The following is a 43,393-nucleotide window of genomic DNA, read 5'->3' on the forward strand; positions in this document are numbered from 1 at the left end:
AACCCACGGGTTGTGTTGCTGACGTGCGGGGTGGGCCGCCTGGCGCGCCCCCGGGGGCCCCCTCACCCCGGGCTCGCCCCCCCCCCGGGCGGGGGCGCCCCTTCCCCATGTGTCCGCGCGGAGCGGTCAGAGCCGCTCGACCACGTAGTCGACGCAGGCGGTGAGGGCGTCGACGTCGGCCGGGTCGATCGCCGGGAACATCGCGACGCGCAGCTGGTTGCGGCCCAGCTTGCGGTACGGCTCGGTGTCGACGATGCCGTTGGCGCGCAGCGCCTTGGCGACGGCGGCGGCGTCCACCGCGTCGTCGAAGTCGATCGTCCCGACGACCTGCGAGCGCTCGGCCGGGTTCGCCACGAACGGGTTGGCGAACGAGGACTTCTCGGCCCAGCCGTAGAGCCGGGACGAGGAATCAGCCGTACGGGCGACGGCCCAGTCGAGCCCGCCGTTGCCGTTCAGCCACTCCAGCTGGTCGGCCAGCAGGAACAGGGTGGCGATCGACGGGGTGTTGTACGTCTGGTCCTTCGACGAGTTGTCGATGGCCGTCGGCAGGTCGAAGAACGGCGGGATGTAGCGGCCGGAGCCGGCGATCCCGGCGGCGCGCTCCAGGGCGGCCGGGGAGAAGGACGCCAGCCAGAGACCGCCCTCGGAGGCGAAGGACTTCTGGGGGGCGAAGTAGTAGACGTCGGTCTCGGTGATGTCCACCGGCAGGCCGCCGGCGCCCGAGGTGGCGTCCACCAGGACCAGCGAGCCCTCGTCGCCGCCGGCCGGGCGGGCGATCGGCATCGCGACGCCGGTGGAGGTCTCGTTGTGGGTGAGGGCGTAGACGTCGACGCCGGCCTCGGCGACCGGCAGCGGGTGGGTGCCGGGCGCGGTCTTGATCACGCTCGGCTCGGCCAGCCACGGCGCGGCCTTCACGGAGGAGGCGAACTTGGAGGAGAACTCGCCGAAGTCGAGGTGCTGGGACTTCTCCCGTACCAGGCCGAAGGCCGCGATGTCCCAGAAGGCGGTGGAGCCGCCGTTGCCGAGGACCACCTGGTACCCCTCGGGGAGGGAGAACAGGCTGCTCACGCCCTCGCGCACGCGCTTGACCAGGTTCTTCACCGGGGCCTGGCGGTGCGAGGTGCCGAGCAGGGAGGTCTCGGTGGCGGCGAGGGCACTCAGGGCCTCGGGGCGCACCTTGGACGGGCCGCAGCCGAAACGGCCGTCTGCGGGCTTGATGTCAGCGGGGATCTGGATCTGAGCCACGGGCGCAGCCTACCCGCCGGGGCGGTCGGGAATCGACGGTGGTCCGCCCGCTGAGATGCCGTCGACCGGCCTGCGAGCTGCGGAAACAGCGGGTCCGGTTCATATTCCGGACCCGCTGCTCGGCGACCTGCGGCGACGCGCGACGACGAGCGGCCGCGTGCCCCGGCGCGGGGCGGGCCGCGGTGCCCGGCCCGCCCGGGGGTCAGTGCTTGATGGCGTCGTAGCCCTCGATCTCCTGCGGGCTGCGCGGGCCGGGGCCGATGTAGCGCGCGGCGGGGCGCACGAGCCGGCCCGTGCGCTTCTGCTCCAGGATGTGCGCCGACCAGCCGGCCGTCCGGGCGCAGGTGAACATCGAGGTGAACATGTGCGCCGGGACCTCGGCGAAGTCCAGCATGATGGCGGCCCAGAACTCGACGTTGGTGGCCAGCACCCGGTCGGGGCGGCGGTTGTGCAGCTCCTCCAGCGCGGCCTTCTCCAGCGCCTCGGCGACCTCGAAGCGCGGCGCGCCGAGCTCCTTGGCGGTGCGGCGCAGCACGCGGGCGCGCGGGTCCTCGGCGCGGTAGACGCGGTGGCCGAAGCCCATCAGGCGCTCGCCCTTGTCGAGCGCGTTCTTGACCCAGGTGGTGGCGTCGCCGGTGCGCTCGATCTCCTCGATCATGCCGAGCACGCGGGACGGCGCGCCGCCGTGCAGCGGGCCGGACATCGCGCCGACCGCGCCGGAGAGGGCGGCCGCGACGTCGGCGCCGGTGGAGGCGATGACCCGGGCGGTGAAGGTCGAGGCGTTCATGCCGTGCTCGGCGGCGGAGGTCCAGTAGGCGTCGATGGCCTTGACGTGCTTGGGGTCCGGCTCGCCGCGCCAGCGGATCATGAAGCGCTCGACCACGGTCTCGGCCTTGTCGATCTCGCTCTGCGGGACCATCGGCAGGCCCTGGCCGCGGGCGGACTGGGCGACGTAGGAGAGTGCCATGACGGCGGCGCGCGCGAGGTCGTCGCGGGCCTGCTCGGCGTCGATGTCCAGCAGCGGCTTCAGGCCCCAGACCGGGGCGAGCATCGCGAGCGCGGACTGCACGTCGACCCGGATGTCGCCGGAGTGGACCGGGATCGGGAAGGGCTCGGCGGCCGGCAGGCCGGGGTTGAAGCGGCCGTCCACCAGCAGGCCCCAGACGTGACCGAAGGAGACATTGCCGACCAGGTCGTCGATGTCGACGCCCCGGTACCGCAGAGCGCCGCCTTCACGGTCGGGTTCGGCGATCTCGCTCTCGAACGCGACGACACCTTCGAGCCCGGGTACGAAGTCGGACATGCACGGCTCCTTCAGTTCTGCGATCGGCGGCCGCCGTGGTGGGGAGGCACGCCTCTGACCGAATGGTGGTTGGCACTCGGTGCCAGGGTGACAGGCACGGGGTGCATTGCGCCATACACCACGATGGTGATGTTTCCCCGGCGCGCACTTGACTTTTCTCGCGGCGGCCGACCGGGCCCGGCGGATCTCCGGAACCAAGGGCACGGTTGCGGACAAATCACCGTACGACGGGCAGCCGATCGGTGGCGAGTCACCTTATCTCCCACCGGGGTTTGTCCGGAGGTAGCGGTGCCGGTTGCTTGTCGTACGGGATGATGTTGATGTGCAGACCCCGGACCGCGCCCAGTCGACGCCCCTGACCCCCGCCACCCGGATCCTGGCCGACGAGGCCCGCCCAGGACCGGACCTCACCGTGATGCGCAAGCACTACGCGCACGAGGGCCTGGCCGAGGAGCAGCTCGCCGCCGATCCGATCGGCCAGTTCACGCGGTGGTTCCACGAAGCCGACGACGCGGGGGTGGTCGAGCCCAACGCGATGGTGCTCTCCACCGCCGACGCCGGGGGGCTGCCCAGCACGCGCACCGTGCTGCTCAAGGCGTTCGACGCCCGCGGCTTCGTCTTCTTCACCAACTACGGCTCCCGCAAGGGCACCGAGCTGGCCGCCAACCCGCACGCGGCGCTGCTCTTCCCGTGGATCGCGCTGGCCCGCCAGGTGATCGTCCAGGGCCGGGTGGAGAAGGTCGGCCGGGACGAGACCGCCGCCTACTTCCGCACCCGCCCGCACGGCTCCCAGCTCGGCGCCTGGGCCAGCGAGCAGTCCAGCCCAGTCGCCTCGCGCGAGGTGCTGGAGCAGCGCTACGCGGAGCTGGAGCGGCGCTACCCGGAGGGCGAGGGGGTGCCGGTGCCGCCGTTCTGGGGCGGGTACCGGGTGGTGCCGGCCAGCGTGGAGTTCTGGCAGGGGCGGGAGAACCGGCTGCACGACCGGCTGCGCTACGTCGCCGCCCCGGACGCCCCGACGGGCTGGCGGGTGGAGCGGCTCTGCCCCTGAGGCGGGTGCGGCGCTGCCCGCCGGGGCACCGGGGAACTGCCCCCGGAACGGGTGCGCCGCCGCCCGCCGGGGCGCCCCGGGGGCCGTCCGCGCTCCCCGCCCGCACGCCCCCGACCAGGGGCGTCGAGGCGCCGGGCCGGACTTGTGACGACACCGCGACAACTTCCTCCGCCCATCGGCTGACCCTCCGTCAAGCCCGCCAGTAAGGTGGGGGCGTTCACCGGGTCGGTGGGGGGTTGTCGGTGCGGCCGTACTTCTTCTTCAGCTACGCACGGCGGGACCAGCTGGCCGGAGGCGCCTTCGTCGACCAGTTCTTCACCGACCTGCGGGACGAACTGGCGCGGATCGAGCCCGAGGCCGGACCGGGCGAGCTGGCCTACCGCGACACCGAGCGGCTGCGGGTCGGCGACGACTGGGAGCGGCAGCTCTCCCGGATGGTCGGCGCCAGCCGCACCATGGTCGCGCTCTACTCGCCCGCCTACTTCGCCAGCGACTACTGCGGCAAGGAGTGGACCGCCTTCGACCGCCGGACGCGGCGCCACGAGGAGCAGACCGGCGAGAGCGTCCCGGCCCTGATCCCCGTCCTGTGGGAGCCGCCGCCCCGGGACCTGCCCGCCGAGGTGCTGCGGATCCAGTACGTGCAGGACGACTTCGGCCCGGAGTACGCCACCGGAGGGCTGCGCCACCTGCTGCGGACCGACCCGCACGGCACGGCGTACCGCCAGGTGGTGCGGGTGATCGCGGAGCGGGTGCGGGAGGCCGCCGCCTGGCGGGTCTCCGAGCAGCGGGACCTCGACCTGGGGCGGGTGGACGGCTGCTTCCCGGTGCCGGAGATCCTGGTGTCCACCGGCCGCAGCAGCCTGGTGCGGCTGTTCGTCGCCGCCCGCTGGGCCGGGGACCGGGCCGTCCAGGGAGCCGGGGACCGCGTCCCGCCGCAGCGCGCCGGGGGCCCGGCGGCCGTGGGCGGGGACGGCGGCGCCGAGCGCGACGAGTGGTACCACGGCGGCTGGTACGGGGCGCACCCCCGGGACTGGGCCCCCTACCACCCGCCGCGGATGCCCTCGCTGGCGGTCCAGGCCCAGCAGGTGATCACCCGGGCCGGGCACAGCACCAGCCTGGAGACGGTCGGCCCGGACCTCGCCGACGCGCTCGACCGGGCCCGGGAGAACAACGAGGTCAGCGTCCTGCTGGTGGACCCGTGGGCGGCCGGCCGCGAGCCCTACCGGCAGGCGCTGCGCGACTTCGACCGGCAGAACCACCCGGTCACCGCCGTCCTGCTGCCCGACAGCACCGAGGACCCGCCGCCCGGTCCGGCGCGCGCCCGGCTCTGGGAGGGGGTGCGCGAGGTGTTCGCGCGCACCTGGTTGCACCGGTCCGGGCCCGAGCCGCTCTTTCGCATCCACGTCCAGCGGGAACGCTTCGAGCGCGAGCTCCTGTCGACGGTGACCGTGGCCCAGAACCGGCTGCTGGACCAGATCGACGACGATCCGGAGACGATCCGCGCCCAGTTCGGCCTCGGCCCCGACCCGCGGCCGATGCCCGGGCTCACCATCCCGTCCTGGTCGCCGTCCGTCCCGCCGGACCCGCCGGAACCGCCGACCCAGGCGGGTCCACCCCTGCCACGCCCGGGGAACACCCCGGGGAACGGAGCCGCCCCGGGGGCACGGGCGGCCCTGCGCGAGGAGACCGTGCCCCCGGCCACCCGGGCGCCCAGTGAAGGAGAAGCGGACCGATGAGCCCCGAGCACGCCGCCCTCGCGGACCACGGGTCCGCCGCCCTGGCGCCCCCCGACACCGGCACCGTCGTCACCTTCTACTCGTTCAAGGGCGGCACCGGCCGCACCATGGCGCTCGCCAACCTGGGCTGGATCCTGGCCAGCCAGGGCCTGCGCGTCCTGGTGGTGGACTGGGACCTGGAGGCCCCGGGCCTGCACCGCTACTACCACCCGCTGCTGGTCGACCCCGAACTCCACGCCACCGACGGCCTGATCGACATGCTCCGGGCCTACGTCGACGAGGCGCTGCCGGGCTCCGGCCGCCCCGGCCCCGGCCCGGACCCCCGGGAGTGGCTGGCCGCCCCCGGCCGGCTGGAGCAGTACCTGTGCGGCCTGGCGCTCGACCTCCCGGACGGCGGCCGGCTCGACCTGATGCCGGCCGGCCGGCAGAACGCCTCCTACTCGGCCGCCGTCACCAGCTTCAACTGGCGCAGCTTCTACACCCGCACCGACATCCGCGGCGCGGAGTTCCTGTACGCGCTGCGCGAGCAGTGGACCGGCAGCTACGACTACGTGCTGATCGACAGCCGCACCGGCGTCAGCGACACCTCCGGGATCTGCACCGTGCTGATGCCCGACACCGTCGTGGACTGCTTCACCCTCGGCGCGCAGAGCATCCGCGGCGGCGTCGACGCGGCCCGCGCCATCGTCGACGCCGACGAGCGCGACATCCGGGTGCTGCCGGTCCCGATGCGCGTCGAGGACGCCGAACGCGCCGGGCTGGCGGCCGGCCGCGACCTCGCCCACGACGCCTTCGCCCCCTACCTGGACTGGCTGGGCCCCGAGCGCCGCGCGGAGTACTGGCGCGACGTCGAGGTGCCGTACAAGCCGTTCTACGCCTACGAGGAGGTGCCGGCCACCGTCGTCGACCGGCCGCAACAGGACCGCACCCTGCTCGCCGCCTTCGAACGGCTCGCCGACTGGCTCACCGACGGCCGGGTGCGCGAGCTGCGGCCCGTCCCCGACCAGGCCCGCCGCCGGCTGTACGCGGCCTACCTGCGCCAGGGCCGCACCCGCTCCCGCCAGGTGTACGTCAGCTACGCCCCCAAGGACCGGGTCTGGGCCGAGTGGATCGCCGGAACCCTGGACGGCTTCGGCTACCTCGCCACCCTGCACAGCGCCGCCGTCCCGCTCGATCCGGGCCCGGCGCAGGCCGCCCCGCTCTCCGAGGCCGCCGCGCCGCTGGACGGCGACGGCCGCCTGCTCGCCCTGCTCAGCCCCGACTACGCCGCCCTGCCGCGCGCCCGGGAGATCTGGCGCCGGCTCACCACCGAGGACCCGGCGGGCGACTCCGGCGGCCTGCTCGCGGTGCGGATCGGCACGCCGGAGCAGCCCCAGTTCGCCGGGCAGCGCGCGCTGGACCTCGCGACCGGTTCCGCCCAGCAGGCCGAGGCCCAGCTGTTCGAGCTGATCGGCCCGCCGCCCGGCGTCGGACGCTGGATGGACTCCGGCGAGCCCGCCGCCGCCCGCCCGCCGCGCTTCCCGGCCGGCCGCCCCGCCGTCCTGGAGGTGCCGCCGCGGCTGCCCACCTTCACCGGCCGGACGCGGCTGCTGGAGGCCGTCCGCGACGGCTTCACCGCCGGTGCCGACGCCGCGCCCGTCCAGGTGCTCTACGGCATCGGCGGGGTCGGCAAGTCGCAGGCCGCGATCGAGTACGCGCACCGTTTCGCGGCCGGCTACGACGTGGTCTGGTGGGTGCCCTCCCAGCAGACCGCGGTGATCCCCCAGTCGCTCGCCGAACTCGCCCCCGCCCTCGGCCTGGAGACCGACGGCGACGTCACCCGCACCGCGCGCGCGGTACTGGAGGCGCTCGGCAGCGGGCGGCCCCACCGCCGCTGGCTGCTGATCTTCGACAACGCCGAGGACCCGGAGCTGCTGGACCCCTGGCTGCCCGCCGCCGGGCCGGACGGCCACGTCCTGGTCACCTCGCGCGACCGGCGCTGGGCCCGGCGGCCCGGGCGCACCGAGGTCGAGGTGTTCGACCGTGCGGAGAGCGTCGAACTCGTCCGACACTTCAACACCGGCGTCGAACGGGCCGACGCGGAACGGATCGCCGAACTCCTCGGCGACCTGCCGCTCGCCGTCGGCCAGGCCGCCGCCTGGCTCCAGGAGACGCCGATGCCGGCCGCCACCTACGCCGACCTGCTCGACGAGACGCTCACCGACATCCTCGACCGCTCCGTCCGCTCCGGCTCCGCCGGGAACGGCTTCGGCGCCGACGCCGGGCGGGCCGCCGAGGAGGGCCCCAACGCCACCGCCACCGCGGCCACCTGGCGGATCGCCGGCTCCGACCTGCGCCGGATCAACGCCCCGGCCGCCCGGCTGCTGGAGATCTGCGGCTTCCTCGGCCCGGACGCCATCCCGATCGGGCTGCTCTACAGCCCGCCGGTGATCGAGGCGATCGGACTGCCCCCGGGCACCTCCGACCACCGGCTCGCCATCGGCGACATCCTGCGCACCGTCAACCAGTTCAACCTCGCCCGCTACGACCAGGCCGCCGGGACCCTGGTGGTGCACCGGATCGTCCAGGCGCTGCTGCGCGAACAGGTCGGCGACGCCGACCGGGACCGGGTCCGCGGCGTGGCCCACCGGGCCCTGGCCCTCGCCGACCCCGGCGACCCCGACGCCCCGCAGCACTGGCCCCGGTACGCCGAACTGCTGCCCCACCTGCGCCCGTCCGGCGCCGACGGGTCCACCGACCCGGCGGTCCGGCAGTGGATCGTCAACTCGGTCCGCTACCTGTGGCAGCGCAGCCTCCACGACGCGGGCCGGGAGCTCGCCGAGCGCGTCCTCGCCCGCTGGCGGGAGCTCGGCCCGCTGGGGGTGGGGCCGGACGTCAAGGTGCAGTTGCTGCGCGTGCAGCTCGGGAACATCCAGCGGACCCAGGGCCTGGTCCGCGAGGCGTACGCGACGGATCGGGACGCGTTCGAGCGGCTGACCGCGCTGCTGGGGCGCGAGCACCGGGACAGCTTCCCCGCGGCCACCAGTCTGGGGGGCGACCTCCGGCACCTGGGCCGCTACCGCGAGGCCCGGGAGCTGGACGAGGAGACCTTGGCCGCCGCGCGCCGGGTTCTCGGCCAGGACCACCCGCGCACACTTATGGCGGAGAACAATCTGGCCGTCTCCATCATGCTCGCGGGAGATTTCGCCGGTGCGCTGGCCATTCACGAGGATCTCTATCCTCGAAAGCTTGAGGTCTTCGGGAAGCGCAGCCCCTACACGATCCTCGGGGGTGTCGTATACGGGCACGTGCTGTGTGAGATGGGGCGACCCGTCGAGGCGCTCACCCGTATGGACAAGGCCGTTCGCCGGAGCCAGCAGGTGCTTGGCGAGGACCACCATGAGACCCTGCGTGCCCGGCGCTACCGGAGCGCAGTCCTGCGCCGGCTGGGCCGGCTCCCGCAAGCGCTGGTCGACGCCGAGGACGTCCACCAGCGGCTGTTCGAACGGTTCGGCGCCGATCATCCCGGAACGGCGGCTGCGGCGGGTAGCCTGGCGGCCGTGCTCGGCACGCTCGGGGACACTGAACAGGCCGTAACCCTTGCCGAGGAGTCGTACCTCTACCACCGTGACCACTTGGGCGCCGGCCACCCCATGGAGCGCTTGGGGGCGGGCAATCTCGGCGTGGCACTCCGCCGGGCCGGCCAGGCCGAGGGGGCGCACGCGGTCTCGGGCAAGGTCCTGGACGATCTGCTCGCCGCGCTGGGAGAGGAGCACCCGTACGTCGGGATCGCACGTCTCAACCGGGCCAACGACTTGGCGCACGCCGGAAGTCACAGCGAAGCGCTGGCTCAGGCGGAAGCGGCCGCCGCGCTCCTCACCGAGCGCTTCGGACCGGAACATCCCGATGCCCTGGCAGCCACCGCGAACGTCGTCCTGGCGCTCGCCGTCGTCGGCGAGCCCGCGAGGGCGGCGGAACTGCGGGTACGGACGTTGACCAGGGCACGGGCGGTGCCGTACCTGGGCGACGGCCATCCGCTGACCGAAGGGATCAGGGTGGGGGCCTGGCTGGACGTGGAGATCGAGCTGCCAGTGGTGTGACAGGTCTCCTCCGGCCCTTTGACACAGGGGAATCGACTATGGATCGGCTTGCGGACCAGGACCTCGCGGGGGACCCGATACGGCAGGGTGGCGCTGCCGGGCGGCCCACCCTTGTGGAACTGGCGCGTTGCGACGTGGGTGAACTGGCCCGGTTCTTCGAGCTGGCCCTCTCCTGCGCCGATGGCCAGCCGTACTCACCCTTCAACTCCGCTATCTGAACATGCCGTTCACGCAGGTCGTGCTGAAGGTCCACAGCCGGTGCGACCTCGCCTGCGACCACTGCTACGTCTACGAGCACGCCGACACCGGCTGGCGTTCCCGACCGCGCGTCGTCGGGGACGCCGTGCTGGGCAGAGCCGCCGAGCGGATCGGGGAGCACGCCGCGGCCCACGGGCTGACGGCGGTGCGCGTCGTCCTGCACGGCGGTGAACCGCTGCTCGCCGGACCGGAGGTGATCCGGCGGGCGGCGGAGGCGCTGCGGGCGGCGCTGCCCGAGGTCTGCGAACCGGACCTGCGGGTGCACACCAACGGCGTCCGGCTCACCGCGGCGTATTGCGAGCTGTTCGACGAACTCGGCATCCGGGTCGGTCTCTCGCTGGACGGTGACCGGGCCGCCAACGACCGCCACCGCCGGTTCGCGGACGGCCGGTCCAGCCATCCGCAGGTGCTGCGCGCTGTCGGACTGCTGCGCGAGCCCCGGTTCCGGCACCTGTTCGCGGGGCTGCTCTGCACTGTCGACGTGGCGAACGACCCGGTGGCCGTCTACCGGGCGCTCGCCGAACTGCAGCCCCCGGCCGTGGACTTCCTGCTCCCGCACGCCACCTGGGAGCACCCGCCGCAGCGCCCCGCCGGGGCGGGCGCGACACCGTACGCCCACTGGCTGCTGGCCGTGCACGCGCACTGGGAGGCGGACGGCCGCCCGTTCGCCGTCCGCACCTTCGACTCGGTGCACCGCACCCTGTCCGGGCTGCCCGGGCTGAGCGAGTCGCTCGGGCTGGAGCCGGTGGACCTGGTGGTGCTGGAGACGGACGGCACGTACGAGCAGGCGGACAGCCTGCGGACGGCCTACGACGGCGCGCCCGCCACCGGGATGGACGTCTTCCGGCACAGCCTCGACGACGTCCTGCGGCATCCCGGGATCGCCGCCCGGCAGTCGGGCCTGTCCGGGCTGAGCGCCACCTGCCGGGCCTGCCCGGTGGTGCGCTCCTGCGGCGGGGGCCTGTACGCGCACCGCTACCAGGACGGCTCGTTCGACCACCCCTCGGTGTACTGCGCGGACCTGCGGGCGCTGATCGACGGGCTGGCGGTGCGCGCCGGGGGCGCACGGCGCCCGGCCCCGGCGGTGAACGTCACCGGGCCGGAACTCAGCGACGCCCAGCTGGCGGAACTGGCGACCGGACTGGGCTCCCCGGAGACCGTCCGGGCGCTGGCCCGCTCCCAACTCGCCCTCACCCGCGCGATGCTGGCCGCCGTGCGGGGTTCCTCGGGCCTGGCCCGCTCGGCCGCCTGGGAACTGCTCGCCGACCTCGACGCGACCCGGCCGGCCGCCGTGGACGCCGTGCTGGCCCACCCGTACGTCCGGGCCTGGGCCGCCCGCCGCCTGAGCGGCGACCCGGCCGCGGGCCTCGGCCCGCTGGCCGAACTCGCCGCCGCGGCAGCCGTCGTGGCGGCGCGCGGGGACACCGTGGCGGTGCCGGTCCGCGACGGATCCCTCTACCTGCCGACCCTCGGCCGGCTCACCCTCGGCGGGGGCGTCCGCGAGGCCCGGGTGACCGGCGGGAGCACGGGCTGGACGGCGCGCACCGACGACGGCACGCTCACCGGCCCGGGTGATCCCCGCTGGCAGCCGGTCCGCCGGATCGGGCCGGTCGCGCTGGAGGACCTCGACCCCCGACGAGCCGTCCACGGCTGGCCGGTGGAGGACCGGCTGTCCTCCGCCGGGTACGCCGAGTGGGCCCGCGACCTGCGGGTGGCCGCCCGCCTGCTCGACCGCGACCTGCCGGCCCACGCCGCCGGTCTGCGGGCCGGCCTGACCACCGTCACCCCGCTGCGCCCCGCCCCGGACGGGCACGACCTCAGCTCGGCGGCCCGCCAGGCCTTCGGCGCGGTCGCCATCGCCCGCCCGCGCGACGCCTCGACCCTGGCCCTCCTCCTCGCCCACGAGTTCCAGCACGTGAAGCTGGGCGCGGTGCTCGACCGCCGGGAGCTGTACGACCGCAGCGACACCCGCCTGTTCGAGGCCTTCGACCTCTCCCCGCGCCCGATCGGCTCACTGTTCCAGGCGGTCTACGCCCACGTGGCGGTCACCGCCTTCTGGGGTGCCCGCGCGGCGGACGGCCCGCCGTCCGCCCGGTCGCGGTTCGCGCACTGGCGGGCGCTGACCGACGCGGCCGTGGACCTCCTCGCCGGCAGCGGATCCCTGACCCCCCTCGGCCACCGCTTCGCCACCGGGGCCCGGGAGTCGCTCGACTCCTGGCCGTGACGGCTCCGGGGACGACGCCCTGCGCCGCAGGCGCCCGGGACGGCACCCCGCCCCCTCGTCCGGCCCGGTGAGGGGGCGGAGCGTAGATTCAGGACCCATGAACGAGCTGCCCCCGGTCCTGGTCACCCGCCGTCTCGCGCCCGGTGTCGCCGAACGGCTCACCGCGCACCTCCCGGCCACCGTGCACGACTCCGACCTGCCGATGGCGCGCGCCGAACTCCTCGCCGCCGTCCGCGGCCGCCGGGCGCTGATCACCACGCTGGACGACCGGGTGGACGCGGAACTGCTCGACGCGGCCGGCCCCGGCCTCGCGATCGTCGCCAACCACGCCGTGGGCCACCACAACGTCGACCTCGCCGCCTGCGCCGAGCGCGGCATCCCGGTCACCAACACCCCCGGCGTGCTCACCGCCGCCACCGCCGACATGGCCTGGGCCCTGCTGCTGGCCGCCACCCGCCGCCTCGGCGAGGGCGAGCGGCTGCTCCGCTCCGGCGGGACGTGGGCCTGGGCGCCGAACTTCCTGCTCGGCCTGGAACTGACCGGCACCCCGCTCGGCATCCTCGGCATGGGCCGGATCGGGCAGGCGGTCGCCCGCCGGGCGCGCGGCTTCGACATGCCGGTCCGGTACCACAACCGCCACCCGCTCCCGCCCGAGCAGGCCGACGGCGCCGAGTGGCTGCCGCTGGAGGAGCTGCTCGCCACCTCCCCCGTCCTGGTCGTCACCTGCCCGCTCAGCGACGCCACCCGGCACCTGCTGGACGCCCGCCGGCTCGCCCTGCTGCCGCCCGGCGCCGTGGTGGTCTCGATGACCGCCGGCGTCGTCGACGAGGAGGCGCTCGCCGCCGCGCTGGAGTCCGGCGCCCTGTTCGCCGCCGCCGTGGACAACTTCGCGCACGAGCCCGCCGTCCCCGCCGCCCTCCTCGCGCAGGACCGCGCCGTCCTCGCCCCGCACCTGGGCAGCGCCACCGTCCGCACCCGCCGGGCGATGGGCGACCTCGCCGTCGACAACGTCCTCGCCGTCCTCGCCGGCGAGGACCCGGTCACCCCGGTCACCCCGGCCGGCCCGGTCGCTCAGTAGTCGCGGTCGGCGGAGCCGTTGACCTCGCGGCGGGCCTGCCAGGTGGTGTGCTCGCGGGAGACGGCGTCCTCGGCGTCGCGGGCGAGGCGGGCCCAGAGCTCCTCGGCGTCCGGGGAGCCGACGTCCAGCCGGGCCAGCTGGGCGCGGATCTGGGCCAGTTCGTCGGCGGCCAGGCCGTAGGCGGCGGCGAGCGGGCGGTACTGGCGCAGCTGGGCCCAGGCGGTGACCGAGGCGGCCACCGCGGAGACGGTGCCGAGCGCGTCGAAGGTGAACCCGCCCATCGCCCGCAGCACGGCGAGCACCAGGCCGAGCAGCGGCAGTGCCACTCCGGCCACGCCGGTCCAGAAGCCGGCGCGGGCGCAGCGGCGCGACTTCGACCGGTACCAGTCCTGCTGCACCTGGATCCGCTCGCGCAGGTAGACGTCCCGCCGGACGGCGAGCGGCCGGCCGCGCAGCCCGCGCATCGCCGGGGTGATCTGGCTCTCGGCCGGCCGGCCGGCCAGGCCGGGGCCGACCGCGCGGCTGCCCCGGAAGGCGTGCAGCACCCGGCCGAGCTGGAGGCCGTACAGGCCCTCGGCGTCCGGCAGCGGGCGCGGGGGCGGCTGGACGGCGTCGGCCCGGACGGCGAACTTCCAGGCGAGCGTCTTCACCGACTCGGCGGCGGCCCGGCCCTCGTACCAGAGGCCCTGCGGGTTCTGCCGGCTGATCACCGCGGAGAGGGCGATCGCGCCGAGGTAGGCGACGGCGGCGAGCCAGGCCCACACCGTGCCGTCGGCGGAGCCCGCCGTCGCGGCCGCGACCAGCAGCACCAGCTCGGCGGCGGAGAGCCGCACCGCCCTGGTCTGCCCCTGCTGGGAGGCCGAGTCGGCCGCCCAGAAGAGTTCCGGCAGCAGCTCGTGCTCCCGCACCACCCGCTCCGCCCCGCCCGTGCCCGACGTCATCCCGTCCCCCCGCTCGCCGCTCCACCGCCCCGGCGGTACTTGCCCCGGCGGGGGGACGGGTACGCCTCGGGCGGGTGATGAGGCCGGTTCCGGTGGGGCCGGGGTGGCGGCGCGCGGCCCGGTGCCGGGGCGCGCGCCGCGGACGTGCTCCGGACCGCCGCCGGCCGGGCGTCCAGACCGGTCGGCCGTTCGGCGTAGCCGGCCTGGTGCCGGCGGCCGCGCCGCCCTACGGCGAACGGCCGGACGCGGACGGAGGGCGGTCAGAAGGTGTAGAAGATCCGCTCCGCGTTGTCGGCCATCTGCTTGGCGTTCCACTCGGTGCCGCCCGGCACGTTGCCGGAGCGGAACAGCGGCGGGGTGGCGCCGGTGCCCGCGAGCGCGGCGTCGGCCAGGCGGTCCACCGCGGAGGCGACCACGGCCTGCATCAACGCGCTGGTCACGATGGTGGAGACGGGGCCGAAGGTGGTCTCGGCGCCGGGGTGGGTCAGCTCGCCGTCGCCGACCGCGATCTTGTTGTCCAGGACGACGTCGCAGTGGTCCTTGAGATAGGTGCCGGAGGGGTGGGCGGAGGCGATCTCGCCGGGGTAGGCGAGCGAGGTCAGCCCGATCACCTTCAGGCCCCGGCCCCGGGCGTGCTGGGCCAGCTCGACCGGCATGACCTGGCGGCCGGAGAGCGAGATGAGGAACAGCAGGTCACCGCTGGTGGCGGGGGTGTGGTCCAGGGCGGCGGTGGCGAGTCCGGAGACCCGCTCCAGGGCGCTGGACAGCGGCGCCGGCATCACCGTGACCCCGGCCATCCCGGGGACCTCCAGCAGGTTCACCGGGACGAGTCCGCCGGCCCGGTAGACGACGTCCTGGGCGGCCAGCGAGGAGTGGCCGGCACCGAAGGCGAAGATCCTGCGCCCCTCGGTGACCGCCCCGGCCAGCAGGGCGGCGGCGGCCTCGATGTTCTCCGCCTCCTCGGTGCGGACCCGCTGGAGGTGCGCGATCGCGGCGTCGAAGTACCGGCCGACCAGCTCGCTCATCAGTTGCCTTCGCTCTCTGCCGGTGGGGGATTCCGGCCGGGTGGGGGCGGGCCGTGGTGGTCCGGGCCGCGGGGGAGAAAGCTCCGGCCAGCACCGTGCTGCCTCACCGGCGCCGCTGTCAACAGTCGCGAAAAGCCGCCCCCGCCGCCCCGGGGCGGGCCCGGCAGTCGGTGCGGTAGGTCAGAATTGGCGATGAGGACACCGAGGAACGGAGCCAGCGGCGATGTCTGGGCTGATCGACACCACTGAGATGTACCTTCGCACCATCCTGGAGCTGGAGGAGGAGGGCATCACCCCGATGCGCGCCCGGATCGCCGAGCGCCTGGAGCAGAGCGGTCCCACGGTCAGCCAGACGGTCGGCCGGATGGAGCGCGACGGACTGCTGCGCGTCGCGGGCGACCGGCACCTGGAGCTGACCGAGGAGGGGCGCCGGCTCGCGGTGCGGGTGATGCGCAAGCACCGCATCGCCGAGTGCCTGCTGGTCGACGTGATCGGCCTGGAGTGGGAGCAGGTGCACGAGGAGGCCTGCCGCTGGGAGCACGTGATGAGCGAGACGGTCGAGCGCAAGGTGCTCGCCATGCTCGGCCACCCCACCCAGTCCCCGTACGGCAACCCGATCCCGGGGCTGGACGAGCTGGGCGACGCCAAGGCCGAGGGCGAGGGCTTCGACGCCGGGCTCGTCCCGCTGGACGCCGTGCTGCCGGGCGCGGACGGCGCCGACGTGGTGGTCCGCCGGATCGGCGAGCCGATCCAGACCGACGGGGAGCTCATGCGCACGCTGCGGCGGGCCGGGGTCCGGCCGGGGTCGACGGTGCGGGTGAGCGCCGGGGTCGGCGGGGTGCTGGTGGGCACCGGTGAGAACGCGGCCGAGCTGGGCAAGGACATCGCCGCGCACGTCTTCGTCGCGCAGACCTGAGCACGCCGGGGGCCGGCCGCGTGAGGACCTGGGCACGCGGCGCCCCGGGTGCGTGGCGCCCCGGGCACGCGGCGCCCCGGGTGCGTGGCGACCTGAGCACGTGACAGCCGGCGCGACGGCCGGGCAACGCCGGACGGGGCCGGGCGCTCCCCGCGCTCCCGGCTCCGTCCGGCCCCTCCCGTTCCCTCCCGCTCTCCGCGGCACCGGCCTCCCCGAACCCGGCCGGTACCGCGGCCCCGCCCCGTCCCTCCCGTCCCTCCCGTCCCCTCCGTCCCTCCCGTCCGCCTCGCCCGGCTTCCCCGACCGAGCGCCCCGTCCGGCGGCCCCTCTCGCTGGAAGTTCTCCCACTCGGACGATCAAGGCAATCCTTGAGCGCTGTCACTCGTACGAGGGGCTTTCGCCGCTGGCCAGCGGGTACACCGAAGCCTTATCCGCACATGCGTATGACGGGCCCCGTCTCCGGTGGGAGACAAGGCCCGTCACTCGCGCGCGGGGTCTCGCGCAGCGCACGCCCTCACCCGATCGGCGCAGGGCGGCAGTCCAGGGGTGCGGCCGGGGGCGGTCGGCGCACCGCCGCGGGCCGGACCGGCCGGGCGGCGGACGACGGCGCGTCACGCCCCCGGCCGGGGAGATCGCCGAGGTCCTCCACGGGATGCTCAACTACCGTGCGTGAGCCGGGTTACGGCCGGGGCCCGGTCATTGCGCCAGGTGGGGGCTCTTCACCCGAACCGGTGAGGCGGACCGGGCGGGAGCGCGCCGGGGGGAGGCGGGGTGGGCGCAGTGGGGGCGCACAGGAGCATATGGGCGGGCGCGTGGGGGGTCGGCATCGTCACCGTGGGTATCCCGCTGGCGTTGCTGATCGCTAACCTGGTGTCAGTTTCCTTGAACGGTCGGACAGTCGGCAACTCGGCAACAGAGATCAGCAGAAAGCGTCGCCCGCCGGCCGGGACCGGAGGGTGTGGGGAGGCGAAGCCCAATGGCCGCGAGACCACTTGTCGCACGACAGCCCAACGAGCGTCTCCAGCAGCTGATCCAGGAGGCCAGCTGCTCCAACGCCGGTCTGGCACGGAGAGTCAACCTCTGCGGTGCCGAGCACGGTCTGGACCTGCGGTACGACAAGACCTCCGTCGCGCGCTGGCTCCGCGGCCAGCAACCGCGCGGGCAGGCGCCGGCGGTGATCGCCGAGGCGCTCGGGCGCAAGCTGGGGCGCAGCGTGTCGGTCGAGGAGATCGGCATGGCCGACGGCAAGAACCTCAGCTCCGGCATCGGCCTGCAGTTCGCGCCGACGCTGGGCGCGGCGCTGGAACAGGTCTGCGAGCTGTGGCGCAGTGACGTCGGCCGCCGGGACTTCCTGACCGGGGCGACGGTGGCGGCCTCCGCGCTGGTCGAGCCCAGCCGGGACTGGCTGATCACCCCGCCCGACCCGGTGGTGGCCCGCACCGGCGGGACCAGGGTCGGCCCGACCGACGTCGCGGCCGTCAAGGCGACCACCGCGATGCTGGTCGACCTGGACCACCGGTTCGGCAGCGGGCACGTGCGCCCGGTGGTGGTGCACTACCTCAACAGCGTGGTCTCCGGGCTGCTCGGCGGCTCCTACCGGGACGAGACCGGGCGTCAGCTCTTCGCCGCGGTCGCGCGGTTGACCGAGCTGGCGGGCTACATGGCGGTGGACACCGGCCAGCCCGGCCTGGCCCAGCGCTACTACATCCAGGCGCTCCGGCTGGCCCAGGCCGCCGACGACCGGGGGTACGGCGGGTACGTGCTGGCGGCCTCGATGAGCCACCTGGCGGCGACCCTGGGCAACCCGCGGGAGATCGCCCAGCTCGCCCGGGCGGCCCAGGAGGGCGCCCGGTCGGTGGCCACCCCGACCGCGATGGCGATGTTCTACGCGGCCGAGGCGCGCGGGCACGCCCTGCTCGGCGACGCCAAGGCCTGCGAGGCGGTGGCCGCCAAGGCGCTGGAGATGATGGAGAAGCGCCGTCCGGAGGACGACCCGGACTGGATCGTCCACTTCGACGACGCCTACCTCGCCGACGAACTGGCCCACTGTCACCGGGACCTCGAACAGGCCGGCCCGGCCGAGCACTACGCCCGCCGGGCGCTCGACCTGCACCCGCCGACCCGGGTGCGGCGCCGCGCGGTGGACCTCGTGCTGCTGGCGACGGCGCAGCTCCAGCAGCGGGACGTCGAGCGGGCCTGCGAGACCGGGGCGCAGGCGGTCCGGCTGCTGAGCGGGCTGCGCTCCAACCGGGGCGTGGAGTACCTGGACGAGTTCCGGCGCCGTCTGGAGCCCTTCCGGGAGCAGCGGGTGGTCCGCGAGTTCCAGGCCCGCGCGGAGGCGGAGGCGGCCTGAGCCGGGGCCGTCGAGGAGGACGGCGCAGAGCGTGCAGGGTCGGTGAGGGATGGACCGCCCACGTGGTCGGCCGGTTCGGTGAACCGGTAGCGTGGGCGCGACGTCCAAGGAACTGTGATGCTCCCAAGAACCGACGAGATGTGGTCCGCCGTCAGCGCGCGGTCGTGCACAGGTGAGGAATCGCGTTGAGCCAGCGCCGCTCGTACCCCAACTCGGGTGACTTCAACCTGGACGACCTGTTCCGCCCGGAGCCCGGACAGCAGCCGCAGCAGCCGGGACAGCAGCCCGGGCAGCAGGGCCCGCCGCAGGGGTACGGCCCGCAGCCGGGGCAGCACGCCGGTCCGCCGCCGCACGCGCAGCCGCCGCACGCCCAGCCGCCGGCCGGGCCGTACCCGGGGCAGCCGTCCGGGCAGCCGGAGTACTTCGGCGACAGCGCGCTGCCGACCCAGGCCATGCCGGTCCAGCCGGGCGGCCCGCAGCCGTCCTGGGGCGGCGCCCCGCAGCCGGGCCACCCCGCCGACCCGGCCCAGGCGACCCAGTACCTGCCGCCGTACCCGGGCCCGGACCCGCAGGCGGCGGGCGGCTACCCGCCCGCGCAGCCGGGGTACGCCGACCGGCCCGCGCCGGGCCACCCGGGCGAGGCCCCGGCCGGGCGCGACGGCGGCCGCGGCGGCCGTTCCTCCTCCAAGCTGCTCATCGGCGGCGTGGTGGCCGGTGGCGTGGCGGCGGCGATCCTGGTCGCGGTGCTGCTGAACGGCAACGACGACACGTCCGGCACGGAGAAGAAGGCCGTCCCCCCGGTCACCGACAGCGGCACGGTCGCCGCCACCGTCCAGAGCGCCGGCCCGACGACCGCCTCGGTCAACCCGGAGGTCAAGGCGCAGGCCCAGGCGCTCTCCGACCTGCTCGGCACCGCCAACGACAGCCGGCAGGCCGTGATCGGCGCGGTCGCCTCGGTGCAGAAGTGCGACAAGCTGCCGGAGTCGCAGCAGGCGCTGACCGCCGCGGCCGGGCAGCGCCGGGAGCTGCAGAGCAAGCTGGCCGGGCTGAAGACCGACAAGCTGCCCGGCGGTCCGCAGCTGGTCGAGCAGCTGAACGCGGCGTGGACGGCCTCGGCGACCGCCGACGACGAGTACGCGGCCTGGGCCGGGGACGCCCAGGCCGGCTGCGACCCGAAGAAGAACGACAACCAGCACTACAAGAACGCCGTCGCCGCGAGCGGCACCGCCACCACGGCCAAGAAGCAGGCGGCCGGGCTGTGGAACACCGTCGCCGGCCAGACCGGCCTGCCCACCCGCACCGACGGCGACCTCTGACCCGCCCGCACCCCGCAACCAGGGGCACGGACCCGGCCGCAGGACACCGGGACACGGCGAAGGGCCCGGCCGAAGGACGGCCGGGCCCCGGGAACCGCGGGGGCGCAGCGCCGGATCAGGCCGGCGGCTTGCCGCCGGTGAGCACCCAGCGCACGTCCACGAAGCCCGGCCGCTGCAGGGTCAGCTGCCCGCCCTTGACCACCTGGTAGGTGACCCAGGTGTTCACCAGCCGGGGCGACTCGGTGGACGGCAGCATGTTGGTGGTCGCCCAGTTCAGCGGCGGGGTGAGCCCGACGTCGATCTGCTCGCCGCTGTCCAGCAGCCCGGTGACCGTCTTGCTGCTGATCTGGCGCCCGGCCGCGGCCAGCCGGTCGGCGACCTGGCGGAACACCTCGTAGGCCACCCAGGTGGTCTGCACCCCGGGGTCGGCGGCGTCGATGGTCCGCCCGGCGGTGTCGGCGCGGATCACCGCCCGCAGGCCGTCCCAGATCTTGGCCGACTCCGGCGGGTACCAGCCGGTCACAAAGGCTCCCGCGAGCGGGCCGCTGTCGCCGCCGGTGGAGTCGACCACCGACTGCTGGACGCTGCCGATCACCGAGGCGATCCGGGTGTTCTTCGCGCCGGTCCGGCGGAAGGCGTCGAGCAGGTTGCCGGTCGGCTCCGAGCCCAGCGCGCTGGTGACGCAGCCGCCCGGCTGGTCACCGCCGATCGCCTTGCGGACCTCGGGGGAGTAGTCGTTGGACTTCTCCGGCGCCTTGACGTCCAGCAGCTTGATCCCGGCCGGCTTGAGCGCGTTGCCCAGGTAGCCGAGCAGGTTGTCGCCGGCCGGGGTGTCCGGGCGGATCAGCGAGACCGTCTTGCAGCCGGCCTCCACCAGCTGCCGGCCGCTGCCGCCGATCAGGGCCGGCATGCCGCCGCCCACCGGGTAGGACAGCGGGCTGCTGAACTCCGGCTGGGACAGGCCGTAGCCGCCGATCAGCGGGATGCCGGCCCGTTCCAGGGCGGGCATGAAGTCGTCGCCGTACTGGCTGTAGGAGCCCAGCACCGCCACCGCCCTGGCGTCCACCGCCTGCTGCGCGCAGGCCTTGGCGCCGTCGGAGGTGTTGTGCTCGTTGCAGGTGATCACCCGCAGCCGGCGGCCGTGCAGGCCGCCCTTGACGTTGACGTCCCGGCCGATCGCCTCGGCCAGGGCCGTCATCCCGGGGCGGTCGGCCGATCCGGTGTCGGACGGCGCCCAGGTCATGACGGTGAGATCGCCGCTGCCGGTGGCGGCATCGGCCGGTCCGCCGCACGCGGAGGCCGAGAAGAGGGTTGGGAGCACCGCCGCGGCGGTCGCGACGGCAGCGATCGGGCGCCGGCGGCGCCGTCCCGCGATCGGGTGCATGGCCTGGGACGAGCCCCTACGGCTGGTCATCGGTCTTTCCCTCCCTGGGCGCTGTGCTGCGCACCGGTTCCAGCCAATCCCCGGTGTCGCAAGCCGAGAGGACCGCCCAGCCAACGGCCGGCAAACGGGGGCGGAAATCCGGGTGGGGACGCGTGTAGATCGGGAGTGGAGCACGAACGGTGGGGGAACGTACGATCGATCCCCATGTCCGCCAGCACAGAATCTTCGTATCGGTCTGCCCGAAACCCTTCTCGTCCGGGCCACCGCTCCAGCACGATGGGCGGCATGCCGCTCAACGACCTGCCCTGGTGGCGCTGGCGGGCCCGGCTCCGCTCGGCGCTGCACATGCTCTCCGACCCCGGGTTCCAGCGGGACGCCTGGCTGGCCGGCCGCGAGGGGTACGGCGACGTCACCGACGCCGTCTACCGCCTGGTCGAGGACACCTGGCTGGACCGCTGGTCGGCCGAGAAGTACGTCGGCACGATCTTCCGGGACTCCGCCGAGGCGACCCTGGTGGACGTCGCGGTGCTGCGGGTGGTGCGGATCCTGCACGAGGTCGGCGCGGACGCCCCGGCCTCCGCCTACCTGGAGCACCACGGCTGGCCGGAGGCGGTCCGGGCGGCCCGCGAGGCGCACGTCAGGCTGGCCGTCAACGACGGCGAGGACCCGGACGTCCCGCCGCGCTCGCTGGACGTGCTGCGGATCCTGACCCAGGTCTGAACGGGCCGCCGCCCCGGTCCGGGGCGGTCCGTCCCGCAGTGCGGGCAGCCGGAGGGGGGCCTCCCGGAGTGTGACACGCTGGAGCGTCCACATCCGCACGAGCTCAGGACGGGATACCACCACCGTGGAACAGCAGCCGGCCAGCGCCCAGTACGTCCTCACGCTGTCCTGCCCCGACAAGCAGGGCATCGTGCACGCGGTCTCCAGCTACCTCTTCATGACCGGGTGCAACATCATCGACAGCCAGCAGTTCGGTGACGGGGACAGCGGTCTGTTCTTCATGCGGGTGCACTTCTCCGCCGCCGAGCCGGTGACCCTCGACAAGCTGCGGGCGAGCTTCGCCGCGATCGGCGCCTCGTTCGGGATGGACTGGCAGATCCACCCGAGCGACGAGAAGCTGCGGATCGTCCTCATGGTCAGCAAGTTCGGGCACTGCCTGAACGACCTGCTGTTCCGCACCCGGATCGGCGCGCTGCCGGTGGAGATCGCCGCGGTGGTCTCCAACCACACCGACTTCCGCGACCTCACCGAGGGCTACGGGATCCCGTTCCACCACATCCCGGTGACCCGCGACACCAAGGCCGAGGCCGAGCAGCGGCTGCTGGACCTGGTCGCCGAGGAGAACGTGGAGCTGGTCGTGCTGGCCCGCTACATGCAGGTGCTGTCGGACCGGCTGTGCACCGCGCTCTCCGGCAAGGTGATCAACATCCACCACTCCTTCCTGCCGAGCTTCAAGGGCGCCAAGCCGTACCACCAGGCGCACACCCGGGGCGTGAAGCTGATCGGCGCCACCGCGCACTACGTCACCGCCGCCCTCGACGAGGGCCCGATCATCGAGCAGGAGGTGGCCCGGGTGACCCACGACGTCACGCCGGACCAGCTGGTCGCGCTCGGCCGGGACGTCGAGTGCCAGGCGCTGGCCCGCGCGGTGAAGTGGCACAGCGAGCACCGGGTGCTGCTGAACGGCACCCGGACGGTCGTCTTCGCCTGACGCGCCCGCCCGCCCGACGCCGCCGCCCTGCCGGGGGGCTACGGCCGGGACAGCAGCGGCGTCGCGTGCAGCACCTCGCGGATCGCGGCCCGGTCGCCGTGCTCGCCGACCGGCAGCCGGTCCGGGTCGCGGTGCGCGGCGGCCAGCTGGCAGAACTCCAGCCCGTCCAGCACCATCGCCGCCACCGGCTCGCCGCCGGGCGGTCCCGCGTCCGGGCCGTCCAGCGGTATCAGCCACTCGCCGGACGCCGGGCCGTCGATCACCAGCCGGATCCGTCGGCCGGCCGTCCTCCCGTCGGCGGGCCCGGGGGCGCCGGCGGGCGCCCCGGCGAGTTCGGGCCGGGCCGCCCGCTGCCCGGCCAGGGCCAGCGGCAGCATCCGCACGGCCAGGTCGATCATCTGCCGCAGGTGCTGCGGGGCCGGCGGGGCGTACGGGTAGGCGACCGCGCGGGCGACGTCCTCGCCGTGCACGTAGCACTCGAAGGCCCGGTCGACGAAGGCGTCCCGGAGCGGGACGGTCACGAAGCCGAAGTCCACCGGGGTGTTGCCCTGCGGGGCGAGCGCGGCCGAACGGACCAGCTCGTGGCAGTGCCGGCGCCACCGGGCCCGGACCCGCTGCGGCGGCTGTCCGGCCTGCTCGGCGGTGAGCCGGGCGGTGCGGTCGGCGATCCGGGCCCAGGGCCGGCCGGCCTGCGGCGGCACCCGGGGGACCGGCGGGAGGACGGGCTCCTGCGGCGGGACCCGGCGCTCGGCCGCCGGTCCGGCGCCGCCGGGAGCCCCGCCACCGGAGCCGGAGCCGGGGCCGGATCCGCCCGGGACGGGGTCGGGCAGGCCGAGGGCGACGGCCACGTAGCCGTCCACGGCGGCGAGGTGGCAGAGCACCTCGGCCGGGCGCAGGTACTCGGTGCCGCCGTGCCAGGGCAGTTCGGCGACCTCCTGCCACTCCTCCGGGCCGAGGTCGCGCAGCAGGGCGTCGAACTTGGCGGTCTCGGCGGCGTACGGCAGGCCCCAGGCGGGGACGGGCAGGTCGGCCGGGCGGCGGGCCAGGCACCAGTCCAGCACCTGCCGGCGCAGCGCGGCGGGCTGGTCCAGCGGCTCCTCGACGGAGAGCCAGCCGGCGGCCTCGCGCAGCCGCTCGGCCTCGTCGGAGCACTGCGGGCAGCCGGCCAGGTGGGCCTCGAACGCGGCGGCCTCGCGGGGCGGGACGGCGCCGAGTGCCCAGGCGCCGAGCAGCGAGCGCAGGGCCTCGTGCTGCTCGTCGGTGATCGTCACGTCCCCCCGCCCTCCTGCCGCCGCCCGCGCTCCCGTTCGGTGTCCGCCCGTTCCGCGACCGCCCGTTCCGCGACCGCCCGTTCCGCGACCGCCGGTTCCGGGTCCGCCCGTTCGGGCCCGGCCGGGGCGGGGCCCCGGTGCCGGGCGCGCTCCTGTTCCAGTTCGGCGGCGAGCAGTTCCAGGCCCTGCCGCATCCGCTCCTTGGCGGCCTGTTCGCTGATCCCCAGCCGACGGGCCGTCTCCTGGTAGGTGCGGCCGTCGTAGTAGGACTTCGCGATGGTCTCACGCAGCGGTTGCGGCAGGGCGGCGACCGCGTACTGGACCCGGGCGGCGGTGGCCATCGCGCGGATCTCGTCCTCCGTCTCCCCGGCGGGGCCCGCCTCCGCGGCGCGGCGGGCCCGCAGCCGGTCCACCGCACGGCGGTGGGTCAGCGCGCCGAGCCAGGAGCGGAGCGAGCCGCGGGCCGGGTCGAAGGCCTCGGGGTGCTCCCAGACGTGGGCGAATATCTCCCGGGTGAGTTGCGCCGCCGCGGTCTGGTCGGCCAGTATCCGGCCCGCCAATCCGTGGACCATCGGGGCGAGTTGGTCGTAGAGCTCGCCGAGGGCGGTCTCCTCGCCGCGGGCCAGGCGCCGCTGCAGCTGTTCGTCCCGGCGCGGGGCGCCGTCGGTGCTGGCCACCGGTCACCACCCTCCTGCCGGACCGGCCGCTGACGCGTCCCACGGTAACCCGGACGGTTCGGACGCCGGGTGGATTCGGTGAAGAACAGGAGGCCGGGGCTTCGGATCGTCGGATCGTGGGATCTGCGGTGGATCCCGGGGCCGTGCTGTTCGAAGGTGGTTGGACATATGTCGCACGGGTGGTTCGCGAGTGGCGGGTGCGGTGCGAGGGGCGGACGGCGGTAGGTTCGCCTCTGCGTCGCGGCCCGGGCCGGGTCGGGCCGGGCCGGGCGGTCGTCGGTCCGGGGCTCGCCAGAGTGAACGGGACAGTATGCCGTGCCCGTCCCCCGATCGCTGGAATATGCCCGAAGCGCTTGCTGCGGTCCGCCCGCCGAACCATCCTGAGGCGTATTCGTGTCGCGGCCGGTGCGCGACGGACGACGTGGCGCGGGCGCGCCGCGGCGGGTGCGACGTGCGGTCACCCGCCGGGCGGCGCCCCGGCGGACGGCGGGCCCGGTGCGCGCCCGGGCCGGACGGGCGACCGGGGCCCGGCCGAGACGGTGGCCGAACTGCGAGTGCGGGTGGTGGAGCGGTGCAGGTTCTTCAGGTACAGCTTGCGGTGCGGGCGGACCCCGCCGAGGTCGGCCGGGCCCGCCGGTGGGCCCGCTCGCGGCTGCTCAACCACGGGGTGGACCCGGACGCGCCGATCGCCGAGGCGGTGGTCCTGGTGGTCTCCGAACTGGTCACCAACGCCGTGGTGCACACCGGCCGTCCGGCCGTGCTGCGGCTCTGCTTCCCGCTGGACGACCACCGGGGCGCCGCTCCCGGCGCCTCCCCGGGCGGCCCCGGGAGCGAGGGCGTGCGCGAGGCGGCGACGGTCGGCCCGCTGCGGGTCGAGGTCGCCGACGCCAGCCAGGTCGCCCCCGCCCCCCGGCACGCGGGCGCGGACGTCGACGCCACCAACGGGCGCGGCCTGGAACTGGTGGAACTGCTCTGCGACCGCTGGGGCTGGTACCCCGACGGCACCGGCAAGCGGGTCTGGTGCGAGATCAGCCCGGACGCCCGGCCCGCGGACCCGCTCGCCGCCGTCGACTGGGTGGCCCTGGCGCAGCCTTAGGTCCGTCGTCGGGCCGAAAGCTGACGCAACCATTCCGAATTTCCGACTACCCATTGACGTGACGTATCCGACTGATCACTCTTGGGTGCAGCGCTCCGTCGCGAGGGGACGCCGAGGGAACACCCGAACGCCGCTGCGGTGCTGCTGTCCAGGGGGACCACGTCAGCAGGGGCGCCGTGGACCGGTCGTGCGCTGGCTCCTCGGCGAGTGCGGAGGGATCGGCACGGCTTCAGGGCCCGTGTGCCGAGGTTGGATGGCGGCCGGCCGTGCCGTGCTCGGGGTGCGCGCGGCCCGCCGCCATCCGATCCGCCCGTCACGGGCGATCCCTTTCGGCCACCCGGCCCGCCCAGCGAACCGCCGCTTCCGGTCGGCCGGTTCCCGCCCCCGGTTGGCCCGATTCCGGCGGAAGCTGGCAGCCCCGCCCCTCGTCGTCGCTCCGCGCCGTCGGAAGACTCGGCCGGGTGAACGAGACCGCCGCCCCCACCGGCCCCGCTGATCCCACCACCCCCACCGACGCGCTCCCCGCGCCCGCTCGCACGCCCCGGGTGCACTACGCCTGGGTGGTGGCCGGCGTCTCCCTGCTGGTGCTGCTCGGCTCGGCCGGCTTCCGGTCCACACCCGGTCTGATGATGGACCCGCTGCACACCGAGTTCGGCTGGTCGATGGCCACGATATCCAGCGCCAGTTCGGTCAACCTCACCCTCTACGGCCTCACCGCGCCGTTCGCCGCCGCCCTGATGGACCGGTTCGGGGTGCGGTTGGTGGTGGTCTGCGCGCTGCTGACGATCTCGGTCGGCGCCGGGCTCACCATGCTGATGCGCCAGCCCTGGCAACTGGTGCTCTGCTGGGGCATCCTGGTCGGCCTCGGCAGCGGCTCGATGGCCGGCGCGTTCGCCACCACCATCACCGGGCGCTGGTTCCGGGCCCGGCAGGGGCTGGTCACCGGGGTGCTGACGGCCGCCGGTGCGGCGGGCAACCTGGTCTTCCTGCCGCTCGGCGCCTGGCTGGTCGAGCAGCACGGCTGGCGCTCGGCGGTGGTCGTGGTCTCGCTGGCGGCCAGCGCGGTGGCCGTTCCGGTGCTGCTGCTGATGCGCGAACGGCCCGCCGACCTGGGCCTGCTCCCGTACGGCGCCACCGAGCCGCCGCCCGCCCCGGCCGGCGGCGAGCGGGTGCTGGCCCGCTCGCTGCGGGTGCTCCGGCAGGCCGCCCGCAGCCGGGCGTTCTGGCTGCTGGCCGGCTCCTTCGCGATCTGCGGCGCGACCACCGCCGGGCTGGTCGGCACCCACTTCATCCCGGCCGCCCACGACCACGGCCTGCCGGTCACCACGGCGGCGGGCCTGCTCGCACTGATCGGCGTGTTCGACGTGATCGGCACCGTCGCCAGCGGCTGGTTCACCGACCGCTTCGACGCCGGGCGGCTGCTGATCGTCTACTACGGTCTGCGCGGGCTCTCGCTGCTGGTGCTGCCGCAGCTGTTCGCGGGTTCGCTGGAGCCGCCGATCCTGGCGTTCGTCATCTTCTACGGACTGGACTGGGTGGCCACCGTGCCGCCGACCGTCGCGCTCTGCCGCCGGCACTTCGGGGAGGACGCGCCGATCGTCTTCGGCTGGGCGCTGGCCTGCCACCAGATCGGCGCCGCCGTGGTGGCCGGCCTGGCCGGCTTCGCCCGGGACGCGCTCGGCGACTACGACCTCGCCTGGTACGCGGCGGGCGGGCTCTGCGCGGTCGCGGTGCTGCTCTGCCTGGCGCTGCGGTCCGGGGCCGCCGAGCGGACCGCCCCGGCCCCGTCCTGAGGCGCGGCCGTCCTGTCGTAAGGGGCGGCTAGGCTCCGGGGCCATGACGCTCACCTTCACCCTCGACCCGGAACTCGACCCCGCGCTGCGTGCGGAGATCACCGCCCTGTGGACCGCCGCCAGCAACGCCGGCGGGGCCGTCGGTTTCGTCCACCAGGTGACCGAGGAGGAGGTCGGGGCCGCCGGGGTGGCGCAGTTCGCCGGGGTGGCGCCGGCCGGGCCGGACCGGCTGCTGATCGCCCGGGAGACCGCGACGGGCAGGCTGGCCGCGCTGCTGGTCTTCGAGTCGATGCGGTTCGGGCCGATGGACCACTGGCGGCTGGTGGCCAAGGTCATGGTCCACCCCGAGCTGCAGGGGCGCGGCCACGGCGCGGCGCTGATGGCCGAGGCCGAGCGGACCGCGCGCGGCTGGGGCCTGGACGGGCTGAAGCTCCAGGTGCGCGGCGGGCTCGGCCTGGAGTCGTTCTACGCCCGCAGCGGCTACGTCGAGGTCGGCCGGGTGCCCGCCACCATCCGGGTCGCGCCCGGCGACGACCGCGACGACGTCATCATGTGGCTGGACCTGCGCTGATCGCGCGCTCGGCGGAGCGGTGCCCGGCGGGACCCGTTCCCCGCCGGGCGCGTCGGGCATGCTTCACTGGGAGACCGGCCCGGTTCCCAGCGCAGTGAAGGATGTGTCCCCGGTGGGCAGCAATGTGAGCAAGAAGTCGCACGCCACGCTCCGGTACACCTCGATGCGGGTCTCCATCTTCCTCGGCTGCCTGCTGGTCGCGCTGCTCCTCGGACACTTCCAGGTCATCCCGGTCTCCGGCGAGGCGGGCGTGGTCTTCCTCTTCCTGCTGGCCGCGGTCGCCTCGGCCCCGCTGAGCTACGCGCTGCTGAGCCGCCAGCGCGACGAGATGTCGGCCGAGATCTCCGGCAGGGTGGACGGCATCCGCTCCCGGACCGCCTCCAGGATCGCCGCGCAGAACGCCGAGGAGGACGCCGCGGACGACGCCGCCCGCGCCGCGGCCGCCAAGAAGGCCGCCCCCGGCTCCGCCGCCTCCGCCCCGCAGAACTGACCCGCGCCGTCGTGCCGGAGAACGCCGCGCCGGACAGCGCCGCGCCGGACAGCGCCGCGCCGGACAGCACCGCGCCGGGCGTCCCCGCACCGGCCGGCGCCGGGGCGGGGCGGGCCGACGGGCCCGCGCCCGGGACCTGGCCGGCCCCGGTCCGCCGCCCCACCGGCCGGGACGTCGCCCGGCTCGCCGGGGTCTCGCAGGCCACCGTCTCCCTGGTGTTCTCCGGCTCCGAGGCCGGCCGCCGGGTCTCCGACGCGACCCGCGAGCGGGTCCGCGAGGCCGCCCGCAGCCTCGGCTACCGCCCGCAGGCGGCCGGCCGGCAGCTGCGGCTGGGCCGCAGCGGGATGATCCTGCTGGCCGTGCCGAACATCCTCGGCCCGTTCTTCGGCCGGGTCCTGGAGGGCGTCCACGAGGAGGCCGGCCGGCACGGCCTGGCCGTGGTGGTCAGCTCCGGCTGGGGGAGCGCCACGCTCGCCGAGGCCGCCACCACCAGCCGCTTCGACGGCCTGCTGATCTGCTCCCCCGACGACAGCCAGCTCGGTGAGCTGCCCGCCGACACCCCCGTCGTCTTCCTGGACGCCGACCCGGGCACGGACCGGACCCGGCCGACCGTCGAGCTGGACGTGGCCGGCGGCATGCGGGCCGCCGTCGAACACCTCGCCGGGCTCGGCCACCGCCGGATCGGCCGGCTGCGCTCCACCCATTCCGCGTACACCTTCCGGGTCCGCCAGGGCGCCTTCGAGGAGACGGTCCGCCGGCTCGGCCTGGAGGTGGTCGAGCTCGGCGTCAGCCTGAACGAGGGCCAGCCGGCCGCCCGCGAGGCCGCCCACCGGCTGCTCGCCCGTCCGGACCGGCCACACGCGGTGATCTGCGACGACGACGTGGTCGCCTCCGGCGTCTACCAGGCCGCCGCCGAGCGCGGGCTGCGGGTGCCCGCCGACCTCTCGGTGATCGGCATCGACAACGTCCCGGTGGCCGCGCTGCTCGCCCCGCCGCTGACCACCGTCGACCTGCCGGGCGAGGAGCTCGGCCGGGCCGGGGTGGCGGCGCTCGCCGGACTGCTCCGGGGCGAGGCGGTCGCGCCGGTGCCGCCGCTCGCCACCTCGCTGGTGCGGCGCTCCTCCACCACGGAGGCCCCGGCCCCGGCGCTGGACTGACGGTGCGTTCGGGTGCGGTGCGCCGTGCGGGCCGCTCCGCACGGTGAAGGATCGTGCCGCGGCCTCGCGGCGCACCCGGCCGTCATCTCCACCCGGCGGGGCCGAGGCCGCCACCGCGGGCCGAAGGGACGAAGAAGTGACTGCGCCCGGCGGCCAGACCACCCGGTCCGACGGGCGCAGTCACGTCCAGGGGGATGCGGCGGGCGTCAGCCCACCGGCATCGGTCCGGTCGGCAGCGGCCGCGCCCCGGCCGACGCGGCGGCCGGCCGGAACCAGCGGCGGGCGCCGAACAGCAGGGCGGCGCCGAGGCCGATCCCGCCCGCCGCGCACAGCGCCACCGGGCGCAGCGAGCCCTCCGCGAGGTGGCCCGAGACGGCGTAGCCGAGCGAGTTGCCGGTCGCGAAGAGGGTGACCAGCCAGGCGAACGCCTCCGTCACGGTGCCGGTCGGCGCGAGCTCGGCGACCAGGACGAACGCCGCCGCCAGCAGCGGGGCCAGCGCGATCCCGGAGAGGAAGGCGAGCCCGGCCATCGCGACCGGCCCGGGGAGCAGCACCAGCGGCAGGTAGCTGACGGCCATGCCGAGCGCCATCAGCCAGGTGCGGGTGGCCGTCGGGCTGCGCCACGGCACCGCGCCGTAGGCGAGCGCGCCGAGCAGTCCGCCGAGTGCCGCCAGGGCCAGCAGGGTGCCCGCACCGCCGGGCAGGCCGTCCGCGGCACGGGCCTCGGCGTACGCGATGAACAGCACGTTCTGCGCGCCGACCGCCCAGCCGGCGCCGGCCAGGCCGATCAGCAGCAGGACCAAACCGGGGGAGCGGAGCGGGCCGAGCAGGCCGGCCGAGTGCGCGCGCGGCGGGGCCTGCCAGGCCCGGGCCGGCGCGGCGGTGGCGACGACGGCCGCCCCGATCAGGCCCAGCGCGGCCGCCACCCAGAGCGCGGCGACGGCGCTGACCGCGCCCGCGATGCCGGCCACCGCGAGCGGACCGGCGACGTAGAGGATCTGCTGGGAGGCGGAGTCGAAGGCGTAGGCGGTGTCGAGCTGCTCCTCCTCGACGACGTCCGGCCAGAGCGAGCGCAGGCAGGGTTCGAGCGGGGGCATCGCCAGGCCCGCGATCGCGGCGCCGAGCGGGGCCGCCACCGCCGAGCCGGGGGCGAGGGCCAGCAGGGCGTACCCGCTGCCGGCGATCACCGCGGAGACCAGCAGCACCCGCGGCTGCCCGGTGCGGTCCACGATCCGGCCGAGCACCGGTCCGCCGACGGCCGCCGCGATCGCGTACGCGGCGGTGGCCAGGCCGATCCGGCTGAACGGCGCGTGGACCTCGCGCAGGGCGAGGGCGATCACCAGGGCGGTCATGCCGGCCGGGAGGCGGCCGAGCAGGGTGCCGAAGAGGAGACGGCCGACGTGCGGGGCGCGGAGCAGGGCGAGGTAGCCCATGGGCGGGATTCTCCGGTCTGGGCGGGCGGCGGGCGGGGGATGCCACCAAGTTATACGTATAACTGTTGACCGGTCAATCGGTCCGTACCCAGAACTCAAACAACTACTTTGAACATCTCAAAGCTTTACTGCTAATGTGTCGGCCGTGACCACCTCAGACGCACGTTCGCCGCTCGGCCCGGGCCCGCTGCCCGGCGCCGCCCGCGCGTGTCGTCTGTCCGGTGCTGTGGACAGCCCGCGTCGTTGTCGCGCCATGAGCTGTATTCAGGCGGCACGCCCCTGACCGGGGCCGGTCCCCTTCCCGTCCGGCCCGCGTGCCGTGCCGCCGTCCTCACCCCCCGCCTCACCACCAGCAACGCCTCCCCCGGAGCCGCACCGTCATGTCCACAGCGCCCGAGGCGACTTCGTCGCCGTCCGTGCTCGCCAGAATCCGCAAGACCCCGTTCTGGGTCCAGATCGTCGCCGGCCTCGTGCTCGGCGTCGGCCTCGGCTACCTGGCCCGCGCGGCCGACATCTCCTGGCTGGCCACCACCCTGGAGACGATCGGCCGGATCTTCGTCCAGCTGCTGAAGCTCGCCGTCCCGCCGCTGGTGTTCACCGCGATCCTGGTGAGCGTGGCGAACCTGCGGAACGTCACCAACGCGGCCCGCCTCGCCGTTCGCACCCTGCTCTGGTTCGCGATCACCTCGCTGATCGCGGTGGCCATCGGCCTCGGCCTCGGCCTGCTGACCAACCCGGGCGAGGGCACCAACCTCAAGACCGAGGGCCTCAAGCCGCCGAAGTCCACCGGCAGCTGGATCGACTTCCTGACCGGGATCTTCCCGACCAACATCGTCACCGCCTTCACCGAGGTCGAGGTCCTGCAGATCGTCTTCCTGGCGATCGTGGCCGGCGCCGCCGTGATCAAGCTCGGCGCCAAGGCCGAGCCGATCCTCAAGCTCAGCGAGTCGGTGCTGGAACTGGTCCAGACCGCCCTCTGGTGGGTCATCCGCCTCTCGCCGCTCGGCACCCTCGGCCTGATCGGCAAGTCCGTCGCCAAGTACGGCTGGGACCTGCTGGAGCCCTTCGCGACGCTGACCGTGGACGTCTACGTCGGTTGCGCGCTGGTGATGTTCGTCGTCTACTCGCTGCTGCTGAAGTTCGCCGCCGGCCTCAACCCGGTCAAGTTCTTCCAGGGCGCCTGGCCCGCGATCCAGCTGGCCTTCGTCTCGCGCTCCTCGGTCGGCACCCTGCCGGTCACCCGCCGGGTCACCGAGCGCCTCGGCGTCCCGGGCGAGTACGCCTCGTTCGCCGTGCCGTTCGGCGCCACCACCAAGATGGACGGCTGCGCCGCGATCTACCCGTCGCTGGCCGCGATCTTCGTCGCCCAGGTGTACGGCATCGACCTCGGGGTCAAGGACTACCTGCTGATCGCCTTCGTCTCGGTGATCGGCTCGGCGGCCACCGCCGGTCTCACCGGTGCGATCGTCATGCTGACGCTGACCCTCTCCACCCTGGGTCTGCCGCTGGAGGGCGTCGGCCTGCTGCTGGCCATCGACCCGATCCTCGACATGATGCGCACCGCGACCAACGTCGCCGGTCAGGCCCTGGTGCCGATCCTGGTCGCGGCCCGGGAGAAGACCCTCGACCTGGTCGCCTACAACAACCCCACCGGTGAGCTCTACGACGAGGCCCCGGCCGTGATCCCGCCCCAGGGCAAGGGTCCGAACCAGGCCGCCGCGACGGCCTGACGCTCCTTCGCACGGGTACCGCGAAGGGCCCTCCTCCCCGGGACGGGAGGAGGGCCCTTCGGCGTTCCCGCGCTGCTGCTGCTGCTGCTGCTGCGGCGGCGGCGGGCCCGGAGGCCGGCGGCCCCGGGCGCCCGGCGCGCTGCGAGGCGGGCGGGCACAAGGCAGGGGGCCCACCGGACGGCGGGCCCCCTTGGGTACTGCAGCTCTTGTGCTCATGGTGACGGCCGCGGGCCGTCGGCGGACCCGATGGGGTCCCGAGCGATCAGATCATCATTGAGGATGGTCAGATAACGGTGACGTTCTCCGCCTGCGGGCCCTTCGGGCCCTGGGTGACGTCGAAGCTGACCGCCTGGTTCTCCTCCAGCGAGCGGAAACCGCTCGCGTTGATGGCGGAGTAGTGGACGAAGACGTCGGGGCCGCCGCCATCCTGGGCGATGAAGCCGAAGCCCTTCTCAGCGTTGAACCACTTGACGGTTCCCTGAGCCATGCCGTTCTCCTTGCGAGGGACGTGTCGGGGACCACACCGTGTGGCCACCCGGTCCGCTGCGCTGATCGCCCTGCCTCCGGACGGGTCCGGAGTTTTTCGATATTGCTGAAAAACTACAAAAAGCCTGCGGTTACATGCTCCGCAGGCTTCAAGTACTGCAAGGGGAATCAAACTGCAACTGAGGGCAACGCTAGCATGCGGCTGCTGTGACGACCAGGGGTGACTTACGGGCTGGACAGCGCGTGTCGTAAGGCCGTTGTGACGCTCGGTGCGGGCTCCGGCGGGTCGTCCCGGTGCGTCCCGGAAGGGCGGTGCGGGACTCCCGGGACGGCGGGCATACGCTGCGGGGAGGCGCACGAACAGCAAGGGAGCGGCGCAGTGGCAGTACCGGATGCGGAAACGCGGGAGCCCCGGGAGAACACCCCGGCGCGGCCCCGGGTCGGGCATATTCAGTTCCTCAACTGCGTACCCCTCTACTGGGGGCTGGCCAGGACCGGCAATCTGCTCGATCTGGACCTCACCAAGGACACCCCGGAGAAGCTGAGCGATCAGCTGGTCGACGGTTCCCTGGACATCGGACCGATCACCTGCGTGGAGTACCTGCGGCACGCGGACGAGCTGCTGGTGCTCCCGGACATCGCCGTGGGCAGCGACGGTCCGGTGATGTCCTGCGTGATCGTCAGCAAGCTGCCGCTCGCCGAGCTGGACGGCCGGCGGGTCGCCCTCGGCTCCACCAGCCGCACCTCGGTCCGGCTCGCCCGGCTGCTGCTGGAGGAGCGCGAAGGGGTCCGGCCGGAGTACTTCAGCTGCCCGCCCGACCTCGACGCGATGCTCGCCGAGGCCGACGCGGCCGTGCTGATCGGCGACCCGGCACTGCGCGCCTACCTGGGGCAGGCGGCCGAACAGGGCCTGGCCGTGCACGACCTGGGCGAGATGTGGAAGGAGTGGACCGGGCTGCCGTTCGTCTTCGCCGTCTGGGCCGCCCGCCGCGACTTCGCCGAGCGGCGCCCCGGGCTGACCGCGGCCGTCCACCGGGCCTTCCTGGAGTCCCGGGACCTCTCGCTGGTGGAGGCCCGTGAGGTGGCCGAGCAGGCCGCCCGCTGGGAGGCCTTCGACGCGGGGGTGCTGGAGCGGTACTTCAGCGAGGCGCTGGACTTCTCGCTCGGCGAGCGGCAGCTGGCCGGGGTCGCCGAGTTCGCCCGGCGGGTCGCGCATGACAGCGGCTTCGCCCCCGACGTGGCCGTGCGGCTGCTGGAGCCGGCGCCGGCGCCGGTGGCCTGAGCGAGGCCGTCCCGGACGGCTCCGGTGGCGGGGCCGTGCGGGACGCCGCCGCGGGACGCCGCCGCGGTGGGCGGTCGTGGCGGTGCGGTCGTGGCGGTGGGCGGGGCGTGGTGGGCGGGCGGGCTGGCGCGGGCGCCGCGGAGCGCTGGCGTAGGCTGAACCGGATGCGACCCGGTGCCCCGGCACGGGGTCGTCGCACCCGCCGCACACGTAGCACGTGCAGTACCCGAGAGAGAGAAGGCCGCCAGGTGTCCGAGCTCGCAGCGACCACCCTCGATGCGCCCAGCACCGACCTGCAGGCCGTGCTCGACCGGGCGGCCGGCGGTGGCCGGATCAGCCCGGAGGAGGCGCTGGAGCTCTACCGCTCCGCCCCGCTGCACGCGCTCGGCTCGGCGGCCGACGCGGTGCGCCGCCGCCGCTACGCGGGCACCGAGCACATCGCGACGTACATCATCGAGCGGAACATCAACTACACCAACGTCTGCGTGACGGCGTGCAAGTTCTGCGCCTTCTACGTGCCGCCGAAGAGCGACAAGGGCTGGTCCCGCGACCTCGACGAGATCCTGCGCCGCTGCGCCGAGACCGTCGAGCTGGGCGGCACCCAGATCATGTTCCAGGGCGGCCACCACCCGGACTACGGCGTCGAGTACTACGAGCGCGCCTTCTCGGCGATCAAGGCGGACTTCCCGCAGCTGGTGATCCACTCGCTGGGCGCGTCCGAGGTCGAGCACATGGCGCGGATCTCCGGCGTCTCCATCGAGGAGGCGATCACCCGGATCCACCGGGCGGGCCTGGACTCCTTCGCCGGCGCCGGCGCCGAGCTGCTGCCGGAGCGCCCGCGCAAGGCGATCGCGCCGCTCAAGGAGTCCGGCGAGCGCTGGCTGGAGATCATGGAGACCGCCCACACCCTGGGCGTGGAGTCCACCTCCACCATGCTGATGGGCACCGGCGAGACCAACGCCGAGCGGATCGAGCACCTGCGGATGATCCGCGACGTGCAGGACCGCACCGGCGGCTTCCGCGCCTTCATCCCGTACACCTACCAGCCGCAGAACAACCACCTGAAGGGGTCGACCCAGGCGACCGTCTTCGAGTACCTGCGGATGATCGCCATCGCCCGCCTGTTCCTCGACAACGTCGCCCACATCCAGGGCTCCTGGCTGACCACCGGCAAGGAGGCCGGCCAGCTGTCGCTGCACTACGGCGCGGACGACCTCGGCTCGGTCATGCTGGAGGAGAACGTGGTCTCGGCGGCCGGCGCCAAGCACCGGTCCAACCTCACCGAGCTGATCCACCTGATCCGGGCCGCCGACCGCGTCCCCGCGCAGCGCTCGACCACGTACGAGCACCTGCGGGTGCTGGACGACCCGGCCAACGACCCGGTCGACCCGCGGGTCGCCTCGCACATCGCCTCCACCGCGATCGAGGGCGGCACCGCGCACCCCGAGCTGAAGATCCTCGACAACGACTGAGGTCCCGTCCCGCCGTGCTGACCCTGCACCGGGCGGCCCTCGTGCTGCCCGACCCGGCCGATCCCACCGCCCCGTCCCTCGCCGACGGGGCGGTGCTGGTGCGCGGCGAGCTGGTCGAGGCGGTCGGCCCGTACGCCGGGCTGGCGGCGGCGCACCCGGCCGCCCGGGTCCGGGACTGGGGCGACGCGCTGCTCACGCCCGGGCTGCGCAACCCGTACGGGCACTGGCTGCTGGAGCGGGCGTACCACCCGGACCCGCGTGAAGGCGTCGGGGACGAGCCGGTGCCGGACGGGCTGGCGGGGGAGCGGGACGAGACGCGCTGCGGGGGCAGTGCCCGGCGCGGGCTGCAGCGGATGCTCGGCTGCGGCGTGACGGCGGTGGCCGGACCGTTCGAGCGCGCCTCGGTGCGGACGGCGGTGGCCCGTTCGGGGCTGGCCGTGCTGCCGGGGGGCGGGGCGGACGCGGGGGCGGGCACGGGTGCGGGGGTGGAGGCGGGCGCCGGGGCCGGGCCGCTGGACCCGCTGGCGGTGCTGCCGCTCGCCGAGGCGGTGCACGGCCGGGTGGCGGCCGGGGGCCGGGCGGACTTCGCGGTGTTCGCCCCCGGCGGGGTGTTCCCGTCGCAGGGGCGGGTTCAGGCGCCGGTACAGGGGCTGGGTCAGGTGCAGGGGCAGACGCAGGGGCGGCCGGAGGGGGAGGGGGCCGGGGAGTGCCGGGCCACCGTGCTGGCCGGCCGGCTGGTGTTCCGGCGGCGCTGAGCGGGCGCCCGGGCCGGTTCCGGACACACCCTACTCGTCGGTAGGCGTACGGCCCCGCCAGGTTTCCCCGTACTCCCGTGCGGTGTGCGGGACTTGCTTCGTGTGCCACTGAACTGGGGGTTCTCCCCCGTGGCCTGATTGACCCTTCGCCGTGACCTGAGGGCCCGCCAGCGGATAGCATCCGGCTCAGCTCGATTCCGTACCCTCACCACACCTCGCCCGTGCCCGCGGGCGGCGGGGCCCCGTCCCAGGCCCCGAACGCAAGCCAGGACAGGAACCATGCGATCCGCGACCGTCCCCCCGCAGCGATCCCCGCGGTTGGGCCGAGGCTGGTACCTCACCGCCGTGCTCAGCGCCGTGCTGGCCGTCGGGATGTGCCTGCTGGGATGGCGTCAGGCCGAGCAGGCCGACCGGATCGGCGCCCACCCGGTGCGGGTCGACGGCGTGGTGACCCAGCTGCAGACCGGCGGCGGCTCCTACAGCACCGTCAGCTACCAGGCGGCCGGTCAGCACCGCACCGCCACGGCGCTGCCGCTGGCCGACGGCACCAAGCTCGGGGACACCATCTGCCTGGAACACGCGGCCGACGAGCCGAAGGCCGTGCGGATCTGCGGTGACACCTACCCGCAGCCGGTCGGCGTCGGGCTGGCCCGGTTCAGCGTGCCGGTGGCGGTGCTGCTGTTCGCGGTCTGCATGCTGAGGATCCGGCGGCACCGGCGGGCGGTGGCCGTCCGGAGCGGGCAGAACCGGTTGGCCACCACCGTCGCCCTGGCGACCGAGGCGCTGGCCGACGGGATGCCTGCGATAACGCAGGGCAAGCGCTCGCGCCGGCGGCGCCGCGCGGGCGGGCGGCCCGCCCTCCACTGCGGCCGCCCCCGGCCGGCGCGGCGCGCTCCGGGTGCGCGTCCGGTGCGTATCCGGCGCGCTCCCGGCGGGTCCCGGCGGGTCCGGGTGTGCTCCACGGGTGTCCCGGCGGTGCCCGGAAGACGCCCCCTTGCCCGGATCGCCGGAGCCAGGGTGAACAATGGGGGGCGTGACCCGAGCCTCCCTGGACAAGCAGCCGCACGAAGTCGCCGCCATGTTCGACGACGTCGCGGCCAAGTACGACCGCACCAACGACGTTCTCTCGCTCGGCCAGGCCCGTGCCTGGCGCCGGGCGGTGGCCGAGGCGGTGGCCGCCGGGCCCGGGGACGTCGTGCTCGACCTCGGGGCCGGGACCGGCACCTCCTCGCTGCCCTTCGCCGAGGCCGGCGCGCGGGTCGTCCCGTGCGACTTCTCGGTCGGCATGCTCGCCGAGGGCAAGCGCCGCCACCCCGAGCTGGCGCTGACCGCCGGGGACGCCACCAGGCTGCCGTTCGCCGACGACACCTTCGACTCGGTGACGATCTCCTTCGCGCTGCGCAACGTCCACGACACCGAGGCGGCGCTGAGCGAGATGCTGCGGGTCACCAAGCCCGGCGGCAAGCTGATCATCTGCGAGTTCTCCACGCCGACCTGGACGCCGTTCCGGACGGTCTACACCGAGTACCTGATGCGCGCGCTGCCGCCGGTCGCCACCGCGGTCAGCAGCAACCCGGACGCGTACGTCTACCTCGCCGAGTCGATCCGCGAGTGGCCCGACCAGCCGGCGCTGGCCGCCCTGATGCAGGAGGCCGGCTGGTCCAAGGTGGCCTGGCGCAACCTGACCGGCGGGATCGTGGCCCTGCACCGGGCCTACAAGGTCTGACCGTCCGCAGCCGCGGCGGCAGCTCCGTCCGCAGCTCATAGACTCGTCCAAGCCCAGCCGGGCCGGCCCCCGCCGGCCGGCCGACCCCCAGCAGGAGTGTGCCCACCGTGTCCGAGACCGCCGTTGACCTGAGCGCAGGCGTTGTGGAGAGCACCGCGGACGTCATCGTGGTCGGCGCGGGCCCGGCCGGGTCCACCACCGCGTACCACCTCGCACAGGCGGGCCTGGACGTGCTGCTGCTGGAGAAGACCAGCTTCCCCCGGGAGAAGGTCTGCGGCGACGGCCTCACCCCCCGGGCCACCAAGCAGCTGGTGGACATGGGCATCGACGTGTCCACCGAGAACGGCTGGCTGCACAACAAGGGTCTGCGGATCATCGGCGGCGGGGTCCGGCTGGAGCTGGACTGGCCCGAGCTGTCGGCCTTCCCGGACTACGGTCTGGTCCGCAAGCGCGCCGACTTCGACGAGCTGCTCGCCCGGCAGGCCGAGAAGGCCGGGGCCCGGCTCTACGAGCGCTGCAACGTCAGCGGCCCGGTGCTGGACGAGCGGACCGGCCGGATCGTCGGGGTCACCGCCAGGCTCGGGGACGAGAAGCGGCCGGTGACCTTCCGCGCCCCGCTGGTCGTGGCCGCCGACGGCAACTCCACCCGGCTCTCGCTGGCCATGGGCCTGCACCGCCGGGAGGACCGCCCGATGGGCGTCGCCTACCGCACCTACTTCACCTCCCCGCGCCACGACGACGACTACCTGGAGTCCTGGCTGGAGCTGTGGGACACCCGGGGCGGGGAGCGCAAGCTGCTGCCCGGCTACGGCTGGGTCTTCGGCATGGGCGACGGCACCTCGAACGTCGGCCTCGGCATCCTCAACTCCTCGCCGGCCTTCGGCGAGCTGGACTGGCGCGAGGTGCTCAAGGCCTGGTGCGCGAGCATGCCGGAGGAGTGGGGCTACACGCCGGAGAACATGACCGACCCGATCCGCGGGGCCGCCCTGCCGATGGCCTTCAACCGGCAGCCGCACTACACCCGCGGCCTGCTGCTGGTCGGCGACGCCGGCGGCATGGTCAACCCGTTCAACGGCGAGGGCATCGCCTACGCGATGGAATCCGGTCAGATCGCCGCCGGGGTGATCGTGCAGGCGCTCGCCCGGGTGACCGACGGCGGCCGGGAGCGCGCGCTCCAGGCCTACCCGCGCATCCTCAAGGACGTCTACGGCGGCTACTACACGCTCGGCCGGGCCTTCGTGAAGCTCATCGGCAACCCGAAGGTGATGCAGCTCGCCACCCAGCGCGGGCTGACCCACCCGATGCTGATGAGGTTCGTCCTCAAGCTCCTCGCCAACCTCACCGACCCGCAGGGCGGCGACGCCATGGACCGCATCATCAACGGCCTGGCCAAGGCCGCGCCGAACGCCTGACCGGCGGCCGCGGGTCGGCCGGCCGACCGGCCGCTGTCGGCGCCGTCGCTGTCAGCGCCGTCGTCGTCGGCCGGGCCGTCGTCGTCCTGGCTTCCGTCAGCCGGCCGGGCCGTCCGTCGGGCGGCCGGCGTCGGCGCGGCTGGCGGCGGAGCGCTGCTCGACGTAGGCGAGGCGGTCGGCGAAGACCCGCGCCGCGTCCGGGGTCAGCGTGCGCAGCGCGACCAGGGCGGAGAAGACCACGTCGCACAGCTCGTGCTGGACGTCCTCCCAGCTGTGGGTGACGCCCTTGCGCGGGTTCTGACCGGTGGCGCCGATCACGGCGGCACTGACCTCGCCGACCTCCTCGGAGAGCTTGAGGATCCGGGCGAGCCGCTCCTCCTGCGGGGGGAGCGGGCTCTGCTCGTCGAGCCAGGCGACCAGGTGGTCGACGCTTTCCCAGATCCTGCTGTCCATGCGGTGCCGCTCCCGTACGGTGTCGATGGCCTGTTCCTGGCCTCTTCCGGCCTGTCCGCGGCCTGGCGGTGGCCGGTCGTGGTGGCCTGCTCCACCGTACGGGAGTCCGGTGGACGGCTCAGCGGGCGGAGATCTTCACGTTGCGGATGTTCACCGGCAGGGTGGGGAAGCCGTCACCGGGGTTGTTCTGGTCGTCCTCGCCGCCGGCGGCGATCTTCTGCAGCACGTCCAGGCCCTCGGTGACCCGGCCGAACGGGGTGTAGGCGGGGGAGAGCTTGGTGTCCTTCCAGACGAAGAAGAACTGGCTGCCATTGGTGTTGGGCCCCGCGTTGGCCATCGCGACGGTGCCGGCCGGGTAGGTGGCGCCCTCCAGGTTCTCGTCGGGGAAGGAGTAGCCCGGGCCGCCGCTGCCGGTCCCGGTCGGGTCGCCGCACTGCAGGACGTAGAGCCGCTGGGTGGTGAGCCGGTGGCAGTGGCTGCGGTCGAAGTAGTCGCGCTCGGCGAGGAACCGGAAGGAGAAGGTCGTGCAGGGCGCCTTGTCGGTGAGCGCCTGGAAGGTGATCGAGCCCTGGGTGGTCTTCAAGGTCGCCTTGTACGGCTTGGCCGCCTTGCGGGCGTCGAAGACCGGGATGCCCTTGAAGTTGTCGGCGGGGACGGCCGGGGTGTAGGTGCAGGTGACCCCGGCCGCGCCGGTGCCGGAACCGGTCGACGGGGTGTCCGCGACGGCGGTGCCGGTGCTCGCGACGAGCGGCAGGACGGTGGCGGCGGCGATCAACGCCCAGTGCTTGCGCGACACTTGAGTGGCCTTCCGGTGGGTGGGGGACGGCTGTTTTGGCATGGCGACATCATCCACGGCGGGGTGGAGATCCGATAGGGGGTGGGAAACCGTTGATCCGGTGCGGGGCGGTGCGCGAGGATGGCGGGCCCCGCTCCGCTCCGGGATCCGTCCGATGACGTGCGTGACTCTCGTGTGGCCGCTCTCCCTTCGCTCCGAGAGGCTCCGCCGTGCGTGCTCCGTCCTCCGCTCCGATGCGTGATCTGCCGGTCCTGCTGGTGGCGGTGGTGTGGGGATCGAGCTTCCTGGCGGTGCAGCGGGTGGCCGAACCGGGGACGGTGGTGGCGATGCTGGTGCTGCGGTTCGGCCTGGTGCTGCCCGTCCTGGGACTGGCCGCCTGGCGGCCGCTGCGGCGGTTGCGGCGCGCCGAGTGGCTGGGCGGGGCCGGGCTGGGGCTGGTGCTCGGTGCGATCTTCCTCCTGGAGACGTTCGGCGCGGTGCACACCTCGGCGACCAACGCGGGCCTGATCATCAGCCTCACGATCGTGTTCACCCCGCTGGCGGAGAGCGCGCTGGCCCGGACGCCGCTGCCGCGCGCCTTCCTCGCGGCGGCCGGTCTGGCGGTGGTGGGCATCGCGCTGCTCACCGGGGACGGCGGACTGCGGGCTCCGGCCTCGGGGGACCTGCTGGTGCTCGGCGCCGCCGTGGTGCGGACGGTCAGCGTGCTGGCCACCGCCCGGACCCGGGCGATCCGGGAGAGCGACACGCTGGCCGTCACCTGGGTCCAGCTCGCGACCGCGACGCTGGTGTTCGCCGTCGTCGCGCCGTTCGCCGGCCCGCTGCCCTGGACGGTCGCGGCCGCCTTCGGGCCGGCCCAGTGGGGCTGGCTGCTGCATCTGGCGCTGCTCTGCACGCTGTTCGCGTTCTTCGTGCAGATGTGGGCCGTCCGCACCACCTCGCCCTCCCGGGTCAGCCTGCTGCTGGGCACCGAACCGCTCTGGGCGGCGGTGTTCGGCATCACCCTGGCGGGCAACCACCTCGGGCCGCTCGCCCTGCTGGGCGGTGCCCTCGTCCTGGCCGGCACCGAGTGGGGCCGGCGCACCGCCGCGGTGCCGCGGCCGGAGGCGGTGCTGGCGGAGCGGGAGCGGATGGCGGCCTGAGGCCGGGGTGCGGTGGTCACCGGCGCCGCCCCAGGGTGCGGCGGGCATAGGCGACGGTGACCGCGGCGAGCAGCGGACCCCAGGCGACCAGCGGCAGGTAGCAGAGGGTCATGATCACCCCGGCGAGGCCGTGCGGGGCGTCCGGATCGCTCATCGCCGAGGCCCAGCCGCCGAACAGGGCGGGCAACCAGAGCGCGGTCAGGGCGGCGGAGCCGAGGGCCGCCGGGACGATCGCGGCGAGCGGCGGGACGGCGCGGCCGCCGATCAGCGGGATCCGGCGCGGGAGCACCTCGCCCCAGGGCCGCACCAGCCCCAGGGTGAGGAAGGCCAGCAACTCGGCCAGCCCGCTGAGCGCGACGACGTACACGGTGCCCCAGCCGGGGACGTAGGGGTCGAAGGCCGCGGCGAGCTCCCCGCTGAAGCCGACCGGGACGCCCACACCGAGGGCGATCCGCCAGAGGCCGGACGGGACGGTCGTCCAGACGGTGGCGCGGGCGGCCAGCTCGGCCCAGCGCGGGGTGCCGGCCGGCGGGACGGCCCGGGCGGTGCGGCCGGTGCGGCCGGTGCGGCCCGTGCTGGGGTTGCGGGCGGTGCGGGTGGTGCGGGAGCGGGGGGCGGCCGGTACGGCGGACGCGGTGGTGGACACGGTACGGACTCCTCTCCCGGACCGGCCGTGGCGGCCGGTCCGACGGGATCAAGAGTGGCCGTCGGCAGGGGGCTTCCATCAGTGCCGATCGGGCTGTCTTGGCTGCTCGGAACGGGTGCGGAAATGTGCCGATCGGCACAGGCGGAGCGCTTCGCGGGTCCGTAGGCTTCCCGCAGAAAGGAGGCGACGATGAGTCAGATGCCGGCGTTGGCGGTCTCCGTGGCAGTACCCGCGGCAGTCCCGGTGGCGGTCCTCTGCGGGTGGCTGCTGCGGTCCCGGCTCGGGGCGGCGGCGGTGGCCGGCGCGGCCGGTGCCGTGTCGGCCGCCGCCACGGCCGGCGTGTGGGCCGCCCGCCCGGGGCGGGGGGCCGGTGTGTTTAAAACAAAAACGA

Annotated in this window: 35 protein-coding genes; 23 read left to right on the top strand and 12 right to left on the bottom strand. The window is 74.6% G+C overall.

Features of this window, described 5'->3' with window-relative positions; genetic code table 11:
- Window positions 1-126: 126 nt before the first annotated feature.
- Together serC and ACFXAM_RS01470 are read right to left on the bottom strand one after the other, a co-directional pair.
- Entirely contained in the window at window positions 127-1,245 is a 1,119-nt protein-coding gene (serC, locus tag ACFXAM_RS01465; RefSeq protein WP_380286926.1) for a phosphoserine transaminase, read from the bottom strand.
- 202 nt (window positions 1,246-1,447) lie between these two features.
- Window positions 1,448-2,548: a citrate synthase 2 gene (locus ACFXAM_RS01470; protein ID WP_380286927.1), complete on the bottom strand. Its 1,101-nt coding sequence runs from the start codon at window positions 2,546-2,548 to the stop codon at window positions 1,448-1,450.
- Window positions 2,549-2,963: 415 nt separating this feature from the next.
- Between ACFXAM_RS01470 and pdxH the strand changes: the two genes are divergently transcribed.
- The 5 genes from pdxH (at window position 2,964) to ACFXAM_RS01495 (ending at window position 12,971) form a co-directional block, all read left to right on the top strand.
- Window positions 2,964-3,596, top strand: coding sequence for a pyridoxamine 5'-phosphate oxidase (pdxH, locus tag ACFXAM_RS01475; protein ID WP_380286994.1), 633 nt, complete (start codon window positions 2,964-2,966; stop codon window positions 3,594-3,596).
- Window positions 3,597-3,838: 242 nt separating this feature from the next.
- Window positions 3,839-5,332 (top strand): TIR-like protein FxsC, encoded by a 1,494-nt coding sequence (locus ACFXAM_RS01480; RefSeq protein ID WP_380286928.1) that lies wholly within the window; start codon window positions 3,839-3,841, stop codon window positions 5,330-5,332.
- Complete coding sequence (gene fxsT / locus ACFXAM_RS01485; RefSeq protein ID WP_380286929.1) at window positions 5,329-9,411, top strand: FxSxx-COOH system tetratricopeptide repeat protein; 4,083 nt, start codon at window positions 5,329-5,331, stop codon at window positions 9,409-9,411. The genes ACFXAM_RS01480 and fxsT overlap by 4 nt, the downstream gene beginning before the upstream one ends.
- A gap of 220 nt (window positions 9,412-9,631) precedes the next feature.
- Window positions 9,632-11,893 carry an FxsB family cyclophane-forming radical SAM/SPASM peptide maturase gene (locus ACFXAM_RS01490; RefSeq protein ID WP_380286930.1) on the top strand — a complete coding sequence of 754 codons (2,262 nt, stop codon included), beginning with the start codon at window positions 9,632-9,634 and terminating at the stop codon, window positions 11,891-11,893.
- Between the two features lie 97 nt (window positions 11,894-11,990).
- On the top strand, window positions 11,991-12,971 hold the full coding sequence (locus ACFXAM_RS01495; RefSeq protein WP_380286931.1) for a 2-hydroxyacid dehydrogenase: 981 nt from the start codon (window positions 11,991-11,993) through the stop codon (window positions 12,969-12,971).
- On the opposite strand, the gene ACFXAM_RS01500 is transcribed toward ACFXAM_RS01495, so the two are convergent.
- Together ACFXAM_RS01500 and ACFXAM_RS01505 are read right to left on the bottom strand one after the other, a co-directional pair.
- Window positions 12,965-13,912 carry a DUF4231 domain-containing protein gene (locus ACFXAM_RS01500; protein WP_380286932.1) on the bottom strand — a complete coding sequence of 316 codons (948 nt, stop codon included), beginning with the start codon at window positions 13,910-13,912 and terminating at the stop codon, window positions 12,965-12,967. The genes ACFXAM_RS01495 and ACFXAM_RS01500 overlap by 7 nt on opposite strands.
- A 260-nt stretch (window positions 13,913-14,172) precedes the next feature.
- Window positions 14,173-14,937, bottom strand: coding sequence for an SIS domain-containing protein (locus ACFXAM_RS01505; protein WP_380286933.1), 765 nt, complete (start codon window positions 14,935-14,937; stop codon window positions 14,173-14,175).
- A 223-nt stretch (window positions 14,938-15,160) separates the two neighbouring features.
- On the opposite strand from ACFXAM_RS01505, the gene ACFXAM_RS01510 reads away from it, so the two are divergent.
- From ACFXAM_RS01510 to ACFXAM_RS01520, 3 genes are all read left to right on the top strand, one after another.
- The gene (locus ACFXAM_RS01510; protein ID WP_380286934.1) at window positions 15,161-15,853 is read left to right on the top strand and encodes a metal-dependent transcriptional regulator; all 693 of its coding nucleotides are present in this window, start codon (window positions 15,161-15,163) and stop codon (window positions 15,851-15,853) included.
- 976 nt (window positions 15,854-16,829) lie between these two features.
- Complete coding sequence (locus ACFXAM_RS01515) at window positions 16,830-18,206, top strand: transcriptional regulator (RefSeq protein WP_380286935.1); 1,377 nt, start codon at window positions 16,830-16,832, stop codon at window positions 18,204-18,206.
- 185 nt (window positions 18,207-18,391) lie between these two features.
- On the top strand, window positions 18,392-19,522 hold the full coding sequence (locus tag ACFXAM_RS01520; protein WP_380286937.1) for a hypothetical protein: 1,131 nt from the start codon (window positions 18,392-18,394) through the stop codon (window positions 19,520-19,522).
- 115 nt (window positions 19,523-19,637) lie between these two features.
- On the opposite strand, the gene ACFXAM_RS01525 is transcribed toward ACFXAM_RS01520, so the two are convergent.
- A complete protein-coding gene (locus tag ACFXAM_RS01525) occupies window positions 19,638-20,936 on the bottom strand; it encodes an ABC transporter substrate-binding protein (RefSeq protein ID WP_380286938.1) in 1,299 nt (432 codons plus the stop codon).
- A gap of 174 nt (window positions 20,937-21,110) precedes the next feature.
- On the opposite strand from ACFXAM_RS01525, the gene ACFXAM_RS01530 reads away from it, so the two are divergent.
- Both ACFXAM_RS01530 and purU read left to right on the top strand, forming a co-directional pair.
- Window positions 21,111-21,626: a hypothetical protein gene (locus ACFXAM_RS01530; RefSeq protein WP_350558189.1), complete on the top strand. Its 516-nt coding sequence runs from the start codon at window positions 21,111-21,113 to the stop codon at window positions 21,624-21,626.
- 124 nt (window positions 21,627-21,750) lie between these two features.
- The gene (gene purU / locus ACFXAM_RS01535; RefSeq protein WP_380286939.1) at window positions 21,751-22,617 is read left to right on the top strand and encodes a formyltetrahydrofolate deformylase; all 867 of its coding nucleotides are present in this window, start codon (window positions 21,751-21,753) and stop codon (window positions 22,615-22,617) included.
- Window positions 22,618-22,655: 38 nt separating this feature from the next.
- On the opposite strand, the gene ACFXAM_RS01540 is transcribed toward purU, so the two are convergent.
- Window positions 22,656-23,888 (bottom strand): zf-HC2 domain-containing protein, encoded by a 1,233-nt coding sequence (locus tag ACFXAM_RS01540; protein ID WP_380286940.1) that lies wholly within the window; start codon window positions 23,886-23,888, stop codon window positions 22,656-22,658.
- Window positions 23,885-24,565 carry a sigma-70 family RNA polymerase sigma factor gene (locus ACFXAM_RS01545; RefSeq protein WP_380286941.1) on the bottom strand — a complete coding sequence of 227 codons (681 nt, stop codon included), beginning with the start codon at window positions 24,563-24,565 and terminating at the stop codon, window positions 23,885-23,887. The genes ACFXAM_RS01540 and ACFXAM_RS01545 overlap by 4 nt, the downstream gene beginning before the upstream one ends.
- Window positions 24,566-25,136: 571 nt before the next feature.
- Between ACFXAM_RS01545 and ACFXAM_RS01550 the strand changes: the two genes are divergently transcribed.
- From ACFXAM_RS01550 to ACFXAM_RS01570, 5 genes are all read left to right on the top strand, one after another.
- Window positions 25,137-25,661, top strand: a complete 525-nt coding sequence (locus tag ACFXAM_RS01550; protein ID WP_380286942.1) for an ATP-binding protein — start codon at window positions 25,137-25,139, stop codon at window positions 25,659-25,661.
- 461 nt (window positions 25,662-26,122) lie between these two features.
- On the top strand, window positions 26,123-27,454 hold the full coding sequence (locus ACFXAM_RS01555) for an MFS transporter (RefSeq protein WP_380286943.1): 1,332 nt from the start codon (window positions 26,123-26,125) through the stop codon (window positions 27,452-27,454).
- A 43-nt stretch (window positions 27,455-27,497) separates the two neighbouring features.
- Window positions 27,498-28,025, top strand: coding sequence for a GNAT family N-acetyltransferase (locus ACFXAM_RS01560; RefSeq protein ID WP_380286944.1), 528 nt, complete (start codon window positions 27,498-27,500; stop codon window positions 28,023-28,025).
- A 112-nt stretch (window positions 28,026-28,137) separates the two neighbouring features.
- On the top strand, window positions 28,138-28,515 hold the full coding sequence (locus ACFXAM_RS01565; protein WP_380286945.1) for a DUF4229 domain-containing protein: 378 nt from the start codon (window positions 28,138-28,140) through the stop codon (window positions 28,513-28,515).
- Window positions 28,516-28,526: 11 nt separating this feature from the next.
- On the top strand, window positions 28,527-29,672 hold the full coding sequence (locus tag ACFXAM_RS01570; RefSeq protein ID WP_380286946.1) for a LacI family DNA-binding transcriptional regulator: 1,146 nt from the start codon (window positions 28,527-28,529) through the stop codon (window positions 29,670-29,672).
- 206 nt (window positions 29,673-29,878) lie between these two features.
- On the opposite strand, the gene ACFXAM_RS01575 is transcribed toward ACFXAM_RS01570, so the two are convergent.
- A complete protein-coding gene (locus tag ACFXAM_RS01575) occupies window positions 29,879-31,105 on the bottom strand; it encodes an MFS transporter (RefSeq protein WP_380286947.1) in 1,227 nt (408 codons plus the stop codon).
- Window positions 31,106-31,485: 380 nt separating this feature from the next.
- Between ACFXAM_RS01575 and ACFXAM_RS01580 the strand changes: the two genes are divergently transcribed.
- The gene (locus ACFXAM_RS01580; RefSeq protein WP_380286948.1) at window positions 31,486-32,835 is read left to right on the top strand and encodes a dicarboxylate/amino acid:cation symporter; all 1,350 of its coding nucleotides are present in this window, start codon (window positions 31,486-31,488) and stop codon (window positions 32,833-32,835) included.
- Between the two features lie 283 nt (window positions 32,836-33,118).
- Here the strand turns inward: ACFXAM_RS01580 and ACFXAM_RS01585 are convergent, their stop codons facing one another.
- A complete protein-coding gene (locus ACFXAM_RS01585) occupies window positions 33,119-33,322 on the bottom strand; it encodes a cold-shock protein (protein WP_380286949.1) in 204 nt (67 codons plus the stop codon).
- Between the two features lie 378 nt (window positions 33,323-33,700).
- Between ACFXAM_RS01585 and ACFXAM_RS01590 the strand changes: the two genes are divergently transcribed.
- The 5 genes from ACFXAM_RS01590 to ACFXAM_RS01610 all read left to right on the top strand — a co-directional run bounded on the left by ACFXAM_RS01590 (window position 33,701) and on the right by ACFXAM_RS01610 (window position 39,968).
- Entirely contained in the window at window positions 33,701-34,603 is a 903-nt protein-coding gene (locus ACFXAM_RS01590; protein WP_380286950.1) for a menaquinone biosynthetic enzyme MqnA/MqnD family protein, read from the top strand.
- A gap of 248 nt (window positions 34,604-34,851) precedes the next feature.
- Window positions 34,852-36,075 carry a cyclic dehypoxanthinyl futalosine synthase gene (mqnC, locus tag ACFXAM_RS01595; RefSeq protein ID WP_380286951.1) on the top strand — a complete coding sequence of 408 codons (1,224 nt, stop codon included), beginning with the start codon at window positions 34,852-34,854 and terminating at the stop codon, window positions 36,073-36,075.
- A 14-nt stretch (window positions 36,076-36,089) separates the two neighbouring features.
- On the top strand, window positions 36,090-36,830 hold the full coding sequence (locus ACFXAM_RS01600) for a hypothetical protein (protein WP_380286952.1): 741 nt from the start codon (window positions 36,090-36,092) through the stop codon (window positions 36,828-36,830).
- Between the two features lie 1,033 nt (window positions 36,831-37,863).
- Window positions 37,864-38,556 (top strand): demethylmenaquinone methyltransferase, encoded by a 693-nt coding sequence (locus ACFXAM_RS01605; protein WP_380286954.1) that lies wholly within the window; start codon window positions 37,864-37,866, stop codon window positions 38,554-38,556.
- Window positions 38,557-38,663: 107 nt separating this feature from the next.
- Entirely contained in the window at window positions 38,664-39,968 is a 1,305-nt protein-coding gene (locus ACFXAM_RS01610) for a geranylgeranyl reductase family protein (RefSeq protein ID WP_380286955.1), read from the top strand.
- A gap of 96 nt (window positions 39,969-40,064) precedes the next feature.
- Here ACFXAM_RS01610 and ACFXAM_RS01615 read toward each other — a convergent pair whose 3' ends face one another.
- Complete coding sequence (locus tag ACFXAM_RS01615; RefSeq protein ID WP_380286956.1) at window positions 40,065-40,421, bottom strand: MazG-like family protein; 357 nt, start codon at window positions 40,419-40,421, stop codon at window positions 40,065-40,067.
- A 118-nt stretch (window positions 40,422-40,539) separates the two neighbouring features.
- Window positions 40,540-41,259: a peptidylprolyl isomerase gene (locus ACFXAM_RS01620; RefSeq protein ID WP_380286957.1), complete on the bottom strand. Its 720-nt coding sequence runs from the start codon at window positions 41,257-41,259 to the stop codon at window positions 40,540-40,542.
- Between the two features lie 191 nt (window positions 41,260-41,450).
- Between ACFXAM_RS01620 and ACFXAM_RS01625 the strand changes: the two genes are divergently transcribed.
- Window positions 41,451-42,356 (top strand): DMT family transporter, encoded by a 906-nt coding sequence (locus ACFXAM_RS01625; protein ID WP_380286958.1) that lies wholly within the window; start codon window positions 41,451-41,453, stop codon window positions 42,354-42,356.
- A gap of 16 nt (window positions 42,357-42,372) precedes the next feature.
- On the opposite strand, the gene ACFXAM_RS01630 is transcribed toward ACFXAM_RS01625, so the two are convergent.
- Entirely contained in the window at window positions 42,373-43,002 is a 630-nt protein-coding gene (locus ACFXAM_RS01630) for a hypothetical protein (protein WP_380286959.1), read from the bottom strand.
- A 189-nt stretch (window positions 43,003-43,191) separates the two neighbouring features.
- Between ACFXAM_RS01630 and ACFXAM_RS01635 the strand changes: the two genes are divergently transcribed.
- Window positions 43,192-43,393: hypothetical protein (locus tag ACFXAM_RS01635; protein ID WP_380286960.1), on the top strand; the 202-nt coding region annotated here is incomplete at its 3' end.

This window comes from Kitasatospora sp. NPDC059462 (assembly GCF_042749955.1).
Classification (GTDB): domain Bacteria; phylum Actinomycetota; class Actinomycetes; order Streptomycetales; family Streptomycetaceae; genus Kitasatospora.

Excerpts from the sequence above, each read along its gene's own strand:
- ACFXAM_RS01575 (WP_380286947.1), bottom strand. The coding sequence starts at position 31,105 with ATGGGCTACCTCGCCCTGCTCCGCGCCCCGCACGTCGGCCGTCTCCTC.
- ACFXAM_RS01620 (WP_380286957.1), bottom strand. The coding sequence starts at position 41,259 with ATGCCAAAACAGCCGTCCCCCACCCACCGGAAGGCCACTCAAGTGTCG.
- ACFXAM_RS01560 (WP_380286944.1), top strand. The coding sequence starts at position 27,498 with ATGACGCTCACCTTCACCCTCGACCCGGAACTCGACCCCGCGCTGCGT.
- ACFXAM_RS01615 (WP_380286956.1), bottom strand. The coding sequence starts at position 40,421 with ATGGACAGCAGGATCTGGGAAAGCGTCGACCACCTGGTCGCCTGGCTC.
- fxsT (WP_380286929.1), top strand. The coding sequence starts at position 5,329 with ATGAGCCCCGAGCACGCCGCCCTCGCGGACCACGGGTCCGCCGCCCTG.
- ACFXAM_RS01525 (WP_380286938.1), bottom strand. The coding sequence starts at position 20,936 with ATGACCAGCCGTAGGGGCTCGTCCCAGGCCATGCACCCGATCGCGGGA.
- ACFXAM_RS01515 (WP_380286935.1), top strand. The coding sequence starts at position 16,830 with ATGGCCGCGAGACCACTTGTCGCACGACAGCCCAACGAGCGTCTCCAG.
- ACFXAM_RS01510 (WP_380286934.1), top strand. The coding sequence starts at position 15,161 with ATGTCTGGGCTGATCGACACCACTGAGATGTACCTTCGCACCATCCTG.
- ACFXAM_RS01580 (WP_380286948.1), top strand. The coding sequence starts at position 31,486 with ATGTCCACAGCGCCCGAGGCGACTTCGTCGCCGTCCGTGCTCGCCAGA.
- ACFXAM_RS01490 (WP_380286930.1), top strand. The coding sequence starts at position 9,632 with ATGCCGTTCACGCAGGTCGTGCTGAAGGTCCACAGCCGGTGCGACCTC.
- ACFXAM_RS01495 (WP_380286931.1), top strand. The coding sequence starts at position 11,991 with ATGAACGAGCTGCCCCCGGTCCTGGTCACCCGCCGTCTCGCGCCCGGT.
- ACFXAM_RS01470 (WP_380286927.1), bottom strand. The coding sequence starts at position 2,548 with ATGTCCGACTTCGTACCCGGGCTCGAAGGTGTCGTCGCGTTCGAGAGC.
- ACFXAM_RS01530 (WP_350558189.1), top strand. The coding sequence starts at position 21,111 with ATGTCCGCCAGCACAGAATCTTCGTATCGGTCTGCCCGAAACCCTTCT.
- ACFXAM_RS01505 (WP_380286933.1), bottom strand. The coding sequence starts at position 14,937 with ATGAGCGAGCTGGTCGGCCGGTACTTCGACGCCGCGATCGCGCACCTC.
- pdxH (WP_380286994.1), top strand. The coding sequence starts at position 2,964 with ATGCGCAAGCACTACGCGCACGAGGGCCTGGCCGAGGAGCAGCTCGCC.
- ACFXAM_RS01500 (WP_380286932.1), bottom strand. The coding sequence starts at position 13,912 with ATGACGTCGGGCACGGGCGGGGCGGAGCGGGTGGTGCGGGAGCACGAG.
- ACFXAM_RS01585 (WP_380286949.1), bottom strand. The coding sequence starts at position 33,322 with ATGGCTCAGGGAACCGTCAAGTGGTTCAACGCTGAGAAGGGCTTCGGC.
- ACFXAM_RS01625 (WP_380286958.1), top strand. The coding sequence starts at position 41,451 with ATGCGTGATCTGCCGGTCCTGCTGGTGGCGGTGGTGTGGGGATCGAGC.